Origin of the sequence: Rhodococcus sp. IEGM 1351, assembly GCF_030056875.1 — a bacterium.
Lineage (GTDB): Bacteria > Actinomycetota > Actinomycetes > Mycobacteriales > Mycobacteriaceae > Rhodococcus_F > Rhodococcus_F opacus.
In genome coordinates this window covers 57,672-115,342 of sequence record NZ_JASHKU010000015.1, presented here as the reverse complement: position 1 = coordinate 115,342, position 57,671 = coordinate 57,672, and the positions used below count along the sequence as shown (strand labels likewise).

Annotated in this window: 44 protein-coding genes and 8 pseudogenes (1 of these 52 only partly in view); 20 read left to right on the top strand and 32 right to left on the bottom strand. The window is 64.7% G+C overall.

Annotated features, from left to right (window positions below; genetic code table 11):
* The first annotated feature begins 216 nt into the window (after positions 1-216).
* From QM806_RS25210 to QM806_RS25195, 4 genes are all read left to right on the top strand, one after another.
* The gene (locus tag QM806_RS25210) at positions 217-555 is read left to right on the top strand and encodes a hypothetical protein (RefSeq protein ID WP_005572294.1); all 339 of its coding nucleotides are present in this window, start codon (positions 217-219) and stop codon (positions 553-555) included.
* A 64-nt stretch (positions 556-619) separates the two neighbouring features.
* The gene (locus QM806_RS25205) at positions 620-2,113 is read left to right on the top strand and encodes a wax ester/triacylglycerol synthase family O-acyltransferase (RefSeq protein WP_283293177.1); all 1,494 of its coding nucleotides are present in this window, start codon (positions 620-622) and stop codon (positions 2,111-2,113) included.
* A gap of 472 nt (positions 2,114-2,585) precedes the next feature.
* Positions 2,586-2,948, top strand: a complete 363-nt coding sequence (locus tag QM806_RS25200; protein ID WP_005261941.1) for a cupin domain-containing protein — start codon at positions 2,586-2,588, stop codon at positions 2,946-2,948.
* Positions 2,949-3,810: 862 nt separating this feature from the next.
* A complete protein-coding gene (locus QM806_RS25195; protein ID WP_005575322.1) occupies positions 3,811-4,254 on the top strand; it encodes a DoxX family protein in 444 nt (147 codons plus the stop codon).
* A 53-nt stretch (positions 4,255-4,307) separates the two neighbouring features.
* Here QM806_RS25195 and QM806_RS25190 read toward each other — a convergent pair whose 3' ends face one another.
* Both QM806_RS25190 and QM806_RS25185 read right to left on the bottom strand, forming a co-directional pair.
* A complete protein-coding gene (locus QM806_RS25190) occupies positions 4,308-5,600 on the bottom strand; it encodes a wax ester/triacylglycerol synthase domain-containing protein (RefSeq protein WP_283293176.1) in 1,293 nt (430 codons plus the stop codon).
* A gap of 117 nt (positions 5,601-5,717) precedes the next feature.
* The gene (locus QM806_RS25185) at positions 5,718-7,364 is read right to left on the bottom strand and encodes an alpha/beta fold hydrolase (RefSeq protein WP_005575324.1); all 1,647 of its coding nucleotides are present in this window, start codon (positions 7,362-7,364) and stop codon (positions 5,718-5,720) included.
* Between the two features lie 221 nt (positions 7,365-7,585).
* Here QM806_RS25185 and QM806_RS25180 point away from each other — a divergent pair, with 221 nt between their 5' ends.
* Positions 7,586-7,945 (top strand): thioesterase family protein, encoded by a 360-nt coding sequence (locus QM806_RS25180; protein ID WP_005575325.1) that lies wholly within the window; start codon positions 7,586-7,588, stop codon positions 7,943-7,945.
* A gap of 144 nt (positions 7,946-8,089) precedes the next feature.
* Here the strand turns inward: QM806_RS25180 and QM806_RS25175 are convergent, their stop codons facing one another.
* Complete coding sequence (locus tag QM806_RS25175; RefSeq protein WP_164709533.1) at positions 8,090-8,248, bottom strand: hypothetical protein; 159 nt, start codon at positions 8,246-8,248, stop codon at positions 8,090-8,092.
* A 504-nt stretch (positions 8,249-8,752) separates the two neighbouring features.
* On the opposite strand from QM806_RS25175, the gene QM806_RS25170 reads away from it, so the two are divergent.
* Complete coding sequence (locus tag QM806_RS25170; RefSeq protein ID WP_005575329.1) at positions 8,753-10,096, top strand: NAD-dependent succinate-semialdehyde dehydrogenase; 1,344 nt, start codon at positions 8,753-8,755, stop codon at positions 10,094-10,096.
* Positions 10,097-10,219: 123 nt separating this feature from the next.
* Here QM806_RS25170 and QM806_RS25165 read toward each other — a convergent pair whose 3' ends face one another.
* Together QM806_RS25165 and QM806_RS41765 are read right to left on the bottom strand one after the other, a co-directional pair.
* On the bottom strand, positions 10,220-10,423 hold the full coding sequence (locus QM806_RS25165; RefSeq protein WP_005242781.1) for a cold-shock protein: 204 nt from the start codon (positions 10,421-10,423) through the stop codon (positions 10,220-10,222).
* A gap of 532 nt (positions 10,424-10,955) precedes the next feature.
* Positions 10,956-11,243 (bottom strand): annotated as a pseudogene (locus QM806_RS41765) (class I SAM-dependent methyltransferase); the annotation flags it as partial.
* 460 nt (positions 11,244-11,703) lie between these two features.
* Here QM806_RS41765 and QM806_RS25155 point away from each other — a divergent pair.
* Positions 11,704-12,064: pseudogene (locus tag QM806_RS25155) on the top strand (aldo/keto reductase); the annotation flags it as partial.
* A 162-nt stretch (positions 12,065-12,226) separates the two neighbouring features.
* Here QM806_RS25155 and QM806_RS25150 read toward each other — a convergent pair.
* Together QM806_RS25150 and QM806_RS25145 are read right to left on the bottom strand one after the other, a co-directional pair.
* A pseudogene (locus QM806_RS25150) lies at positions 12,227-12,992 on the bottom strand (LLM class flavin-dependent oxidoreductase); the annotation flags it as partial.
* Between the two features lie 29 nt (positions 12,993-13,021).
* A pseudogene (locus tag QM806_RS25145) lies at positions 13,022-13,357 on the bottom strand (pyridoxal-phosphate dependent enzyme); the annotation flags it as partial.
* Between the two features lie 232 nt (positions 13,358-13,589).
* Between QM806_RS25145 and QM806_RS25140 the strand changes: the two are divergent.
* Together QM806_RS25140 and QM806_RS25130 are read left to right on the top strand one after the other, a co-directional pair.
* A complete protein-coding gene (locus QM806_RS25140; protein WP_005575341.1) occupies positions 13,590-13,850 on the top strand; it encodes a WhiB family transcriptional regulator in 261 nt (86 codons plus the stop codon).
* Positions 13,851-14,164: 314 nt separating this feature from the next.
* Positions 14,165-14,713: pseudogene (locus tag QM806_RS25130) on the top strand (amidohydrolase family protein); the annotation flags it as partial.
* A gap of 175 nt (positions 14,714-14,888) precedes the next feature.
* Here QM806_RS25130 and QM806_RS25125 read toward each other — a convergent pair.
* Positions 14,889-15,557 (bottom strand): zf-HC2 domain-containing protein, encoded by a 669-nt coding sequence (locus tag QM806_RS25125; RefSeq protein WP_005575345.1) that lies wholly within the window; start codon positions 15,555-15,557, stop codon positions 14,889-14,891.
* The gene (locus QM806_RS25120; RefSeq protein WP_169695577.1) at positions 15,544-16,101 is read right to left on the bottom strand and encodes a sigma-70 family RNA polymerase sigma factor; all 558 of its coding nucleotides are present in this window, start codon (positions 16,099-16,101) and stop codon (positions 15,544-15,546) included. The genes QM806_RS25125 and QM806_RS25120 overlap by 14 nt, the downstream gene beginning before the upstream one ends.
* 209 nt (positions 16,102-16,310) lie before the next feature.
* Between QM806_RS25120 and QM806_RS25115 the strand changes: the two genes are divergently transcribed.
* The 3 genes from QM806_RS25115 to QM806_RS25105 are packed head-to-tail and all read left to right on the top strand — an operon-like array spanning position 16,311 to position 18,487.
* The gene (locus QM806_RS25115; RefSeq protein WP_120661054.1) at positions 16,311-16,769 is read left to right on the top strand and encodes a COG4315 family predicted lipoprotein; all 459 of its coding nucleotides are present in this window, start codon (positions 16,311-16,313) and stop codon (positions 16,767-16,769) included.
* Positions 16,762-17,868: a catalase family peroxidase gene (locus QM806_RS25110; RefSeq protein ID WP_005568829.1), complete on the top strand. Its 1,107-nt coding sequence runs from the start codon at positions 16,762-16,764 to the stop codon at positions 17,866-17,868. The genes QM806_RS25115 and QM806_RS25110 overlap by 8 nt, the downstream gene beginning before the upstream one ends.
* Positions 17,858-18,487 (top strand): cytochrome b, encoded by a 630-nt coding sequence (locus QM806_RS25105; protein WP_120661053.1) that lies wholly within the window; start codon positions 17,858-17,860, stop codon positions 18,485-18,487. The genes QM806_RS25110 and QM806_RS25105 overlap by 11 nt, the downstream gene beginning before the upstream one ends.
* Before the next feature lie 269 nt (positions 18,488-18,756).
* Here the strand turns inward: QM806_RS25105 and QM806_RS25100 are convergent, their stop codons facing one another.
* On the bottom strand, positions 18,757-19,641 hold the full coding sequence (locus tag QM806_RS25100) for a class I SAM-dependent methyltransferase (protein WP_054246522.1): 885 nt from the start codon (positions 19,639-19,641) through the stop codon (positions 18,757-18,759).
* Positions 19,642-19,986: 345 nt separating this feature from the next.
* On the opposite strand from QM806_RS25100, the gene QM806_RS25095 reads away from it, so the two are divergent.
* A complete protein-coding gene (locus QM806_RS25095; RefSeq protein WP_164709532.1) occupies positions 19,987-20,136 on the top strand; it encodes a hypothetical protein in 150 nt (49 codons plus the stop codon).
* A gap of 991 nt (positions 20,137-21,127) precedes the next feature.
* Here the strand turns inward: QM806_RS25095 and QM806_RS25085 are convergent.
* Positions 21,128-21,786 (bottom strand): annotated as a pseudogene (locus QM806_RS25085) (ScbR family autoregulator-binding transcription factor).
* A 225-nt stretch (positions 21,787-22,011) separates the two neighbouring features.
* A complete protein-coding gene (locus QM806_RS25080; RefSeq protein WP_246859945.1) occupies positions 22,012-22,299 on the bottom strand; it encodes a hypothetical protein in 288 nt (95 codons plus the stop codon).
* 844 nt (positions 22,300-23,143) lie between these two features.
* On the opposite strand from QM806_RS25080, the gene QM806_RS25075 reads away from it, so the two are divergent.
* Positions 23,144-23,323 carry a hypothetical protein gene (locus QM806_RS25075; protein WP_155756154.1) on the top strand — a complete coding sequence of 60 codons (180 nt, stop codon included), beginning with the start codon at positions 23,144-23,146 and terminating at the stop codon, positions 23,321-23,323.
* Positions 23,324-23,627: 304 nt separating this feature from the next.
* Here the strand turns inward: QM806_RS25075 and QM806_RS25070 are convergent.
* Together QM806_RS25070 and QM806_RS25065 are read right to left on the bottom strand one after the other, a co-directional pair.
* Positions 23,628-24,073: pseudogene (locus QM806_RS25070) on the bottom strand (DUF6325 family protein).
* 474 nt (positions 24,074-24,547) lie between these two features.
* On the bottom strand, positions 24,548-26,905 hold the full coding sequence (locus tag QM806_RS25065; RefSeq protein WP_054246519.1) for an arylsulfatase: 2,358 nt from the start codon (positions 26,903-26,905) through the stop codon (positions 24,548-24,550).
* 210 nt (positions 26,906-27,115) lie between these two features.
* Here QM806_RS25065 and QM806_RS25060 point away from each other — a divergent pair, with 210 nt between their 5' ends.
* Positions 27,116-27,247: a hypothetical protein gene (locus QM806_RS25060; protein ID WP_257237487.1), complete on the top strand. Its 132-nt coding sequence runs from the start codon at positions 27,116-27,118 to the stop codon at positions 27,245-27,247.
* Positions 27,248-27,388: 141 nt separating this feature from the next.
* Here QM806_RS25060 and QM806_RS25055 read toward each other — a convergent pair whose 3' ends face one another.
* The 5 genes from QM806_RS25055 to QM806_RS25035 all read right to left on the bottom strand — a co-directional run bounded on the left by QM806_RS25055 (position 27,389) and on the right by QM806_RS25035 (position 32,890).
* A complete protein-coding gene (locus tag QM806_RS25055) occupies positions 27,389-27,772 on the bottom strand; it encodes a hypothetical protein (protein WP_005568818.1) in 384 nt (127 codons plus the stop codon).
* 324 nt (positions 27,773-28,096) lie between these two features.
* A complete protein-coding gene (locus tag QM806_RS25050) occupies positions 28,097-28,282 on the bottom strand; it encodes a hypothetical protein (protein ID WP_005568817.1) in 186 nt (61 codons plus the stop codon).
* Between the two features lie 39 nt (positions 28,283-28,321).
* Positions 28,322-29,716, bottom strand: a complete 1,395-nt coding sequence (locus QM806_RS25045) for a wax ester/triacylglycerol synthase domain-containing protein (protein ID WP_005568816.1) — start codon at positions 29,714-29,716, stop codon at positions 28,322-28,324.
* A 139-nt stretch (positions 29,717-29,855) separates the two neighbouring features.
* On the bottom strand, positions 29,856-30,956 hold the full coding sequence (locus QM806_RS25040; protein ID WP_043790750.1) for a patatin-like phospholipase family protein: 1,101 nt from the start codon (positions 30,954-30,956) through the stop codon (positions 29,856-29,858).
* A gap of 95 nt (positions 30,957-31,051) precedes the next feature.
* Positions 31,052-32,890: an AMP-dependent synthetase/ligase gene (locus QM806_RS25035; protein ID WP_120661052.1), complete on the bottom strand. Its 1,839-nt coding sequence runs from the start codon at positions 32,888-32,890 to the stop codon at positions 31,052-31,054.
* Between the two features lie 308 nt (positions 32,891-33,198).
* Between QM806_RS25035 and QM806_RS25030 the strand changes: the two are divergent.
* Positions 33,199-34,051 (top strand): annotated as a pseudogene (locus QM806_RS25030) (ATP-dependent DNA ligase).
* 533 nt (positions 34,052-34,584) lie between these two features.
* Entirely contained in the window at positions 34,585-35,415 is an 831-nt protein-coding gene (locus QM806_RS25025; protein ID WP_310794472.1) for an RES family NAD+ phosphorylase, read from the top strand.
* Positions 35,416-35,460: 45 nt separating this feature from the next.
* Here QM806_RS25025 and QM806_RS25020 read toward each other — a convergent pair whose 3' ends face one another.
* The 3 genes from QM806_RS25020 to QM806_RS25010 form a co-directional block, all read right to left on the bottom strand.
* Positions 35,461-35,874 (bottom strand): helix-turn-helix domain-containing protein, encoded by a 414-nt coding sequence (locus tag QM806_RS25020; protein WP_005568811.1) that lies wholly within the window; start codon positions 35,872-35,874, stop codon positions 35,461-35,463.
* A gap of 106 nt (positions 35,875-35,980) precedes the next feature.
* Positions 35,981-36,616 carry an RES family NAD+ phosphorylase gene (locus tag QM806_RS25015; protein ID WP_043790747.1) on the bottom strand — a complete coding sequence of 212 codons (636 nt, stop codon included), beginning with the start codon at positions 36,614-36,616 and terminating at the stop codon, positions 35,981-35,983.
* 9 nt (positions 36,617-36,625) lie between these two features.
* On the bottom strand, positions 36,626-37,225 hold the full coding sequence (locus tag QM806_RS25010; protein ID WP_005568807.1) for a MerR family transcriptional regulator: 600 nt from the start codon (positions 37,223-37,225) through the stop codon (positions 36,626-36,628).
* Between the two features lie 975 nt (positions 37,226-38,200).
* Here QM806_RS25010 and istA point away from each other — a divergent pair.
* Both istA and istB read left to right on the top strand, forming a co-directional pair.
* A complete protein-coding gene (gene istA / locus QM806_RS25005) occupies positions 38,201-39,739 on the top strand; it encodes an IS21 family transposase (protein ID WP_242322937.1) in 1,539 nt (512 codons plus the stop codon).
* Positions 39,740-39,793: 54 nt separating this feature from the next.
* Positions 39,794-40,558 (top strand): IS21-like element helper ATPase IstB, encoded by a 765-nt coding sequence (istB, locus tag QM806_RS25000; RefSeq protein WP_120661047.1) that lies wholly within the window; start codon positions 39,794-39,796, stop codon positions 40,556-40,558.
* A gap of 314 nt (positions 40,559-40,872) precedes the next feature.
* On the opposite strand, the gene QM806_RS24995 is transcribed toward istB, so the two are convergent.
* From QM806_RS24995 to QM806_RS24965, 7 genes are all read right to left on the bottom strand, one after another.
* Positions 40,873-42,180, bottom strand: coding sequence for an ArgE/DapE family deacylase (locus tag QM806_RS24995; protein ID WP_120661046.1), 1,308 nt, complete (start codon positions 42,178-42,180; stop codon positions 40,873-40,875).
* A gap of 125 nt (positions 42,181-42,305) precedes the next feature.
* On the bottom strand, positions 42,306-43,958 hold the full coding sequence (locus QM806_RS24990; protein ID WP_120661045.1) for an AMP-binding protein: 1,653 nt from the start codon (positions 43,956-43,958) through the stop codon (positions 42,306-42,308).
* Positions 43,959-44,272: 314 nt separating this feature from the next.
* Entirely contained in the window at positions 44,273-45,829 is a 1,557-nt protein-coding gene (gcvPB, locus tag QM806_RS24985; RefSeq protein ID WP_120661044.1) for an aminomethyl-transferring glycine dehydrogenase subunit GcvPB, read from the bottom strand.
* A complete protein-coding gene (gene gcvPA, locus QM806_RS24980; protein ID WP_120661043.1) occupies positions 45,819-47,228 on the bottom strand; it encodes an aminomethyl-transferring glycine dehydrogenase subunit GcvPA in 1,410 nt (469 codons plus the stop codon). The genes gcvPB and gcvPA overlap by 11 nt, the downstream gene beginning before the upstream one ends.
* Before the next feature lie 36 nt (positions 47,229-47,264).
* Positions 47,265-48,419 carry an ATP-NAD kinase family protein gene (locus QM806_RS24975; protein ID WP_120661042.1) on the bottom strand — a complete coding sequence of 385 codons (1,155 nt, stop codon included), beginning with the start codon at positions 48,417-48,419 and terminating at the stop codon, positions 47,265-47,267.
* 115 nt (positions 48,420-48,534) lie between these two features.
* A complete protein-coding gene (locus tag QM806_RS24970; RefSeq protein ID WP_120661041.1) occupies positions 48,535-49,341 on the bottom strand; it encodes an SDR family NAD(P)-dependent oxidoreductase in 807 nt (268 codons plus the stop codon).
* Between the two features lie 707 nt (positions 49,342-50,048).
* Positions 50,049-51,488, bottom strand: a complete 1,440-nt coding sequence (locus QM806_RS24965) for an APC family permease (protein WP_283293175.1) — start codon at positions 51,486-51,488, stop codon at positions 50,049-50,051.
* A 544-nt stretch (positions 51,489-52,032) separates the two neighbouring features.
* On the opposite strand from QM806_RS24965, the gene QM806_RS24960 reads away from it, so the two are divergent.
* A complete protein-coding gene (locus QM806_RS24960) occupies positions 52,033-52,965 on the top strand; it encodes a LysR family transcriptional regulator (RefSeq protein WP_120661039.1) in 933 nt (310 codons plus the stop codon).
* An 875-nt stretch (positions 52,966-53,840) separates the two neighbouring features.
* Here the strand turns inward: QM806_RS24960 and QM806_RS24955 are convergent.
* The 3 genes from QM806_RS24955 to QM806_RS24945 form a co-directional block, all read right to left on the bottom strand.
* Positions 53,841-54,356, bottom strand: a complete 516-nt coding sequence (locus tag QM806_RS24955; protein WP_120661037.1) for a hypothetical protein — start codon at positions 54,354-54,356, stop codon at positions 53,841-53,843.
* A 163-nt stretch (positions 54,357-54,519) separates the two neighbouring features.
* Complete coding sequence (gene eat, locus QM806_RS24950) at positions 54,520-56,007, bottom strand: ethanolamine permease (protein WP_065491444.1); 1,488 nt, start codon at positions 56,005-56,007, stop codon at positions 54,520-54,522.
* Between the two features lie 2 nt (positions 56,008-56,009).
* A protein-coding gene (locus QM806_RS24945; protein ID WP_120661036.1) for a primary-amine oxidase crosses the window boundary here: on the bottom strand, positions 56,010-57,671 show its 3' portion. 276 nt of this gene lie beyond the right edge of the window; the window shows 1,662 of its 1,938 coding nt (coding positions 277-1,938); the start codon falls outside the window, past its right edge; its stop codon occupies positions 56,010-56,012.

Genomic DNA, 57,671 nt, shown 5'->3' with positions numbered 1-57,671 from the left:
CCGTCGACGGCCCACAGGCTGCACGGGTCGCTGGCCGGCTAGGTTGCGGCGCAGCTCGGCCCCCAGCTTGCTGGGCACCGTTCTGCCCTGCGGCTGACAGGACGTTACGCCGCCGATTGAACAGGACCTCGCGAGTCGGAACCCGAGAGTTGCAGGAAACGCCGATACGTATGCTACGACCATTCGCCGCCCGTAGTTTTCTGTCCCGATCGAGACTTGGCGTTCTGCGGCAACCGAATCTGGCGTCCTGATGGCACCCACTGGATTTCGTGGCATTCGAAGGGTGCGATCGACGGCCACGGCACCTTCCGAACCCACGTTGCGCTTCACCGACCGGCCTTCGGCGAGAAGGCGCGCCTGCCGTCCCCGCCGACGATCTTCAACGCCCCGACCGGCGGATATCCGCACGAACCCTCGCTGCTGCCCGCGTGCGGCCGTTCCGGCGGCCGCAAATCGAAACTCGGTGTGCGCCAATTCGAAGTGGTTCGATCGACGCTCATTGAGGATTCGGTGAACGAATTGTTTGGGACACCACGGGGACGCGTCGCGGGGTAGCGTTGTGGTGACGCCTTGTGGGCTCGCCCAGCAAGTTGGCTCACCCAATCCAGGTAAAAACCTTATGCACCAGCTCAGTTCACTCGATGCGCAGTTCCTCGACGCCGAGACATCCACCACCTCCACCCATGTCGGGGTACTGAGTGTCCTCGGCCCCACGGCGCCAGGTGGCGGGCTCACGGTGCAGGACCTCCGGACGCTCGCAGAGGGTCGATTACACCTGGTGGGGCCACTGCGGTGGCGGCTACAGGAGGTACCCCTCGGGCTCGACCGGCCCTACTGGGTGGACTCAGAGTTCCTCGACCTCGGCTATCACATCCGGGAGGTCGCTCTGACCGGTCCCGGCACCGACGAACAGCTCGCCGAGCAGATTTCCGTTCTCTCGGCACGTCCACTGAACCGCAACCGGCCTCTGTGGGAGTGCTATCTGGTGAACGGGCTCACCGGTGGCCGGCAGGCGATCTACACCAAGGTGCACCCCGCGGTGATCGACGGTCTGACCGCGGCGCAGGCCCTCGCCGTGCTGATGGACACCACCCCGCGACCCCGCACGGTGCCGCACCGGCTCAGCGACGAGCAGTACCAGGCGGCCGGCGCCCTGGGGATGCTCGGCAACAGCGCCTGGCATCTCGCACTGTTGCCCGCACGGCTGATGTGGTCCTCGCTCCGGCTGGCACCGCACCTGCCCGAGCTCGCCCGCACCCTCACCGTCCCCGGCGCGGACCTGCTGGGCACACTCGCCCGCCGGCTGACCCCGCGCGCCTGGCGGTGGTCGGCTGACGAGCCGACGGCCGAGGCATTGACACCGCCCGGCACCCCATTCACCGGCCCCGCCACCGCGCACCGACGCTTCGCGTTCACCTCGTTGCCGCTCGGCGAGGTCGAGGCGGTCAGGACCGCGATGGGGTTCACCGTCGACGACGTGGTGACGGCGCTGTGCACCACCGTGCTGCGTCGCTGGCTCATCGACCACGATGCCCTGCCCGACACGGCCATGGCCGCCGCCATGCCGATCGCGGGGCGCACCGACGCACAGTTCGCGGCCGCCGGCCATCGGCTCTCCCTCCTGCCCATCGCCCTTCCGATCAACGAATCCGACCCGGCTCGCCGGCTGCAAAAGGTGCACACCTCGCTCACGGCGGCACCCCAACGTTTCCGCGCCGCACCCGCCACGCTCGTCCGCGACTTCGGCGCCGCGCTGCCGCGGGCGCTGCGCGGTCTGCTCTCGCGCACACCGCTGCGGACGCTGACCATGCCCACGCCACCGGTCAACCTGATCATCTCCCACGCCGCCGGCCCTGCTCGGCCGCTGTATGCCGCAGGCATCGAAGTAACCGGGAACTTTCCCGTCTCCGCCGTCAGCGACGTCGCAGGCGGCATCACCATCGCCGCCATGTCCTACGGCCGGCACCTCGACATCGGCATCATCGCCTGCCGAAACCTCGTCCCCGATGTGTGGGACGTGACCGAGCAGCTACACCAGGCCCTCTCCGAATTGACCGCGTGTACCCGCAACGTCCGATACCTGCGCCCCCGCCGGCCCCCGGAGTCGAGGTAACCGCTCTCGACATCGGCACCACCATTTACCGACCCGAATCCGTAGACAGTCACGGCTCTATCCGGACGTCTATCCGGACGCGATATTGCGTGGAGGCAGTCCTGTGGGGCGGATCCGGCCATCGCCGCGAGGACATGGAACTGAGCGATCGACTCGCTGTATAGGAATCCCCGCAGACCCCGAAAGTCCTCATCGTGCGGGAAGAAGGCGTCGTCGATGGTCATTCCGCCGCGAGGATCGGCCTGCATCTCGGCCATCCATCTCGACTGAGGATCTGTCGGCCTCAGTGCGGAGTTGTTCGCCAGAGCGCCGCTGTCCCCACCTACGGGCCGCCGCTCGATATTGCGGCAAACCAGGGTGCCAGCCCAGAATCGAAGAGCCAGGAATTCGCTTCAGCCCGCGGTTCCCTATTTGCCGGTCGAAGGTCCGTCGCATCTGTGGGTGCCGCCACAACGACGTGGGAGGACAACCGATGTCCGGTCTCATCCGCAAGAGTCTCGATTCACCCGAGGAAACCCGCCCCTTCGAGGACGACATGGGCAAGCTCGAGCTCGTCAATGTCACTTCCGGCGCGGTGGGGAGGGCGACCTTCCAGCCCGGCTGGCAGTGGTCCAAGCACGTCAAACCGATCGCCAAGACAGACAGCTGCCAAGCGGCTCACATGGGTTACGTCATCTCGGGTCGTATGAAGATCGTCATGGACGACGGGGAGGACATGGAGTTCGGCCCCGGTGATCTCATGATCTGCCCGCCCGGACACGACGCCTGGATTCTCGGCGACGAGCCCTGCGTGGTCATCGACTGGACCGGCGTCGCCGACTACGCCAAGCGGTAGACCCTCCGCTGCCGCAACCTGCATACCGCGAACCTGCGCCGGAGACCCCGCCGCGACGAATGACAACGCAGAAGTAGACCCGTCAATCAGCTCTGCTCCGGCTTCTGTGTCCCGGCGAAGTCGTACGCGGCGAGCGGCCCGAGCAGGCGCATCTCGATCCGGCCGTCCCAGTCCCGGGCGAATTCACCCACGGTCTGCTCGAGTTCGTCCTGCCGGTCAGGACCGCGACTTGCACGGCCCCCCTCGTGCGTGGGTTCACGCACATCGAGAGTGTGAGCGAGCTCGTGGGGACTTCGACCACCATCCGGGTGTCCTCGTCTCACTTGGCGGCGATCGCGTTTCTCACGAGTTCCCCGAGCGCTATGCGAGCGTCGCGGTCGGCATCCTCCGCTTGTCGCGGATCTCGTCGCGCAGTCTCGCCGCCTGCTCGTTCGCAGATCGCCTTCTCGACGTAGCGGCCCCTGACGACGTACCGGGCCTTGGCCCCCCAGTCGTTTCAACGCGGCGGCGAATTCGTCCGCGGGCGCCGACAGTAACTCGTCCTTCGCCGAGTCCGCGTCGCTGACCACCGCCTGCGCCGCGAGGTACTCGACACAGGTGGCTGACCGGCGCAATGAATCGGTATCGCGCAATGGCATTGACCTCGCCCACCGCACTCGTTCGCCGCGGGCCCGAACTCTCAGGCCGCTACGTCACCGGCGTTTACCGACTCGAGGTCGTGCCCGATGCAAATCTGATTCCCCTTTCGCTCACGACCTCCCCGCGGTGAGTTTTCCCGTCGCCTCTGGTCTGTACTGGTGTGAGTAGACACGAAGCGTGCAGACGCGGTGTGCAGCTTCATGAACAACAAGGAGAAAGTCTCATGACATCGACACCACCCTCCACGGGAACCTCCAACGCGGCACCGGCGCCGACAGGCGAAACCACGAAGAAGGCCAGAGTTGCCGGACTTGTCGTCAGCGCCCTCGTGGTGTTGTTTCTCCTGTTCGACTCGCTCATCCACATCGCGAACACCCAAATGGTGCGCGAGGCGATGGCCGAGCTGGGCTTTGCCGAGAACCTCAACCGTGTCATCGGGGTCGTTCTGCTGGTGTGCCTGATTCTGTACCTCGTGCCCGCCACGTCCATCCTGGGCGCGGTGCTGCTGACCGGATACCTCGGTGGAGCGGTCGCGACCAACATGCTCACCGAGCAGCCCATCATCAGCACCACCCTGTTCCCGATCTATGTCGGCATCTTCGTGTGGGGCGGTTTGTTCCTGCGTGACGCGCGGGTTCGATCGATCGTGCCTGTCCGACGCGCCTGAACCACCCACCCCCGCCCGGCATCGAATGCCATGGACACCGAGCGGGATCGACGTCATGTGATCGCGGCGTCACGCAACTCGGCGTATGAATCTTCCATCGCCACCGCCAGCCGGGCAACGTCGGGCAGCGCCTCGGGGTCTGTGCAGAGCCCGATACCGATGATCCCGGCGCAGGAGATCGCCGAGATCCGCAGCGCGTGGTGAGCGGCGGGCTCGGCGGAGGAGAACAGCCGCTCGACCCGGCGTCCGGAAACGCTGACCGGCGCGGGCGGGCCGGGAACGTTAGAGATCGAAAGGCTGAACTCGCGCGCGCTGCCGGCGAGTCGCTTTGCGGCTTCCTCGACGCGCTTCACGCGTCCGAGTGCGTGGAAGAGATCGAACAGCTCTTCGGCGTCGTCGAGGCGCTTGCGCTTGCTGGTCTCGGCGTTGATCCGGTCGAGTCGGGTCAACGGATCCGCCTCGGCGAGCGGCAGATCGACGTTCAGGAAGGAATCACGGTTTCCGAGTTCACCCGCTCCCTCATCCCGGTGGTGCAGGCTGACCGGAACTTGAGCACGAAGCCGCGGCAGGGCCGTCGCTCCGGCGCTGAGCCAGCTGCGCAGGCCGCCGGCGACGATCGCGAGGAGTACGTCGTTGACGGTTGCGCGGGTGGGGCGTGAGGCGCCGATTGCCTTCAGCTCCGGGAGCGGGGCGACGGTGAAGGCGAGCTCGCGGGCGGCACTGATCGGGCGGTCGAAGGGCGAGTGCGACCCGCGATGGCCGAGCTCACGACGCACAGCCGCGGGCATCCGCAGCACCTCGTCGACCCGCGAACGCTGCGACGAAGCGGCGCGAAGGCCCGGTCGCGGTTCTCGCGGGGGCGGTTCGAGGTGCTGATCCCAGAGCACGTCGTCCAGGAAGCGAACCGCGCTGATCCCGTCGGCCATCGCGTGATGGATCCGGACCGCGATCGCTTCGCGCCCGTCGCCGAGTGGCCCGATCAGATCGAACGTCCACAGGGGACGCTCGTGGTCGAGGTGCTCGGACATCAGCTTGCTGACGGCCCGCCACAGATCGTCGCGCGAGGCACACCCGGGCTCTTCCCGGCGCCGGACGTGGTCACTGATCTCGAACGCGGTCGCGTCGACCCAGCGCGGCTCCGGCCCCGACGTGTCGATCCGTTGCGTCGCTCGCGGCTGGCTCGAAAGCCGCTCCGACACCGCAGTTCGCAGAGCCTCGACGTCGAGCGGGGAGGTGGCCGGCTCGATAACGACCAGCTTGAGCGTGTGGCCGGTTATCACCGCTGATTCGAGCCCCACGATATGTGCGTCGTCGGCGGACAGCCGATCGGGATCCTCGCGGCTCACCTCGGCAAGTCTATTCGGGTCTGCACCTTTTCGAACCAGGAACGCCCGTCTCGCAACTCAGCACGACTCAGGGTGCTGCTTGCCTATATCTCTTCGTCCGCGGCCCGTCCCCGGACTTCACAGCGGTGCGGTGATCGGCGCCTCAGGGGCGTGCGTGACGGTGGTGCGCCCGGTCTCGAGGTACTCGGTGAGGGCCTGGTCGACGACGGCGTTGCCACCCTGGATCCCCGCACCGTGATCTCCTCCCTCGACGGTGACGAGGTGCGCCGCCATGTCGTGGGCGAGCTGAACTCCGCCCTGATAAGGGGTCTGCGGGTCGCGCATTCCCTGCAGGACGAGCGGGGCCGTCGCCAGTCCCCGATTGCTCAACGTCGGCAGCGCGGCAACGGGCGGCGCACCGGCACATTCGGGCCCGGCGCTGTAGCTGTACCCGATGAGGTCGAAGAGATCTCCGGTGACGAAGGTGGAGAAGAGCCAACCCGGAATGCGGTCCGGCCGAGCGGCGACATTGTTCTCGTTGCACAGGACCAGTGACTGCATCACCTGGGCCTGGGCGATCCGCTCGTACTCTTGCTCCGTCAGGTCGTCCATCGCGGTGCCGTCGGGAATCGCGTCTCGCCCGTCCCGGATCACCCGGGCCATGAGCGGCCAGCTGTTGCGGGCGGGAAGCACCTGCCGCGTCATCACGTAGATGCTGGACGACATCTGGGTGTGCGACGGGTCGGCGAGGCGACGGACGAAGGCCTCGAACTGAACGCGTGCCGGTCCGGTGAGATCGACCCCACCGCGGTAGGCATCGGCAACGGCTTCCAGGCCCGGCGGTACGTCACCGATCTGGGCGGGCGGCGGCGCGAGCGTCGGGTTACCGCCGGCTTCCTCGACGATCCGGTCCGACCACCGCTGATACACCTTCAATGGCGTGTCACCGAGCCCATACGTGTCGTCGTGGGCGGCGATCCAGTCCATGAGGTCGTAGAAGCGATCCTTGTAGCCGTCGTTCTGCTGCCACAACACGTCGTTCCACAGCCACTTCTGGTCCACCGCGGAATCGAGGACCATGCGACCAGTGTGCTGAGGGAATAGCGTCGCGTAGGTGGATCCGAGGATCGTGCCGTACGAGAGGCCGTAGATGTCGATCACGTCCTCGCCGAGTGCGAGCCTGACCTGCTCCCAGTCCTTCGCGGTGTACTCGGTCGTCAGGTGCGCCGTGGTGCCCGGCGCAGCGGACTCGCATGCCGTACGCGTCGCGGCACCGCCGAAGCCGAGGCTCATCGCCATCGTTTGTTCAGGGGCCAGCACGCACTCGACGGCGCCTGCGTACGGAAGCCCGCGCGGTTGGACACCGATCACGTCCCACTGTGCGCGGACCGCATCGGGCAGGATCTCGACGAACATGCTGTTCGAGCCGATCGCGTCTCCGCCGGGCCCGCCGGGATTGGTGAACAGCACGCCGCGGCGCGAGCCGGGATCCTCGGCGCGGTGTCGGGTGACGAGAACGTCGATCGTGCCGGCGGCGGGGTCCGCGTAGTTGCGGGGAACAGTGACCGACGCGCACTGATCGGACGCCGGATCCAGCTCGTATTCGGCCGGGCAGGGCCCCCAGCGAAGATCGGCACCCGGTGCCGGCTGCGCGGCGGCGGGCGGTACCGTCCCCAGGGCGACCGTGGCGGTGAGGCCGACGACGAGGGCGACACATCGAGTGCGCCATGAGGACCTCGCGCCCGCGCGCCGCCTCGAGTCCAAGTGCCCATCGATCCCCGGCATACGTCGCGATCCCCCTCGTAAGTCCCGTGTCGTGACGATAGTGGCGGCGCACGCTATCGCTCAGCAGCCAGTGTCTCAGACGCACCATCGCGACGATCGGCAACCCGGAATCGCAAGATGTCGGCACGAAATGTCCGGGTGCACACGCCTTTGCGGCGCAACGTCATCGTGCAGCAACGCGCATCACTCCCGCCAAGCCGCGCCCGGCGTACGGTATTGGCGTGCGCTACGAGGTAGTCGAGTCCGATACCGCGACCGCGTTGGGCAGCGGTGACGTTCCCGTGCTCGCGACCCCACGGCTGATTGCCTGGATGGAGGCGGCCACCGTCGCCTGCGCTGCATCGTTCATCGGTGCGGGTCAGACGACCGTCGGGACCGCTGTCCGAATCGAGCACCGCGGCCCGACACCGGTCGGTGCCAGCATCGAGATCGCCGTCGAGCCACCAGCCGCCGCAGTCGGCCACCGTCTCACCTTCACCGTGCGGGCGACCGACAGCTCGGGGAAGGTTGTCGCGTCGGGCGAGATCGACCGGGCGATCGTCGACCGGGACCGGTTCCTCGAGGCGGCGTCATGGGCCTGAACACTGATCGCCAGTCACGACCAGCCCGATCCCCTAGCCCTGGTGGCGGGCACCGTTGCGTTCCTGCCACCACTACGGCGCATCGACGAAGTCGTTACCCCACTCGACCGGAGCGGTCACAGCCTTCGCGGCCGAGCACGCCGTTCACTCGTCGCTGAAGAGTGAACGATGGATCTCGGCGGATGTTTGCGTGGGTGAATCGTCGGTGCGCGGCGCGTCGGTGACGGGCTCCTGGGTCCTGTGGGTCAGTGTTCGCTGCGCAGAGAAGAGCGGGAGTTCGGTTTTGTCATGATCGATGGTCATTCTGTTCCTTGATTCAGGTGTATGTGGGCGCGGCCGGTTGGGGTGATGGCGACCGGGTAGATCATTGTCGATATGTGGCGAGGTCCGCATGATGTCGTAGGCGGCTCTTTCGGCTCGCCATCAGGCGTGGTGTCAGCATCGAATCCGAGACGGCGCGCCCGCCCCGGGAGATGGTCGCGCGGTGCGGATCTGCGCGGCGCCTCGGCGTGCCTGTAGCCATTGGCATCCATGGACGCTCCTTGCATCGGCCGCGAACCGGCCGGCATTCTTTCGAATCGGGATGGCCTGAGCCGACTCGCTCGACGCGGCAACCATTCCGGTGTACCAAGCCTATACCCCGATACCATCCGACCGCTGAACAGTGAACGATCTCACTGCGCGGCAGACGCGAACAAGCGACCTGTGCTGAGGCGGCGCCACCCCCCACCTCGCGACTCGAGGTCCACCCCCGGGCACCCATCGCAAGCGATACTGGAATGCCCGACCCTTCGAGGAGACGTGAACATGAGCCTGTACGCAGTTGTGGACCCCGCCACCGGAAAAACGGTGCGCGAATATCCGACCGCGACCGACGAGCAGATGCAGGCGGCGTTGTCCGCGGCGGAGAAGGCGCACCGTGAGTGGTCGCGCGGCTCGACGGTGGTTGAGCGCGCCGGACTGCTCAGCAAGGTCGCCGAGTTACACACCGAACGCCGCGACGAGCTGGCCAAGATCATCCAGCGGGAGATGGGCAAGCCGCTGGACCAGTCGTTGGGGGAAGTCGACTTCAGCGCCGCGATCTACCAGTACTACGCCGACAACGCCGAGAAGTTCCTGGCCGACGAGCCGATCGACCTGGTCGAGGGTGCGGGTACCGCGTTGATTCGCCGCAACTCGATCGGTGTGCTGATCGGTATCATGCCGTGGAACTACCCCTACTACCAGGTCGCCCGGTTCGCGGGTCCGAATCTGGCACTGGGCAACACTATCGTGCTCAAACACGCACCGCAGTGTCCGGAATCGGCGGCGGCACTTCACCAGATCTTCACCGACGCCGGATATCCGGAGGGCGCCTACGTCAACGTCTACGCCACCAACGAGCAGATCGCCGACGCGATCGCCGACCCGCGGGTCCAGGGCGTGTCATTGACCGGGTCCGAGCGTGCGGGCGCAGCGGTCGCCGAGATCGCCGGCCGCAACCTCAAGAAGGTGGTACTGGAACTCGGCGGTTCCGATCCGTTCATCGTGCTCAGTTCCGATGACCTCGACGCCACCGTAAAAGCGGCAGTAGAAGGTCGTTTCGAGAACACCGGGCAGGCGTGCAACGCCGCGAAGCGATTCATCATCGCCGAGGACCTCTACGACGACTTCGTCGGCAGATTCACCGCGGAGGTGCTCGCCACCGCAGACGAACTCGCGCCGCTGTCGTCGGTCGCCGCCGCCGACCGACTGTCCGAGCAGGTGCAGCAGGCGATCGCCGAGGGCGCCACGCTGGTGTCGGAGGGCGAACGGAAGGGCGCCTTCTTCCCACCGGCCGTGCTGACGAATGTGTCACGGGATTCACGCACCTACCGGGAGGAACTGTTCGGGCCGGTAGCGACTGTCTACAAGGTGCGTTCCGAGGACGAGGCCGTCGAGCTGGCGAACGACACCCCGTTCGGTCTCGGCTCGTATGTCTTCACCACCGACCCTGATCAGGCCTACCGCGTCGCCGACTCACTGGAGGCCGGCATGGTGTTCGTCAATGCCGTTGGCGCCGAGGGAGTTGAGCTGCCGTTCGGCGGCGTGAAGCGCTCCGGTTTCGGTCGTGAACTCGGCAAATACGGAATCGACGAATTCGTGAACAAGAAACTCATCCGCGTCAGCTGAACCATCGACTCCGGAATTCAGCGCCCTCGGCGTGCAGTTCGATATCGGGGCCTTGACCGGATGCCCATCCGGCGACAGAAGCGGGGACCGCATCCATCGGATGCGGTCCCCACGTAGCACTGGTCAGACAGAGCGCACGTTCGTGGCCTGCGGGCCCTTCTGCCCCTGGCCGACCTCGAACTCCACGCGCTGGTTCTCATCGAGCGACTTGAAACCGCTGCCCGAGATTTCCGAGTAATGCACGAAAACGTCCGGAGTTCCGTCGTCGGGTGCGATGAAACCGAAGCCCTTCTCACCGTTGAACCACTTCACAATGCCCTGTGCCATGCCGATACTCCCTCGATCTCGATCCGGACCCTCACATCGAGGTTCCGATCTCGATGACTTGATCCTGCCATCTCGATGTCGACACGAAGACCGCGCACCGGATTTGCATGCATCGGCGATGACTTTGTGGTGGCGTACCGATGGCGCCGTTGTCCCGTCAGCTCAAACTTTTGCGTCCCACGAGATGGAAGACGCGGCTGAGTTGGCGGTAGGGGTCTCGTCGGCTGGCCTCGAGTTCGACTGCTGCCGCCGCCTCCACCTGCTGTGAATCGCTCGGGTCCAACCCCGCTCCACTGAAATCGAGCCAGTCGACGAACATCCACACCCCGTACCATCGCACTGGCTCCACGCCGCGGCTCTGCACGACTTCGCTGAGTTCCTCCACCGTATGGGCACGAGTCGGCACTCCCAGCACCCCGATCTCGCCCCTCGCGTCAAACGATGCCAGAGCGTCGTCCCACCGTTGTTCCAAGGCCGGTCGCACTGCCATCGCATTGGCGTTGCCCGTCATGATCGAGACGACGCCACCCGCGGCAGCGCACCTGCACAGCTGGTCGACCAACGGCTCCGGATGCTCCAGGTACCCGAGCACGCCATGACACAACACGGCGGCAAAGCGTTGACCATTCACCGCCTCATCGGCGTTCTCGCCGTCGGCCTCCACGAGCGTCACCCGTCGCTGGACCTCTCCAGGCAGCCGCTGGAGCCGCTGTCGAGCCTTGTCCAGCATCGCCGACGACGGGTCGAGCAACGTCACGTCGTAACCGGCTTGGGCCAGCGGGAACGATTGATGGCCCGCGCCTCCGCCGACATCGAGCACAGGGGCTGGAGGGGCCGGCAAATGCTCCAGCAGCTGCTGGTGCAGCACATAGGTTCGCACGCGCCCCTTCACCGAGGCATACGCCTCGTCGGCAAACTGGTCGGCCAAACCGGCCCAGGTGTCATCGTCGCCCACCACCCCAAGATAGTGCCGCGAAGTCCTCGACGATCGGCAGGACGTCAGCGGGGAGTCTTTCCAGAGAATCTGCACGATCCGAACGATTCCCTTTCCGTCTCCGTTCGGTGACAGTGTTCACATCGATCCGACCACGCGTGTCGCCGCGCCGTCGCCCCGGTACCGAGCCGACACCGAAACATCCGTCGGTCACCGACTTACTCATTCGAGTCCGTCACCGATGCACAAAACGCAGTGAGCGGCGGGCTTCTTACAACTCGGTGGACCGTGGCGATTCCCCGGTCGGACAGCCTGGCCAGATACACCACCGACCCCCGCAACAACCGGGCTGATCGTGTATTCACCCCTGGCGCAGGGTCTGCTGACGGACAAGTACCTGGAGTCGATTCCCGAGCGCGCACGAGCACAGCACAGCACGTTCCTGACGGCTGATGTGATCGACGAAACGTACCCGGCAGCGCACCGCCGAGCTCAACAAGATTGCCGAGGCCCGTGGCCAGTCACTTGCACAGCTCGCGTTGCAGTGGGTACTGCGGCGGCAGGAGGTCACCTCGGCGCTGATCGGAGCCAGTTCGACCGAGCAGCTCGACCACGATATCGCGGCCCTGAACTTCCCGCCGCTCACCGACGAAGAACTCGCCCTCATCGAGGAACACGGCGTGCACGGAACCGGACTCAGGCTCTGACCGACGTGAAGATTCCGGTGTGCTTCGTCCGCCGGGGATTAGTTGTGTGACAGAGCCACCAGCCGATGACAACCAGTCACCCGCTCGCGCCGACAGCGCGGGCGGGTGACTGTCACCGTTTGCGCAAACCTGTTGCGGGAAGCGCAAGTAGCGCTCCCCGGCTCATTCGCGCAGTAACGGCAGCAGCTGGTTGCCCTGACGCTCGATCTCCGGCACATACGGGGTGTCGGAGAGCACGAAGTGGGTGATGCCGAGGTCCTGGTACTTGCAGCGACTTCGCGACGTCCTCCGGGGAGCCGACGAGCCAGGTGGTGCCCGCGCCGCCGCCACCGACCTTCCCGGGTGCGGTGTACAGGTTGTCGTCGAGCACGTCGCCGCGGGTCGCCAGGTCGAGGAGTCGCTGCTGTCCCACGGCGGTCTGGCGATGCGGATTCTGTGGAGGCGCACCCTGATTCTTCGCCATCTCCGCTACCTTCGCCTCTGCCTCGGCCCAGGCCTGCTCGGTCGTGTCCCGGACGAAGGTGGTGATCCGCAGGCCGAACTCGAGCGGCGCATGCGCTCGGCCGAGTTCCTCGCTCAATGACCGCAACCGTTCGATCCGCTCCTGCACCCCCGCGAGCGGCTCACCCCAGAAGAGCTGAACGTCGGCCTCGGTCGCCGCAACACGCTCGGCGGCCTCGGACGCTCCACCGAAATAGAGTTTCGGGTGGGTCCGATCTCCCCGTGGTGAGATCCGGGGCAGCACTGTGGAATCGGTGACCTGGAAGTGCTCACCCCGGTAGGTGACGTTCTCCTCCGTCCACAGCTTGCGGACGAGCTGGAGGAACTCCTTGGTGCGGGCGTAACGGTGGGCCTGGTCGCTCTCGTGTTCGCCGTAAGCTCCGAGGTTGCCTTTCCCGGACACGATGTTGATCCGGACCCGGCCTCCGCCGTCGCTACTCTCGACCATCTGACCGGCGTCGTTTTGTCGGGTACCACGACTACGGAACGGTATCCCCGAGCGGCGGCGACCAACGTCAACCCGACTCCGGTGTTGCCCGATGTGCCTTCCACGACGGTGCCTCCGGGCAGGAGCTCCCCGGATTCCTCGGCCGCGTGGATCATGGCCAGGGCGGCGCGATCCTTCACACTTCCGCCGGGGTTGAGGAACTCGAGCTTGGCATACACCGTCGCGGAGATACTTCCGGTTACCCGGTTCAACCGGACGAGGGGTGTGTTGCCGATGGCGTCGGCGATCGAGTCGTAGACTCCGAGGCTCGCAGCGTCGACTGTGGGGGGATCGAAGATGGTCATGCGTCTGCCTTTCGAGGCCGCCCGGGTGTCACCCGGTCAGCATCACAAGAGCAGTCGTCGAACAACAGGATTCGCGTCACGCCGATCAGATCTTCAGTGGCTCACCACGAACGGCGCAGCGCGTTCACCCCGAAATCCTGGAGATCCGAATTGTTCTCGTGTGTTGCCGAATGCGCTGTAATTCGGGGCGACCGAGAGCGAAGCGGGTAGTCGAAAGATGTCGACACCGGTTATGACACTGCATCCTCACGACACCGAGTTGTGGCAGTGGCGATTGGCTGCGCGTTGCCATGAAGCGGACGCGGAGATCTTCTTCCCGGCGGACGCCGAACGAAGAAACGCCCGCTCCGAGCGCGAAGATCTCGCCAAGGAGTTCTGCCGCGGCTGCCCGGAGATCGAGGAATGCCTCGAGTATGCCCTCAACACCGGCCAACAGCACGGCGTCTGGGGTGCGACGACACCGGGCGAACGGCTCGCACGACTGGGCCGGTGAGCGAACGCCCGCGCCGGGCATTCTCACGCGAGCGGCTCGGCTCGACCGTCCTGCCGGATCCGTCAGCCGGGTTATATTCGCGGCGAGTAGATTTCGTGGTCCTGATCGGGTAGCCAGGTGCGTTCGAATCTCGCAGTCGTAGGAGAGGCCGCGGTTGCCCGCGTGCTACGCGGGGCGCCTCAGGTCGTCTCGGTCTCGGCGGCCAGGGGTCGGAGAGCTTCAACCCGGGTACCCACGACGTGTCGGCGGGCCAGTCCTTCTGCTCCGTCGGCGTCGCGAGCTCGGAGCGCCTGGTACAGCTGCTCGTGCTCGACATGGCCGCCGACGGCGGCTTGGTCGACGTGATCGGAGGGATCGACCCGGCCGGATTCGACCACACCCCCGGTGGAACAGGAGGAGGCCCCGCCGACTCGACACGGTCTTCGGGATCGCCGAAAGACACGGATTGCCGATCGACATCCACGACACCGGCGAGACGGGTACCGCGACTCTCACCGACATCGCCGAGCGAACCAGAGCCGCCTGGCTTACACGGCCGGGTCACGGCCAGCCACGCCTTCGCCGTAGCTGAGTTGTCCTGCCAAGCCGTGGATTCGGCAGCGGACCTGCTGGCGGAGGCGGACATCGCACTGACGACGGCCGCGCTGTCGGCAACAACGGTCTTGCCCTTCCGGCGCCTGGCGCAGCGAGGTGTCCGGGTCGGGCTCGGGTCGGATGGCGTTCGCAACAACTGGAGCCCATTCGGTAACGCGGACATGCTCCACCGCGCATGGCTGCTCGGCTGGGCACTCGACGCAAGCCTCGACGAGGATCTCGAGCCGTGTTTCGAGCTCGCCGCCGACGGCGGTGCTGCCGTCATGGGGCTACCGCGAGTCGACCTGCAACCGGGTTCACCCGCCGACTTCATGTTGCGGGACGGAGAATGCGTGCCGGCAGATCGTCGTCGACATCCCCCGTCGGGACACGGTGGTGCGGGCCGGACGGGTCGTCGCCCGCGACGGCCGGCTCCTCTGAGTCGTCCACGAGGATTGGTGTCGGTCAGGACCGCAGGGGCGCTTGCAGCAGGGTCCGGTCGTCGCCCGGGGCGCTCACCCCGAGCATCGTCGCATCCGACATCGGCAGCCCCACGGCCAACTGCATCGACATCGTCTTGTCGCCACCGGCGATGAAACTGCCGGCATTCATGCGACTTCCGTCGGAGCGTTGGAGCCAGACGTTGTAGGTGCGGCCCTGCGGGAGTCCGGCGACGTCCAGGCTGATTCCGGTTCCCCACGCCCGGTTCTCCACCCGCGCGGAGGCGTCCACACCTGCGGCGAGCACCGTGAACGCCACCGGCTGCCCGGGCGGGGCAGTCGAGGTGCCCCCGCGCAGGAAGAACCCGCCGGTCACCAGGCCGACGGCGATCACGACGGCCGCGGCGGCGACTACGATCCGGTGGTACCGCTTCCGTCCGCGTTCGCGGTCTACGGCCCCGAAGATCGCGTCGGGCAGCGTCGACGACGGCCGGGGCGCAGGTTCGGTGAGCCGGTCCGGGTCCGCCGCAGACAGGGCGGCCGCGACCGGCGTCAGCAGACGCAACTCGGTGCGGCAGTCCGGGCAGCCGTCGAGGTGGGCGCGAAGGGTGATCGTCTCGCGGTCGTCGAGGCGACCGAGCGCGTACATCCCCAACATGGTGCGCATCTGCTGGCAGCGGTCAGTGGTCACCATGCCACCCCATTTCTTCGAGTACGAGCCGGAGAGCTTTCAGCGCGTAGTACACACGACTGCGGACGGTGCCCACGGGAATGCCGAGCTGTGCGGCCACCTCGGCGGCGGGCCGGTCACGCAGGTGAATCTCGACCAGGACGCAGCGGTGCTGATCGGACAGCCGCCGCAGCGCCTCCTCCATCTCGAGCCCCACCAGCAGTTGTTCGAGGGGACGCTCGGGTGCGGGCAGCTCGGGTGGTGCAGCGTCGGCCAGCTCGGGTCGGGCGGCACGAGCCCGGATCGCGTCGATCACCACGTTGCGGCAGATCGCATACAGCCAGGTCCGGAGCGTAGCGCGTCGCGGGTCGAACCGGTCCGCGCGCCGCCACGCCCGAAGAAACGTCTCCTGTACCGCCTCCTCCGCGCGACCCCGGTCTCCGAGGGAGCGGTAGGCGAGGGCGAACAGTTCCCTCCCGTGTTCGTCGTAGGCGGCCCGCAACACCGTTTCGTCATCCAAACCACCCTCGGACTGGTCCCCGCGTGTGCGCACGATACGAAGCCGCACCACTCACCTCCCGAAACACCGGATACGGCGTCGGCTCACCCGACACCCACCGAGGAGTACGGGCGCGGGCGGCGCGGCGTTCATCTCGAATCCTGCCACTCCGGTGCGCGGAGGCGGCTCCGGCAGGTGAACGCGGATCGCCGACCATCCGTACTCCCCAGCGCCGAACGATCCAGCACACGGGAACGAACGAATGGAGACCTCCGAAGATGCTGAAGAAATCGATCCTTGCGGCGGCCGGCGCCGGCACCGCGATCGCGCTGATGTCGGCGTGCGGCACCGCCACTGACGACGCCCAGACTCAGCCGTCGGCGACCCCGGCTGCCGCCGGGCAGGTGGAGCTCGGCACCCGGGAGACCGCCGTCGGCACGGTGCTCACCGACGGAGACGGTTTGGCGCTCTACCGATTCGATGAGGACACCCCCGGCTCCATCCGGTGCACCGGCCCCTGCGCCGAGATCTGGCCGCCCTCGCTCGGAGCACCCCGGCCCGACGCCACCCTCGCCGCCCGCACGGGTGCCACGACGCGGCCAGACGGAACCGTCCAAAACACCTACGACAGCCACCCGCTCTACCGGTTCGCGAAAGACACCGCCCCCGGGCAGACGCGCGGCGACGGCATCAAGGGAACCTGGCACGTGGTGACGGTCGACTCCGCCCATGGATGACGCCACCGCACCCCCAGTTGGGGCGCCACGCCCGGCGGTCAGTCGGCGCAGTGCGCTGCTCGGTCTGGCCGCGGTCGGCGCGATCGCGGCAGTGGACGTCGGCGGGTTCGTCTGTGCGGCGGGGACTCTGGACACCGACGCTTTGACCCCGGCACGGCTGACCGACCGGTTCGAGGAGGTCGCCGGGCACCACGACGGGTTCCGGCGCAATCACGCCAAAGGAGTCGGCGCGACTGGATATTTCACCGCCACCGGCGCCGGGTCCGCGGTCTCCACGGCCAGCGTTTTCCGGGTCGGCCGGATCCCGGTGACCGGCCGGTTCTCACTCTCGGGCGGGAATCCGTCCACTCCGGACGCCGACGCCACGGTCCGCGGGCTGGGGTTGGCGTTCGACCTCCCCGATGGCGAGCAGTGGCGCACCGCGATGGTCAACACCCCCGTGTTCCCCGACCGGACACCAGACGGCTTCTACGAGCGGTTGCTCGCATCGAAAACGGACCCGGCCACCGGCAAGCCCGATCCGGATCGCATGGCGGCGTTTCTCTCCCGCCATCCCGAGACCGCGGCGGCGATGAACCTCATCCGACAGCATCCACCGACCTCCGGGTTCGACGACAGCACCTTCTATGGTCTCAACGCCTTCCATTGCACCAACGACACCGGGGTCACGGTTCCGGTGCGATGGACACTGGTCCCTGAGCAACCGGCCCGCTCCCCCGGCCTGCCGCCGCTGCCGGGGCGCGATTACCTCTTCGACACACTCACCGCGGCAGTCTCGCGTGGGCCGTTGCGGTGGCGGATGTTGCTCACGATCGGTCAACCCGGCGATCGGACCGACGACGCCACCCGGCCGTGGCCGCCGACCCGGCAGGTCCTCGACGTCGGCACCGTGACCATCGACGCGGTCCAGACAGAAGCGCCGCACACCGCGCGGGACCTCAACTTCGACCCGCTCATCCTCCCAACGGGCATTGCGCCCTCGGACGATCTCCTGCTCAGCGCCCGGTCCGCGGTCTACACCGAATCGTTCACCCGCCGGTCCGGGGAGCCCACAACACCGGCCCTCGTCGATGTGGATGGGGTGCGCGATGACCGCTGACCCGACCGACCGCCCGCTCCGGTTCGCGCCGACCGTCCGGTTGCTGCATTGGGCGATGGCGGTCATGGTGATCGCACAACTGCTCGTCGGCGCCGTCATGGTGACGACCCTCGACCACTACCATCTGCTGCGCTCGGTGCACGTCCCGTTGGGCGCCGCGATCCTCGCCCTGGTGATCGTCCGAATCGGCAATCGGCTGGTGTGCCGCACGCCCGCACCACCCGCCACCATGAGACCGGTCGAGCGTCGGGTCGCAACCGCGTCGGAGTACGTGCTCTATGCGCTGCTTGTGATCCAGCCACTCACCGGGTGGGCCATGCTCTCGGCGGGCGGCTACCCGATCATCCTCTACCAGCATCTGCACTTGCCCCCGCTGCTTGCACCCGATCCCAGCGTCTACGCGTTGTTGAGACAAGCTCACACCGCATTCGCCTACCTGCTGTTCTTCACCTTCACCGCACACATGTCCGCCGTCCTCTTTCATGTGCTGGTCCTGAACGACAGGCTCCTCGACCGGATGGCACCGTGGCGCACTCGCCGAAATTCCTCGCCTACCGCGTCCCGACCGGCACCTGCGAGGATCGTCGATGATATTGCAGCAGAGCAGGATCCAGAATAGCAATGCCCGCAGCATCGAGGCCGAGACCGGCGTGCGACTCGTGCCGGCAGAGCAATGAAGCACCAGTTTGGCAAGTCGATGAGCGGGGAACATGCCCCAGACAGGGGTTCGGCCGGGAATGCTCTCACATTCTCGGCCGGATCTCTGCTTCTCGAGTGTTTCACCGTTGCCGATTACTCTCTCGATCCGCAACTACCAATGTACGCGCGGATGGCGGTCCACCGCAATGCCTCGCCTCTGCGGTTCATCGCTGCGAGCTGGGCAGTGGGCTACTTGACCGCCGTCAGGTACGTCGATCGCTTCGAGAGATCGACAAGTTCTTCGGGGAGGTCCCGAACCGGCCGCCCGTAGGCAGCCGCGAGCTCGAGCGAATTGGACCGCCGCACCGACCAGCCGTGCCCGGTCAACCACTGCACCGGATCGGCCCGCTCGTCACCGTAGAACAGCTCGGAGATGTCGATGTCGCCGAACGGATTATTGGCGAAATACTTCGCTCTGATGGCATCGAAGCGTTGCAGGTCGGTTCCCGCCGCGAAGTTGTCCACGGCAAGGTGGCTGCCGGGGCTGGACAGTTGGTCGATCCGCTCGAACAGCGCGTCGTGCGCCGCCCCCGGGAGGTACGCCAGCAGTCCCTCCACCGACCAGGCGGTCGGCTTACCAGGGTCGAAGCCTGCAGCGTGGAGCGCGGCAGGCCAGTCGTCTCGCAGATCGACGGCCACCGGGCGACGATCTGCCTTCGCTCTGGCCCCGTGGTCGGCGAGGACCTCCTCCTTGAATTCCAGCACCTGCGTTTGGTCGACCTCGAAGACCGTCGTGCCGGTCGGCCAGTCCAAGCGATACGCCCGTGCGTCCAACCCGGCCGCGAGGATCACCGCCTGCGACACGCCCGCGCTCGTAGCGGTCGAGAAGAACTCGTCGAAGAATTTGGTCCGACTACCCATGAAACCCGAGACCGGCATGTCCCCGAGTGACGACGGGTCGGCCAACAGCCCGGTGAAATGCGGTTCACCCGCCGCTTCGACGAACCACCGCGCGAAGTCGTCCTGGATCAACGCGTCGGGGCGAACTGTCTCCAACGCCCGGAAGGTCGCCACTCCCAACGCGGTCAGGCCCACGCTACTGACGATGTCCCAACTGTCTCCATCCGTTCGCATCGCTGAAGCACCCTCCCGAACTCGTCGCAGAACCGGAGCCGACGATCGAGCAGGGCAGAGCGGAGCGGCGACGAGGCCAGAGAAGTTCGGCGAGGCCTCACCGAAATCCGGGCCCAGCGTGATCGACCGAACCCGCGCAATTCTACGCTCGGGGCCATCGCAATCAGCCGGCGCCGATTCGCCGACCAGCACCCGCTTTGTCCCATCCTCGGACAAGACCGACGCGACCAGGCCGAGTGGCACAGGACCGAACATGTGGTGTACAACATAGTCGGCCACGATGTGAACCAGATCACAACCGTGACCGTGAGGCACACATATCGGTAACCGACGAAAGCAGGACACATGGCGACAACCTCGATTGCCCCGACGACTCCCACCGGACGGCAGACGCCCCGGCACAGCGGCACGATGAGCACCGCGGAGATCAAGTCGAGGATCGAGGCCATGTTCGCCGACGACCGCAGGCCCACCCGCCCCGCGGTCACGAACTGACGAAATCGCCCCGACGAGGGAATCGGATGGAACACCGCGTGACGTGTCCGTCCGCTCCCCCGCCGCGCGTCGCACTCGAAACCGTTGCAGCACAAGCAGAGACGCCCCGCATCTCGGGATGACAACCGGCAGGTTACGGATAAACGATGTCCAACAGTGCGCCGACAGTCTCGCGGATCAATTGAACCGCTCGATCGAAATCGACGACTGTGGTCTCGAGCCGCTCACGTTGACCGAGCAGCATGGTGATCTCGACGAGCTGCGACGATCCGGAATGCAATCCGGCTGCTGCAGAGGTCCGGACCCGGCGCCTTATGAAGCCCAGTCCGCAGGACAGGGGAAGAAACGAGAGTTTTCGAGCACTTCGGCATCGATCTCATCGAATCCATCAGGTAAGTTCACACGCCCGAGGCGCATCGCCAGGACCTGGACGAGACTCTGTCCCCCGGCCAGGACCTTGCCGTCGCCGCCCGCGGACTCCAGAGTCTTGACGGCCTCGGCGATGCTGGAGGGACGGCTGTAGGAATGGTGCAGCCTTCATGGGTGCATCCTCACTTTCCCACGAATTTCGGCACACGGTTCTCGGCTCGGGCGAGCTGCCTCTCAGCGAAGTCCGGCCTGGTCCAGCACTGATCGAACTCGGCATCGAGCCGGTCGTCCCAGCTGTCGGGTTCGGTCAGCGCCTGCACCGCACGCTTGGAATACATCAGCGAGTGCGGTGCAAAGGAGGCGATCTCCGCCCCATCACCGCGGCACAGAACGCCCCCTGGCGGGCCCGATTCCGGTGCCCGGCCGGCTGCCCGGCACCGGCATCCCGACCCGACCCGACGAGACCGCGGCTCACACACCCGCACCGGTGTGCTCTGGAGCAGTCCGGTCACCGGCCGGACTCACCCCGCTGCTGCGCCGATCGCGGTCGCCGGAGGCGTGCGGATGGCGCACTTATCGGTCTGCGGCGACCATGTGCAGTCGTTTCGGCGCGCTGAGCGGACTAACCCGGATGGACTGACGATCCGGTGACGGGAACGTCGGTGCGGGCAGCCCGGATCCGCATCATGGCGGAGTGCCGGGTGGTCGGGATGAACCCCGGCAGCAGGAACCCCCACATCTCGTCGACCCGCTGCTCGAGATCCACGCGATGAGTCAGGACCTGGGACACGGTCTGGACTCCGGTGAACGCGCCGATGACGAACCGCGCGAACGTCGGTGGGTCGATGGTGTCGACAAGGTCGCCCTCGTCGACCGCACGGGCCGCCAACGCTTGACAGGCGGCGATCCAATCCAAGTAGGGGCCCGCGGGGCCACGGTCGTCGGCGCTGAGCTCGAGGGTGATGCGGATCCCGGCCCGCACGATCGGGTCCTGCACGATCTGCCGGGCCATCTCGTGGCAGAGCATCACGATCTGCTCGATCGCCGACGCCTCCTGCGCGGCGATGGCGTGCACCGCGGCGATGGAGATCTGGTGTTGCTCGGCGATGATGTGCCGGGCCAAGTCCTCCTTGGACCGCAGGTGAAAGTACAACGCCCCCTTCGTCATGCCCGCCGCCTCCAGGATCTCGGCGAGACTGGCGCCCTCGAACCCGGACTCATTTCCGCTGCCCCGCGGACGATCTGCGCCCGGGTCACCGCCGCCCGTTGCTGTTGCACCATGTACCGCACCTTCCGTGCCCTTCGCGGCTGCAGGCCGGTGACTTTCGATCGCACCGGCGCAGCCTGCGCGAAGCTACCACCGGGCACCGGTGCGCCTCACCGGGAAAGCCCGCGTCCACCTGCACAGCCGCCGATACCCGCTCACACGAAAAACAGACCACCGTGCCGCTTCTTCGGTGGGCTCCCCCCGGTCAGCTCCAGCGCCGTGGCGGCTCGGGTGTGTCGCTATCGGCGGTCACGGTACTGCTCGGCGATCTCGTCGGCGTCCCGTGCCAGCCAGGTCAGCTCCCCCACCGATCCATCCCCGAGCAAGAGCAGATCCGCCCATCGGCACTGCGGCCCGCGGACGCACACCGACGCCAACCCGGAATCCGACAACGTCTGCCACAGCTGCTCACCCACCAGCGACCCCATGCCCCCCAATTCGACCGCAACACATCGCACTGACCCGAGGAACAGACCGGCCAGTCCGACCTCGAACACCCGCACCCACCACCGGGCGCTGTGCACCACACGCCGCCGATCTCTCTGCGCCCGGGCGGGTGGAGTTCGGGAGGATCGGTACCAGGCGAGTCGATCGGTCCGCCGCCGAATCGGCTCTGCCAGAACCAACGCCCGCACTCGAATGCGCGATATTTAGCGCCCCTGGAACGGGAATGCCACCGGGGGCTACCGGGTTCGTTCTGGTCAGGGTGCCCCGGTCGAGGGGACGCTATCGAGACGCGCCTTCGATGCTCGTCCGGCGGTGAACTCCCTCGCTAAGAGAGAAGGACAACTTCGGCCTGATCCTCTGATCCCCAACGCCCACAGCCGATCGTGTCTCGTCCTCGTGACGCACCGTGGTCCGGGTATCTCCGCGTCGGCGCTAGGCTGTCCGAGGGCTCTCATCGTCGGGCCTGCCCGGGATCAGGACTGTGAATGGGCAGGGACGGAAACGGGATGCCGCTAGCGTTGTTTCGCACCCACTGGCGCTGTTGATGACCTTCTGCTCTACAACAGTCGCTCCTGCACATGAGACGCTCGAAGCTACCGGGACCGGCGTCGCGCTCGCTCCACGACCCGATGTCATCCCATTTCGGTCGAAAGTTGACGCATACAAGAGACGTCAGATCATCTCCACGGCGGACCGACTTCCTCGGTACCCATCCGGGAATCGTTCAGCACGTCCGAAAAACAAGAGCCGTATCGAGGCGATGTTCGCCGATCGGGAGGAGCCGGAGAACCAGCAGGACCGATCACGTTGATCGGGCGCGGTGCGGGTACCCGCACAGGACCGGTGAACACCTGTTCTCGATGGGTGCCGATCTGACCGGTGCGCACTGTGTTTCATTCATCAACCACACCAAGGACCCTGAAAATGTCTACTCGAATTGCCGCCGCGCTCTCCGCGGTTGCCATCACCCTGTCCCTCGGCGCCCTCACCGCGCCCACAGCTTCGGCCGCACCGGCAGTACCCGCCGCGACTCCCGCCGCCGGGTCGGTGACGATCTGCTTCGGTGTACCGCTGGGATCGGCCAGCCTCAATTGGTGCTTCTGACAAAGCCATACTGCGTGTGACCGATGTTGCACGCCGCGGCTGCGATGCCGGGATCCTGACCTTCTCGGACGCCGGGATCCTGACCTTCTCGGAGTTGAACTCATTCGCTGTGAGCACATCCGGTGCCCTGAGTTTTCAGCGCCGCCGGTCGCTGCGGTCGTCCCGCCGATCGTCTCGCCGATCGGTGCGGCGTCGGACTCCATGTGCCACCACCGCCGCCGTGGCGACCGTGGTGGCGGTACGCGCGACCGGGGCGGGTCCGATCACCGCTGCTCGGCGCAAACGTCTGGCTGCTAAAGGCATGTCAGGCACCAACTTCCTCGTCTGTTTCGATTGCGGCCAGCAGGGCCTGCACCGGGATGCGCCCACTTGCCACGAGTTGTCCACCGGCGCGGCGTGTGCCGACGCGAACGGTGCGGCCCACGTGTTCTCCCATACCAGCACGGCCGCTGTACTTCCGGGGTCGATCGCCGCAGCGACCGCGTCGACGTCGTCCTCGCTGAGGAGCATCGCCAACTCGGTCTCGTAGGACCGCAACTCGCCGATCTCACTGTCGTCGAGGTCGGAGAGCTCATACGCTTCGAGTGACCCGTCCATGTCCTTCCTCAGAAGTAGAAGATCCAGGACACGGACTATTCCGCGTTCGACGAGGTCACCGAGTGCGGGTGCGATTTCCCCGTTGAACTTGCCGCCGGGGAACTCCACCACGATCCAGTCGACTGGACCGAGCTCGTCAATTTCTTCGGTCATGTTCGCCACATCCTCCTCATGTTGTCGATTCTTGTGGGGTGCCATGTGTGAGCAGGGCAGGCCGGGCCACCAGTTCCACCAGGAACAGCGCCACCACGGTGACCATCACGACCAGGCCTGACGGGTACCTCCAGAACACGAGAGTCATCGTGGCGATGGCTTCACGCGCGTGTGCGGCACGACCGCGAGCGGGTGCTTGGCCACACCCGACCCCTCGGACGTGTGTGGTGCCTGCTCTTTACTTCAGCAGGATCACCTCGGTGACCGATAGGGCTGAATGACCCCTTGACGTCGGGCATCGTGCATGGCGGGGCGCACGACACACTGTGGGAGACGGATTCGGTCGATTGGTGACTCCGCCAGTGGCGAACCTCGTCGACGATGCCGTGGCCGGACACGATGGGCCGTCGACCGGGGCAGTTGACTGTTTCTCTCCGGCTCGCCGCGAAACCCCATCGCGTCGGTTCGCCGCAGTTACTCGCGGGAAAGCATGGCGGCTGCTTCGCGCTCGAGGTCGACGAACGGCTCACCGCTGACGTCGACGGCGACCCTGTTCAAGGTGCCGCCGGTGAACGCCCACGGGGCGGTACCCGGATAGTCGTCGGTGACGGGTTCGCCGGCGTCGTGTCCGGCGTTGAGTCCCTCGCCGCCGATCCCGAATTTTCCTGCCTGGGTGTGGATCCGGCCCTCGGCCACCTTGCGGTCACCGTAGTAGAGACTCAGGACCCCGTGAGCGTGGCCTGGTGGGTCCTCACCGTCCTTGTCGAAGGACGCCGCCAGGATCAGGTTCTCACCGGTCGGCAACTCCTCGTCCGCTCGGATCAGCTGCTGTTCGCTGCCGAGGAAGTTGTACACGTAGTGCAGCCGGTTGTCTTTGACATACAGAGCGTGCCCACCGAAACGTCCGCCGTGCGAGAACAACACTCCGGCCGCCCCCGGGCCGGGGATGTCGACGAGCGCTCCGATCGAGTACGAGCGGTTGCGGACGCTGACCGCCACGGATTCGGGCACCTCTGCCCCGCCCGGCCGGTAGACGTAGCGGTTGCGTGGCGGCGTCAGCTGCGGTCGAGGGGTCAGCAGGATTTCGATGGGCAAGCGGTCATCGAGCGGCAACGCCTGGTTCGCGCCGGCCTCGTGGAACCACAGTCCGACCAGTTCGGCGAGTCTGCCGGGTTCCTCGGCGGCGCGGTCGTGGAGTTCGGATCGGTCGGTCTCGGTGTGGTAGAGCTCCCAGGCGTCTTCCGGGAAGTGGCTCCACCCACTGATCGCCGGGTGTGTGGTGACCGCTTTCCAGCCGTCGTGCCAGATCCCGCGGGTGCCGAGCATCGAATAGAACTGGGTGTGCTTCGCGGTCGGAATGGCGGCGGCGTCGAAGCTGTAGCGCATGCTGACACCCTGGATCGGGTGCTGCGTATATCCCTTGACTGTGTCGGGGAGTTCGATCCCGAGGCAGTCGAGCAGCGTCGGCACCACATCGGTGGCGTGGTGGTACTGATCGCGGATTTCGCCGCGCGCGGTGATGCCGGCCGGCCAGGAGATGATGCACGGGTCGCAGGTGCCTCCGTTGAACGAGTAACGTTTCCACATCTTGAACGGGGCGTTGAACGCCATCGCCCACCCGTTCGGGTAATGGTTGTAGGTTCGGGTGGTGCCCAAATCGTCGAGCAGGGACAGGTTTTCGGCGAGATCGTCCGGGACACCGTTGAACAGCTTGTTCTCATTCACCGAACCGTTGGGTCCGCCCTCGCCACTGGCCCCGTTGTCGGAAACCAGCACGATGATGGTGTTGTCGAGTTGCTCGATCTCCTCGAGGTACGCGAGCAATCGGCCGATCTGATCGTCGCAGTGCGAGACGAACCCCGCGTACACCTCCGCCATCCGGGCGAACAACCGCTTCTCATCGCCGGACAGGCTCTCCCACGGGCGGGTGTAGTCCATCAGAGGGAACGGCTTTCCTTCAGGGCCGCTGCGTGTTTCTGGGCCGCCGATCGGATTGAGCGCGGGCAATTCGGTGCCGGGCGGTATCAGACCCATCTCCTTCTGGCGGGCCAGGATCTCCGCGCGCATCGCCTCGTACCCAGCGTCGAACCTGCCCCGATACCGGTCGGTCCACTCCTTCGGCGCCTGGTGCGGAGCGTGCGCACATCCGGGGGCGTAGTAGAGGAACACCGGCCGGTCCGGGGCGATTGCCTTGACATCGCCGAAGTACTCGAGCGCCCGGTCAGTGATGTCGACACCGAAGTGGTAACCCTCCTCCGGGGTGGCCGGTTGCTCGACCGGGTGATTGTCGTGCACCAGGTCCGGATACCACTGGCTGGTCTCGGCCCCGAGGAATCCGTAGAAGCGCTCGAAACCCCGGCCGATAGGCCAGTTCCGCTTCGTGGAGGCCAGGTTCATCTCGTCCTCGGCGCACAGATGCCACTTGCCGACCATCGCGGTGGAAAATCCCTGCTCGACCAGGATCTCGGCGAGCGTCGCGCATTCCGGGGGAATGTGCCCGTTCGCGCCCGGGAACCCGACCGCCGCCTCACTGATGCACGCCATCCCGTTGGTGGTGTGGTTACGTCCCGTCAGCAGGCAGGATCGCGTCGGGGAGCACAGGGCGGTGGTGTGCCACTGCCCGTACCGCAGCCCGTTCGCGGCGATCCGGTCGATGTTCGGGGTCTCGATCGGCCCGCCATAACACCCCAGCGCACCGAAACCCACGTCGTCGAGCACGATGTACAGCACGTTCGGCGAACCCGGAGCAGCTTTCGGCTGCTCGTACGGACCCCAATCCGGAACCGAATCCCGAATGTCGACGTTGACGATTCCGCGGAACGGTACAGCCATGATTTGGCTCCTTGATCGGGTTGGCCCTCCTTCTCACCACAGCACTCCAGCCCCGACGATGGCTAGGGCCGAACGGCAGTGCAGCTTCATCCCGGAACGGGCGACCTGAGAGGACCATTGCAGCCAGCTATCCGACGACGCCCATGACTTGGGCGTCGTCTTATCGTTGGTCGCCTGCCAGCCGGGGCAGGGTCAGCGTCGTCCGGTGACGTGCTCGATGTCGAGGACGAGGTAACCATCGGAGGGCTGGATCGTCCACGGGGAGGAGCCTTGCTCGCCATCGTGTTGACCGGCCTCGCCCTGCGCATCCTGTCCCTGCCCGACGAGTCCTGGGCGCGCTGACAACCGCTGCCGGATGCACCGCGGCGTCGGCGGACTGCTTCCCCGACGGACGCGGCGCCGGAGTGGCCCCCCAGACATCGGCGAACCGGCCGGAGTGGCGGAGTTACGCATCCTCGCGGCCCGGACGCCTCGCGGACGTGCCTATCCGAGGCGATCCGTCCAGCCGGGACGCCACAACGCCACGACGATGAGGGCGACGTCAATCGCAACGCCCCACAGGAGCTGACGATCCCAGAAGAGCACCAGGGCGATGAGTGACGCGACGGCGGACCCGATCGCCAGCCCTGGCCAGATCGATGCCAAACCCGGTACTCCCCATACGGCGAGGGCGAGCAGCGCGAACCCCGCGACGGTTAGCGAGACGAGGGCAATCGCGACCGGTTTCCGGGTCGTTTCCGAGATCAGCCATGACCGGTCGAGTCGGAACGGCCACGCCGGATCGTCGTTGGGTGCGAACCACATCAGGTGGACCAGGCCGTGCGCAACGAGGAGCACGCCGAGGAAGAGTCGTACAAGAAGCTCCACCGGTCGCCTCCTCTCGCGCTCCCAGCCTCGACGCCATAGCAATCGCCCTTGCGCTTCACGTGCGAACGCCCAAAGCAAGACGACCGATAGAGAGCGGGCGACGTCTTGCGGCACACCCAGAGTGTCTCGACAACCTACTGTTTGACAAGACGTGGGCGCTTGCAGATATCGATCGACTCGGCTGAGTCGCGGTCTGCCGGGTGCGCGAGGGACGGACCAGGGGTGTCGTCCAAGACCTGCCCGCCGCAACCGAACTCGACCTGGGCTGAACCCGGCCGGACCGGGATTCGCCCGCGCCTGGGCAGTCGTTGCCACTGCGGGCGGTTACCAGAGGGTGAGGGGCAGGCCGGCTGCTTCGGCACACCGGATCAGCTCCTCGATGTTGTCGGGATCGTCGCCGCGGGCGAGACCGGTCCGGATCGCGGCGGCGATGGCTCGGGTACGCCCGGCCGGGCCCCGAACGTCGGCGACTGGGCTGGCGAGGTTACATCGCCGCAGGTCGTACTCCACCCTTCTCCACCGATGCTCTGACGGCCCGAGATAACAATCTCAGACACTGACCCACGACGGCGTGAGGACCGTCGCGGCGGGCGGTTGCGCTGCGCCCACGCCGAGAACCGCATGGAAACCGTCCACGATGCAGTCGGTCATGACCTTGAGGTCCGGGACCGATGCCGTGTCGGCGTTGATTCCCACGCAACAGGTGTTGGTGTGGGACATGAGGGTGACGTTGAGGGCGGTGCCGAGCGTGGGTCCGAAGGCGTAGTACCGCTCGATCTCGGCGCCGGCGACATACATCGGGATCGGGGAACCCGGCACGTCGGATGCGAGGAAGTCGACGTGCTTGAAGACCGAGGCCAGATAACTGGACGGAAGCAGGTTGAGTGCGCCGGCGATGGCGCCCGACAGCGGGACCGCGGGGTCGTGGCGCGATGCGCCGACGATCTCGTGGATCCGATGCATCAGTTCGGCTGGGTCGGCCACGTTCGCGGGCAGCGCGAGCCGGACCAGCGTGATGCGATTGCCGCCCAACGGGTCGGCTTCGGTGCGCAGGCTGACCGGCACGGTCGCCCTCAAGTATTCGACGTCAGCACCGTGCAGGGTGTGATATTTCCGCAGCCCGAGCAGGATCGAAGCGATGAACGCGTCATTGAGTGAACCGTCGGCGCGCTTCGACGCCTGATGCAACGGTTCGACCGGAACGTCGATCACCGCGAACCTCCGCCTGAGGCTGCGTTCGGTCATGACGGGGGAAAGGGTGTCCGGGATGGGACGCGCGAAGCGAACGACCGCGGCGGCCGTCGTGGCGGCGGATTGCACCGCGCGGATGGGATTGACGAGCGCGCGGCGCACCGATGGCAAGGCGGCACCGACGGCCTTCCGCGCCAGCTCGAAACCCGTCGCCACCTCCCATTCCACCGTGTCCGCGAGAGCGCTTGTCTCCGTCGGCACGGGAGCATCCGGCAGCGGGCCTCGATCCGTCCCCCCGCGGGCGAAATCAACTATCTGGTCTGCGATCTGGATACCGCCGAGGCCGTCGGTCAACGAATGATGAACCTTCAGAACCAGCGCGGCCCGGCCGTCGTCGAGGCCGCTCAGCAGCGTGAACTGCCACAACGGACGGTCGCGGTCGAACGACTCCATTCCCGATCGCCGCGCGACATCGAGGACCGTCCTGATGTCGGCGGGGTCGGGAAGCACCAAGCGGCGCAGATGCCACGACAAATCGAAGTCCGGATCCACCACCCAGTGCGGTGGTGCCAACCCCAACCAAGCCGGAACGAGCTTGTGCCGGAAATTCGGGACCACCCGGGTGGCTCGGTCGATCATGTCGACGAAACGGTCCCAGTCCGGTGTGGTGTCGAAGACGACGACGGCCACTATCGTGGACCGCAGGATCGGGTCCCGTTCCATGTTCCAGGAAAAGAAATCCGGCTGGGTCATATGCGATTCGCGATTGCCCGCCATGAAGATCCGCCCTTGCGCCTGTGCGTGATAGTGCTTCAACCCCGACGCTAGTGATTCACGACTGGACTCCACTAGAGTCGTTCGTCCGCTCATTGCCGGCGAAGATCCCCTGTGTTTACGTCTCCGCGCCGACAGTGTTCCGGGGCGTTGCCAGTGCCTGCCGGCCATCACGGTAGCCCGCCAGCATGAACTGGGCCCAGTTCCGGGTGCTCAGAAACTGTCGGTAGAAGCCGACGCCACGCACGGTCTCGTAGGGAACGGGCTCGATCATCGTCACCGTAGAGGCCGACCGAAGCCGGGACAGGTTTTCCCGTGCCAGCTCGATCTGCTGGCATGTGCGCACCTGGCTCGCGACGTACAGGATGCTCGCCCGCCGATCCTCCCACCCGGTGGCGTCTTCGCCCTCGAACCCGGGCGGGTAGAAGCCGTTGACTGCCAGGGTGAGGTCGCAGGGTTCCTCGATGTCGAGAACGGGATGGACCGGGAAGATATCGACGATCCCACCGTCGCACCAGTGGAAGCCCCCGAACTCGACCGGCTGAATGAACAGTGGCAACGCGACGGCCATGCGCACGGCGCGCGCCACCGGTAGATCGGGATAGGTACCAGACCCGAGATACACGAGACGATTCTGCTCGACGTTCCAGATCGGCGCATACGCCGGAATGGGCATCTCGCCGAGCGTCATGTCACCGAGGAGACTCCGATAGACGTTCTCGATCGCCTCACCCCGCAGGATGCCGGCGAATCCCCTGCCGGCTGTCGGTGCCACGCTGAGCAGCTCGCGCCAGCCGACATCGAGATAGTCGTCGGGCCGCAGTCCGAGGACGAACGCGGCGACTTCCTCGGCGGAGAATCCGGCGGCGACCGGGAAACCGAACATCGCCGACCCAGAGCACAGCGAGATGACGGCGGGACGGACGCCGCCCTCCTCGAAGGCCCGCGCCACCCCCACCACGGACGCGAGCGCACCACTTCCTCCTGTCGCGACCAGCGCCACCCGTTGACCCTTCGCCACCGTGGTGGGGTACGGCGAGAACGGCGGAAAGGGCCGGAAGTGCTGTCCGCGTGTCGCGTCGGGCAGTGGGAGCACCGCCCGACCGGCATCGGCGAGGAACCCGGCATCTTCGCGTACCCCCTCCAGCAACTCGCGCGTGCGGGTGATGACATTGAAGTACTGCCGGAGCCGGAAGACATCGAGCACAGCGCTGAGCATGTACTCACTGTGTGCGTTCACGGCTGTTCCAGGCCAGAGTCGTCGGTCCCTAGAATCACGCTATCGTCGCGAAACGCGCGGCACGACGGGATCGGTCAGACGTAGAGCGTGTCGATGCTGTCGGCGAAGCTGTCGACGACAATCGTGCGGCGCAGCTTCATGCTCGGTGTCAAGTCGCCGGCGTCGATGGACAGCTCTCGGTCGATGACGCCGAATCTCTTGATCTGCTCCCAGCGGTTCAGTCGCCGGTTGAGTTCGTCGATGTAGCCGCCGATCAGTTCGTGCGTTTTGTCGTGCCGTGCGATCTCGGTGAACGACTTGCCGCCCAGCCCGTTCTTGCCTGCCCATTCGGTGACGGCCTCGGCATCGAGGCTGATCAGCGCGACGCAGTAGGGCCGGCTCTCGCCGTGCACGATGATCTCCCCGACGTACGGGCAGATGCCCTTGAACGTCGCCGCGATCGCGGACGGCGCGACGTACTTGCCCTGCGACGTCTTGAACATGTCCTTCTTGCGGTCGGTGATGCGCAGATAGCCGTCGGCGTCGATCTCGCCGATGTCGCCGGTGTGGAACCAGCCGTCCGGCTCGAGCGCCTCCGCGGTGGCGTCGGGGCGGTCGTGGTAGCCGGTCATCACGCCGGGGCCTTTCAGCAGGATCTCGCCGTCGTCCGCGATCTTGACCTCGGTGCCGGGGAAAGGCCAGCCGACGGTTCCGAATCGATAGGCCTCCGGACGGTTGATACTGGACGCTGCCGCGGTTTCGGTGAGACCGTAACCCTCGAGCACGATGATGCCGACGGCATCGAACCACTGCGCGACCTCCCGATCCAGCGCTGCCGCCGCCGAGACGAAGAAGCGCAGCCGACCGCCGAACCGCTCCCGGATGGTGGAGAACACCAGCCGGTCGGCGACCTTGTAGCGCAGCGAATCCAGCCGCGACGGTTCCTCGCCTGCTTGTTTCGCCTTCGATACCCTCAGCCCGACATCCATCGCCCAGTCGAAGACCCTCTTCTTCAGCCCGCCCTCCTCGGACACCATGCCCTCGATCCGCGCGCGGGCTTTCTCGAAGATGCGCGGAGCCGCACCCATGAAGGTGGGATGCACCACGGCGATGTTCTCGACGATCTTGTCGACCCTGCCGTCGATGGCGGTGGGGAAGCCGATCTGCAGCGGCAGTGCCAGCATCACCTTGCCGAAGGCGTGGGCCAGGGGCAGCCACAGATAATTCAGGTCGTCCGGACCGAGGATGTGAAGAGCATCGACGGCGGCCGCGGTATACGTCCATGCCGAATGGGGCAGGATCACACCTTTCGGCTTACCCGTGGTGCCGGACGTGTAGATGATGCTCGCCACGTGTTCGGGACGGATCGCATACGCGCGCTCGGTCACGACGTCGGGGGATTGTGCGACAAGCCGCCGGCCGCGCTCCTCGACGTCGGCAAGCGTCAGCACCCAGTCGCCGTCGCCCTCGCCGTCGATGATCACCACCGTGCGGACGCCGGGCAACTCGGCGCGATGCTGTCGGAGCTTGTCGACCTGGGTCTGGTCCTCGGCGAACACGACGCGGCTGCCCGAGTTCGACACGATGAAAGCGACGTCGGGGGCCTTCGTGGTGGGGTAGACCGTGGTCGTCGCAGCCCCGGCGCACATCACGGCGAAGTCGACGAGCACCCATTCGTATCGCGTCGACACCGCCACCGCGACCGGGTCTTCCGATTCGACACCAAGCGCGATCAACCCGGCGGCGAGTACACGGACCCGCTCACCCACCTGCCCCCAGGTGACACTCGTCCAGCCGCCACCGGACAGGAACCGGAAGGCCTCCGCCTGCGGGGTGGTGCCGACACGATCGAGGAAGAGGCGGGCAACCGACGGGGCTCGATGGTCGATCTTCGCTTGATCGACGACTTCGTCCGCGGGGCTCAGCGCAGCCATATACCCAGTCTAGGGGTCTCGTGCGGCTGCGTCGCCTTTCTACCAGGCCCCCAATCGAGCGTGGGACGATGGTGACGGTGATGTTCTCCGGCACCAGCGCGATGCTCTCGTCCGACCCGCTCGCAGCGCGTTCGCGCACGCGGACTACCTCCGTCACCTTCGCCGTCCTGCCCGCTGAGTTCGCTCCTCGCGGTCGCAGCGCGAGGACGCGGTCCTCGGTGAGTCCGCTGCCTTCGTTGATCTGGGCCCAGCATCGTCAGCCGCTCCGTTCCCGCCCACGGCCCGAGCATTTCGCGCACACTCGGTGGATGCCTTCCTCGTCGACGGTCCCGTCTCCGATGCTGGCCACACTCGGCCAACTTCCCGGCGGTGCGGGGTGGGCGTTCGAAATGAAGTGGGACGGTCAACGCGCCGTCACCACCGTCGACAACGGTGTAGCCCGGATGTTCAGCCGCAACGGAAATGACATCACTGCCACCTTTCCGTGCTGTCCCCCACCACACAGCTCCGCAACGAGGCGCCCGTCACGTACTACGTATTCGACGTCCTGGCCCTCGATGGCAAGTCCACGACCGGGCTGCCCTACCTGCGGCGACGGACCGAACTCGACGACCTCGCGCTGTCCGGGCCCCGCCTGCAGGTGCCGCCGTACTGGACCGACGTCGACGGCGAGCAGATGCTCGATCTCGCCCGTAGACATCACCTCGAGGGAGCAGTCGCACAACGCGTCCACTCGACGTATCAACCCGGTCGCCGCTCCCCCGCCTGGATCAAACAACCACTACGCGCCAACACCGAAGGGATCATCGTCGGCTGGGTCGATGGCACCGGAGCCGCCCGCGACGGCATCGGATCACTCCTCCTCGCCGCATACGACGACAACCACCGACTGGTCTACATCGGACATGTCGGCACCGGATTCACCACCGCGACACGGAAATCACTACGAGGGCAGCTCGCGGCGATAGAACGACCCACGACTCCCCTCGATTCACCGCCACCTGCGCGGGACACACGAAGGGTGCGCGCTGGGTCGAACCACGGTTGGTCGGCGATGTCGAGTACCGCGAACACACCAGCGGGGGGCTGCGTCACCCGAGCTGGAAAGGCCTCCGTGACGACAAGGCGGCCAGCGAAGTCGACTTGCCGGGGCGGCATTGAAGCGTGTGGCAATGGCCGTTCGGACATCCCTCTCGGGCTGCTTGTGGTCGAGGTACCTGCCGACGCTCTGTTTGCGGCGGCGTAGCGGCTTGCACGTGTTAGCGGGTGCGTGATCACCCTGCCGCTGGACGTGTTCGACGAATCGGTGCTCACCAGCGAATCGACGCACGTCCAAGTCGCGGCGGGCACGAGGTGCGCAGCGGGAGCGTGAACGCAGAATCCGCGTTCTATTTGTGCTGGCACTGCGGTCGGACGGGCTCGGTGACGTCGGAGGATACCCTTCGGGAGGCCCTGGGTGAGGCGCGTCGTGCCGACGTCGGCAACGGAGGTGTGTACTGTCAGCCCGGCACTGTGGATGATCTGCTCACCGTCCCAGCGCTTTCCCGTCATCGTCGCCGTGACGTTGATCCCGTCGTCGTTGATATTCAGTACGCCATACTGGCCGCCCCCGGGAAAGGGCCGTCTGGTCGACTCCCACCGCGACTACGCGAAGGCTCCGAGCAGCAGGGGCGAAAACAACCGGCGAAGCCGCCCTGATTGCGCGGCGCGCACCGCTTGGCCACCGCGCCCCACACGCCCTGAACCCGACCGCCCAACCCGACGAACTCGCCGGCGGCCGATTCGACTCCCTCGACGGCAGCCACGCCTACCTCTACCTCGCCGACAGCCCCGACGGTGCGATCGCCGAAACCATTTGCCGGGACCTGCCACTCGACCGTTCGATCGCCCGGATCGTGCCCGCCTCCACCGTGACCGGCCGCACCCTGACCGCCCTCACCGTCACCCGCACCCTCACCACGGCCGCACTCCACGGCCCGCACCTGGCCTCGGTCGGACAAGACCTCTGGCTCACCAAATGCGAAGCCCGGCACTACGTCACGACAAGGCGGTGGGCCCACACCATCCGCGCCGCCGACAACGACATCGACGGACTCGCCTACCGGCCCCGGCACAACGAAGACACCCTCGCCTGGATCCTCACCACCGACCCCGCGATCACACCCCACGTCGACCTGGCAATCGACCCCACCACCACGTCCCTGCCGCTCGACCACGGCCCCGGCCGCGACCTCGTCGCCCGCATCATTGCCGACCACAGCGCCCTCCTCTCCCCCACCCGACCTACGTCCGACGTGCCGCAACACCCGGCGGCACGCCTCCGGTGGCCAGGAGAATCCGGCACCGCCGGCATTCATCAACTCCCGCAGCTTCTCCAACATCCCCGCCCGGAGGTCCGGGCAATCCACCACGTTCTCAAACACCTCGCCCGCGGACGCGTTCCGTCCACCGGGGCATGCACAACGCGGTCTGAGATCCGAATAAGGAAATCTCGTAAAATTTTCGGGTACAACAAGTTCGCGTAGCAGAAGCTCGGTGAAGGTCACCTCAGTACAGCCCGAGGTCTTCCGTCAGGGCCGCCAGCTCCTCCGCGGCGTCACGCGAGGCCCCAGCTGCGTCCGCTGATAGGCGAGCAGAGAGGATCCGAGGATCCGGCGATGCCGGCCGACCATTCGGTACTCGATATGCCCCTCGTCGAGGAGCTTGATCACATGCGGGCGCGAGACATTGAGCATCTGCGCGGCCTGCTGGGTCGTCAGCTCCGCGTGCGCCGGGACGACGGTGACCCCCTGCCCCGCGGCCATATTCGCCAACACCTCGCGGATCAGATCGAGCACCGCCCGAGGAAGATGCACTGACTCCGCGGTACCTGCCACGGTCACATCGAGGGTGTCCCCCGCCGGCCCGACATCACGAAGCAACTGCAGAGCCTGCCGGGCCTGCTCCTGCTCGACCACGGTCGGCTGATCATGTGCTGCGGACATCGCGCACCTCCCAAACGAGATATACGCAACAAACGAAACAACCGCAACGGAGGCCTGGCGTCGTCAACGACGCCACCCACTTTCCAGGATCACCCCACGGCGCACCTCAGACGAGGGTGTAGCCGAGCGCCTCCGCGGCCGCGGCGAGACGGCGTTGCAGGCCGGGATGCGCGAGCGGGTTCGACGTCGCCGGCCGCACGGGGAAGGCGTCGGCGGCCGGGGGGAACAGCGCTGCGCACGGGCCCCCGGAAAATCGACCCCGGTACAGCAGTCCATCGAGCCCGGGGTGCGCGGCCGCAATGGTGCGGGCCCATCGCTGGGTGATGCCGTGCGCCGCGGAATCGAGGGCGAAGGTGCCACCGACCGGGGTCGGCCAGCGGCCGGCCCCGAACCCGCCGACGTCGAGGAGCCGCAGTTCCCGCGCCGGATGAAGCCCGGTCAGATACGGCGTCTCCTGCACCCGGTCGATCGTGCGGGTGGCCTGGAATGCTTCCGCGAGCGCACCGTGCACATCGGTGGCCCCGTACCAGACCCCGTGCCCCGGGTGGTCACCGCGCGGGAGTGGGTGCGGGTCGAAGCGCAGCACCGGGCCATACGTGCGGAGCTCGTTCCAGGCGAGCGCGTGGCTGCTGGTGGTGCGGTGCACCCGCCAGAGGATGTCGGTGGTGGGGACGATGGCGTATTCGTTGTCGCGGATGCCGTGGTGGGAAAGGCCGTCGACGGTCGGAGGGTGCGGGAGCATCCGCGCCACTTACGCTGCCTCCCATTTGATTTGGGTGATCACTTCTAGTGCGGTTTTGACGTCGCCGCCGCTGGTGAGCCAGTCGATGACCGACACCGGGCTTGCGTCCAGCATCAGATCGGCACGAGGGTCGGTCAGGGCTCGCTCGAGCGCAAGGGGATGCAACCCGTCCGGGAGCATCGTCAGGATGCGGTCGAGGTTCGGCACCATCTCCTCACCGTTGAACTGCACCGCGGGTAGCAGCAGTTTGTTGCCGACCTTGATCGACCACACACTGCCCGCCGCTGCGCGCTGGCGGATCCGGGAGGTCGACACCCCGAGCAGACCGGCCGCCTCCTCGACCGTCTTGGCGGTCGCGGTGAGCCCGCGCATGCGTTGTTCCCGCTCGGCGGCCGCAGCGGCCGGGGCGAGTGGGTCCTCGGTGAACCCGGCAGCGTCATACAAGGCGGCGTCGTGGTCGCTGAGCTGGGCGTTCGGGTGCGCCCCGCGGGCCAGCGCATGCAGCAGCGGCAGCATGGTTTCCCGCGAGACCGGGGTGCCGAGCGCCTCCCCCACCGCGGCCTCGAAGTCGACGTCACCGGCGAGGTAACGGTCATCGATCGTGCCCACCACCAACACCTCCTAACAGTAACTAACAGACTACCTTACTGTTAGCTGACTGACGAGGGTAACCGACCACTGCGTCGGCGCATCCGCGAGCGTGAGATCCCGAAGGTGAAGCGCCACTACCCGCCGCGGAGGCTTCGCAGCGGGAGGCTGCAGGCTCAGTGGCGGCGCCACCCCGCCCACCCAGAACACGGCCGGCCGGGAACGAGAGCATCCCCAAGCGACGCGGCCGAGGTCAGGTGAGTGCAGCGAATGGGCACACGACCGGCTTCCGAATCCCGCGATCACTCGGACTGCCACGGTGACGACGTCGCAGCCGCCCACGCCAGCCCGCGGCCCGTGGACACGGCACACGCCAACGTGCCCCGCCACTGCGCGGGTTCGGTAACCGGTGTATATGGCGGTGATTTCCGTCGTATTCCCGTGCGCAGCGCCAGAATAGGGGGTCACCGCGAATCCGTGCGGCTCGGTCGAGGTGGCCAACGTCATGGCGTTGAGGATTCCGTCGGAGATGCCGAGAGAAGGGCCACAGCCACGTCTGCGTGGACCCGGTTGGCGACCTTTCCGGATTCGGGGGACGCGGTCGATGATCCGGCCACCGGCGACGACCTCGTCGATACTGTGGGACGGCCGCATCGCCCGTCCCCTGAAGACCACCAACACTCTTGCGATCGGTCATGGTCCGTTTCCCATACTTTGTCATCAGCTCGAACAGGCGCGTGCTTGCTCAGTCAACGGACTGCAACTTTCCCGAAAAATAGAAGCCCGTCGATGTTGAAGGTGAATGCCTGTCAGCGGTCATGTAATTCCCCAGGTTGAGGGGTTTGTCCGTCACGTAATTCCCCACCCGGCCGTCACGTAATTCCCCACCCTGGGGCGTGTCGGCCGGGGTTCCGGCGCTGCTGCAGGTTCGCTCCTGACTGGGCCACCGACACGGGCCCGGGAAGGGGCCTGACGGTGGCAAGGAGAACGTGGACGATGACCGATCTGATGGAGTTGTTCCGGCACTGGCATGCCGGCCGGTCTCAGGTGCAGATCTCGATGGCCCTGGGGATCGACCGCAAGACGATCCGGAAATACCTGGCACCCGCGTTGGCGGCCGGGCTGACGCCCGGCGAGGGCGGGAAGTTCGACGAGGCGCTCTGGCGGGAACTGATCTCGGGATGGTTTCCGGAGGTCGGCGACCCGGCAGCGCGGGCGGTGACGTGGCCGGCGATCGCCGCGCACCACGACTGGATTGACGGGCAGTTGAAGGCGTCGGTGACGGTCGCGACGATTGCGCAACGCCTGCGTGACGACCACGGTGTCGCGGTGTCCGAGTCGACGGTACGTCGTTATGTGGCAGCGCAATTCGCCGATCAAATCGCGGAGACGAAGGTGACGGTGCCCCGGGGCCCGGTCCCGCCCGGCGACGAGGCCCAGGTCGACTACGGCAAGCTCGGGATGTGGCGGGATCCGGCCACCGACCGGCGGGTGGCGGTGTGGGCGTTCGCGATGATCCTGACCTGCTCGCGGATGCTGTTCGTGCAACCGGTGCTGCGGATGGATCAGTCCTCGTGGTGCGCCTCGCACGTCGCGGCGTTCGAGTTCTTCGGTGGTGTACCGGCCCGGATGGTGTGCGACAACCTCAAAACCGGGGTGGACCGGCCGGACCTGTACGACCCGAAGATCAACCGCGCCTACGCAGAGCTCGCCGCGTTCTACGGGATGCTGATCGACCCCGCCCGCGCTGGCAAACCCAAGGACAAACCCCGCATCGAGCGTCCGATGCCCTATATCCGCGACTCGTTCTTCAGGGGCCGGGAGTTCACCTCACTGGCGCAGATGCAGGACGCCGCCCTGGCCTGGTGCACCGACGTCTACGGCCGGCACCAGCACCGCGGTCTCGACGGAGCGCAACCGACAGCGGTGTTCGACGCCGTCGAAAAGCGCCGTCTCACAGAGCTTCCACCGCGACCATTCGAGCCGGTCCTCTATCAGGTCGGGAAGGTCGCCCCGGACTGTCATGTCAAGGCCGGCAAGGCCCTGTATTCGGTGCCCTGGCGGCTGATCGGCCAGCAGGTGCTGGTCCGCACCAGCGGGGACCTGGTGCAGATCTTCCACACCGAGCAGGTGGTCGCCACCCACGTGCTGCACCTGTCGGGACGGTCGACGAACCCCGAGCACTACCCGCCGCACAAGATCGCCTACACGCTGCAGACGGTGTCCTGGTGCCGGGCGCAGGCCGACCAGATCGGCCCGGCCGCGGTCGCCGTGGTTAGCGAGTTGTCCCAGGTCAACGCGCTGCACCGGCTGCGGGCGATCCAGGGCATCGTCCGGCTGCGGGATCGCTACGAGGATCGGCGGCTGAATGCGGCGTGCGCCCGTGCCCTCGAGGTCGGTGACCCCAGCTACCGCACCGTCAAGGGCATCCTCGCCGCAGGCACCGAACATGACGGACGGCCCGCCCCGGCCGCCGCGCCGGCGCCGGCGTTCCTGCGCGGACCCGACGCCTTCGACGCCGAACGCACCGCCTGACCGCGACTCCACCCGATTGTCCTGCAATCACGTTGAACCAGTGACGTTTCTGTGATGACCATTCATGATCCCAGCCTGTGTGCTGCGCTGAAGACGTTGAAGTTGACCGGGATGCTCGACACCCTCGATGCCCGGCTCGCTCAGACCCGGGACGGGCAGCTCGGGCACCTCGAGTTCCTGCAAGTGCTGTGTGAGGACGAGATCGCCCGCCGGGAAACGGCGGCGCTGGCCCGCCGGTTGCGGCGGGCGAGGTTCGAGCAACAGGCCACGTTCGAGGACTTCGATTTCACCGCGAATCCGAAACTCCCGGCGGCGATGCTGCGGGATTTGGCCGCCTTGCGCTGGCTCGATGCCGGCGAGTCGGTGATTCTCTACGGTCCGGTTGGAGTAGGCAAAACCCATGTGGCACAGGCACTTGGGCATCATGTTGCTCGCCGCGGTGGGGACGTGCGGTTCGTCAAGTGCTCCCGCATGCTCGCCGATCTCGCCGGGGGCCATGCCGACCGCACCATCGGTCAGCGGATGCGCGAATACACCCGGCCGCTGGTGTTGATCATCGATGACTTCGCGATGCGCGAGCACACCACCACCCAGTCCGATGACCTCTACGATCTGGTCTCGGACCGTGCGATCGCCGGCAAACCGCTGATTCTGACGAGCAACCGCGCCCCGAAGGACTGGTATCCGCTGTTCCCGAACCCGGTCGTCGCCGAGTCCCTCCTCGACCGGCTCATCAACACCAGCCACCAAACCCTGATGGACGGCCCGTCCTACCGGCCCCGCAAACGACCCGGACACCGCACCGCCGGCGCAACCTGACCCGCACCCCGCCCGCTCGGGTTACCCTCGACTCAGCACGCCCGAGCATGGGGAATTACGTGACGGACACCCCTGGGGAATTACGTGACGGTCGACAAATGCCACACGAGCCTTGACTGGGCTCTTCGGTTGTTGCTCAGGGGATTCCCAGCGCCACCACACCCGGCGACCCCGTCCGTCGGATCATTGACGACAGGAGCATGAATTAGATCAGGTGTGGCGACCGCAGCCCTCCTCGTCAAGAACCACTTGATGAAGTCCGTTGAACTTGGTCTCCCTGTTCTTGTTCAGCTCGACGAGGATGCCTGCAACGGTTACTTCACATCGCACCAATCGAGTGCAGTGAGCGCCAAACTCTTGGTTGCGGAGATGATTTCGTCTACGTCACAGTATTCGTTCGGCTTGTGAGCGTTTGCCAGATGGCCCGGCCCATAATTCACAACCGGGATGTCTGTTCGCGCAATCCATGTCGCATCGCACGCGGCGGGGAACGCTTCGACTATTGCTGTGCTGCCGGTCCCTTGTTCGTGAGCGTTACCGAGAGTGCGGACGATTTCGTGATCATCTCGGGTGTTGAAGCCCGGAAACTCGACCAGCCACTCGTAGGTGGGTGGGTGCTCCGCCAACCAAGGGTCCAAGGAGACCGACCGATTGACGAAACTCTCGATCTCGAGCTTCACTGCGTCGGAGTCGTCCTCCGGTGGGTACCACACGATGAAATCGATCTCACAGTACTCAGCAAAGACAAATGGAATGTCGATGTCTTTCCCGCGTCCGTGAATCGTTCCGGGCATGACGACGAAATGTCCCGACTTGAACAGTGGGCGTTGCTTGCTCAGCCCCCATTGCTCTTCGATCCCGTACAGCGCTTGCAGAACCAAATAGCCTTTATCAATCGCGTTCACGCCCGCCTGCGCACCGGCCCCGCCGGCCCGTACCAGCTCGCGGCGAAGCCCTGGATGCCCGGCGAGTCCCTCGACTCGAACTCGACCCCACAACAAGCTCGCAGCAGTTGGATTGATCGTCAGCGGGGAATCGAAACTAGCGGATGGCTCGACGACTATCGCCGCGTCCGCAATGTATCCATTCTGCAGCACGCAACCTGTCCCGACTTCATGCTCGCCCAATTCTTCACCTGCCACGGAATGAACGACCAGGTCGCCGGCAAGCTCGATACCTGACGTTCGGATCGCTTCGATCGCACTGAAGGCAGCGACCATCCCGCTCTTCATGTCGCTTGCCCCTCGGCCATGTATTCGGCCGGAGACTTCGCTCGCGACGAAGGGGTCACCTGTCCATGTATCGAGATTCCCCGCCGGTACGACGTCGATGTGGCCGTTGAGCAACAGCGACCGACCTGTGCCACCGCCCTTCACGACACCAGCGAGGTTCTCGCGCTTTTCTTGGCTCTTGACGAGTTGGGAGCTGTCGAAGAGATAGCCGAATCTGTCGCGGAGTAAGAGGTTCGCCTCGGATTCCTGACCGAGATAGTCTTCGGACCGGACGCCAGGATAGTTCGGATTCACGCTGGGCACCTCGACCAGACGTTTCACGTCGTCGATAATTCGTTGACGCGAGTCCTCGATCGCGGCGAGTACCCGCCGAACTGCATCTTCTGTCATGTCCGCGTCCTTTCGAGATTGATGTGATCATGAGAGCCATTGGCTGAGTGGAGCCTGACCCGGTTGGTCCACGGAACCATCGATCTGCAGTCGTCTGAGTGGACATGCCGATTGTCCAGAAGCGATCAGCCTCGGATCCGCTCGCGCTCTCCATGCCATTCGCGGTCGCGTAACTCGTTCTTGCGAATCTTTCCGGTCGAGGTCTTCGGTAGCCCGGGTAGGAACACGATTTCTCGTGGCGCCTTGAACGCCGCGATGTGGTCTCGTACGAACTGCGTCAGGTCGGAGTCGGAGACGGTGGAATCCGTCTTGAGAACCACGAACGCTTTGGGTCGTTCTCCCCATTTCGTGTCCGGAACGCCGATCACCGCAACGTCCAACACCGATGGGTGGGACATGAGAACTTGCTCGACCTCGATTGTCGAGATGTTCTCACCGCCGGATATGACGATGTCTTTGGCGCGGTCCATGAGCTGTACGTAGCCATCTGGGTGCATGACTCCCAGGTCGCCGGAATGGAACCAGCCGCCAGAGAAGGCCTCGGCGGTGGCCGAATCGTCGCCGAAGTACCCTTTCATGACTATATTTCCGCGCATGACGATCTCGCCCATCTCGGTACCGTTGCTGGCGACGTCGACGAGTTCGCCATGCGGACCGCGTTGAGTGCGGACTACCCGCACTGGGCCGGAGGCGAGCATTCCCACTCCCTGACGCGCCAGCAGCCTCGCCAGTCTGTCCTCATCGAGCGCGGCCCAGTCTGCCTGAGGTTCGCAGACTGCACACGGGCCGTACGTCTCGGTCAGGCCGTACACATGCACGATTTCGGCTCCGAGTGCTCTGACCGCCCGGATTGTGGTTGGGCTGGGTGGAGCTCCTGCTGTAGTGATGGTCATGCTCCGGTCGAGCCGATGCGCTGCATCGGCAGTGGCGAGCGTCGTGAGAACCGTCGGTGCACCACTCATGTGGTCGATCTTTTCGCTGTCGATGAGTGACCACATCGCGTCACCGCGAACCGCACGGATGCATACGTGAGTTCCGGATGCGGCAGTGACTGCCCAGGGGCCGCACCAGCCGTTGCAGTGGAACATCGGCAGTGTCCACAGGTACTTGGTGTCGATGTCGAAGTGCTGATGGTGAATCTGACTGAGAGAGTTGAGGTACGCGCCGCGATGGGTGTACATCACCCCCTTCGGGCGACCGGTGGTGCCCGACGTATAATTGATCGAGATGGTTCGGGTCTCGTCGTCGACCTCCCAGGGCAAAGGCTCTTCCGACCCGCGTGCCATGAGTGCGTCATAGGTGAGGTGTGACTGCCCGCTGTCCATGTAGCTACCGTCCTGCTGCGGTAGCTGTACCGTCTCCCGAACTGTCAGTAGCGACGCATCATGCAGCTGTTCGAGCAAGACGGGCTCGCCGAGCAGAAGGACAGCCTCAGAGTGGTTACATATGTATTCGATTTCCGGTGGCGACAATCGCGTGTTAATTGCGACCAGTGCCGCGCCGATAAGAGGGACTGCATAGTGGGCCGCCAATAGCTCAGCCGAGTTGGTTGCCAGATAGGCAACTCGGTCACCGGATCCGACTCCTGACTGGCGAAGACCGTGCGCAAGGCGTGTGACAATGGATGCGAGGTCGGAATACGATATGCGCCGCTCGCCGTCTACGACCGCGGTCTTGTTCGGATGTACCTGGGCCGAGCGCTCGAGGAATTTCAAAGGCGTTATCGGTGTGTCCAGTCCTGTCACGAAAGCTCCTTCTATTTGAAACGGTTTGGTCATTGTCGTTGCGACTTGGCGCGCTCAGTCGATCGCCGTTTGCTGGTCAACGCCCGTGTGCACGCTCCCAAGGCTTCTGAATGTCCATGCGTGGCGTCTCACACGTGCCCGACGCGTGGGGCTGTCCGCGCGTAACATTGAGCGACAAAGCGCACCGATTTCTTGAATCCACCTCGGGAAGGAAGATGTTGGACTTGCCCCAACTAATATGCTGACAACCTTGCGAGTGGCGGTACCTACGCAATCCATGATGTGTCATCCAGCGCTACTGCAGACTCGCTACTTTAGTATGTCCAACAGCCGCCGGCTGGGAGTGCTTACGAGCGGATCTGCGCGCGCGTTCGTTGGAAAGCGCGCCAGGTCATAGCGCGAGTACTGGGGTCATCGGTAAAACCGGGCTTCAATCGATGAATTGCCTGGTTGTGTGGGGCGGATTTCACAATATTGGGATTCGAATATGCCTCATCCGAAATCTGGGCGAGTACCGCGATCCATCGATCCAAGGACTCTTTGCCGTACATCTCGCCGGCCTCTGGTGTGAAGGGCTCAGGAATTAGCCACGGTTCATGGCTGGTCCACATCGCGTCGATCCCGAAGTCAGTCATACGGTTCTGCACATCGTGCACGTCGACGCCGGTGTCTTCCTTGAGGGTCTGCATGCTGTATCGCGTCATTTCGAGGCGGGGGCTCGTACTCTCGGGGTGAGACCGAGTGACGCCTCGGATTGCGAGTAGTCCTTTTTCCATGTAATTGTTTCCCAATACAGAAATGTCGGACGCCTGGGCGATACCCTCAGCGCCCATTGCTCGCACCCATGCGTACGCTTTGAGGATGACAGGCACGTTGCCCCAGAATTCGCGTATTTTTCCGACACTGTCGGGGCGGTCGTGATCGAGGTGGTAACGCTCACCGTCGAAGGTGACAAGCGGAGCGGGTAAGAACGGGGCGAGCTCAGCCGAACACCCGTAGGCGCCAGTAGCGGGTCCTCCGACGCCGCTCTTAGGTGCGCCGAAGGTTTTGTGAAGCATGAACATACATGCATCAAAGCCGATTTCACGGGGTCGTATCTTCGACATCGTGCCATTGAAGTTGGCGCTGTCGTAGAAACAGAGGCCACCCGCTTCGTGGACAATCTCCACCCACTCCTTCATCTCCGGGTTGTAGACACCCATGTCATCGGGATTACCGACCATCAAGGCCGCGGTCCGGTTCGACACAGCAGCCTTGAGCGCGTCGAGGGATGGGTAGCCGTTCTCGTCGAGCATCAACGTAATCACCTTGAACCCCGCGGCGGCGGCTGTCGCGGCGTTGCAGGGGTGAGTTTGAATAGTCGTGATGACTTCGTTTCGTTGTTCCAGCTCACCCCGGGAGGCATGGTAGGCGCGGGTCACCGAGGCGTTGACGAAAGCAGCTTCCGCCCCACCACCAGCTTGAAACACGAACTGGTCCATTCCGGAAAGCTCACGCAGAATGAGATCCATCGCGTGCACAATTTCCAGTGTTCCCTGCAGTGTGTCCTCGTGCTGCAGCGGATGTACTTCGGTGACTTCCGGCCGCCACGCAAGTGCTTCGTTGACCTGCGGATTGTATTTCATCGTGCAGGTTCCGAAAAGACTGACACCCATCATTCCCAGCGTTTGTTGTGACAATCGCAGGTAGTGGTACAGCACCTCGGGCTCGGACATCTCGGGCAACGCGGGACGGTCGCGTCGGCGCACGGCGGTGGGGATCAGGTCGACCGCTGCGCCAACCCGTGCTTCGATGTCGTCCTCGGCGTGAGAGAACACTGCACCTCGACGGCCCGGGTAGCCCATCTCCATGATGATCGGTTCGTTCCAAACCGGGGCCTGGATTTCGTTTAGCCTAGTGCTCATTTGCAGTCACCTCTCTGAGAGCGCCCACCAGGCGGTCAATATCAGCTTTTATATGAATCTCGGTGACACAATAGAGTGCACTGGCACCTAACTCAGGGAAATCCCTCGTCAGGTCTTTCCCGCCGAAGATCCCGATATTCAATAATGCATCGTTGATCTCTTCGACGGTCTTACCTGTGTTGTCGAAGTTGATGACGAACTCTTTGAAGAAACCCGATGGAAAGGAAACTCGGACACCCTCGATCTCCGACAACAACTGTGCCGCATAGTGCGCGCGCTGCAGGATCACCCCCCCGACGTCCTCGAACCCTTGAGGCCCCATCAACGCCATGTATGTGGTTGCAGCGATGGCCCACATGTACACCGAATGGCCGGTCCAGTCATTTCCCTTGTCTCGCAAACCATAAGACGATTGCTCGAAAAGACCGAGACCGAATCCGTATTCCCCAGGCTTGATCGTTTCGGCAATACTGATGAACAAGGTGGGATACTGATGAGCGTAGCGATCCTCGTCGCGTGAGGCTATGAAACCGCCGACTCCCCCGCCGGTGTGCATATGGATGCCAAGCGGCTGGATCGTTCCGACAACGATGTCCGCGCCGAAATCTACTGGCGATGAGAGAATTCCGAGCGAAATGGGATCGACACCGACGATGGTTTCCGCACCTACGGCACGCGCAATGGCCGCGATCTCGGCCCCTTGCTGCTCTATTACGCCAAGATACGATGGCGTTTCGAAGTACACCGCCGCTGTGTGCTCACCCACCTTTGCCCGAAGATCGTCCAGGTCGATCAGCCCGCTGGCAGGATCATAGTCGATCAGCCGGACTGCGATGTGGCTCTCCATCTCCGTTGGCTCACAATAGTTGCGGATCACGGACAACCGCTCGGGATCGATCGCGCGGACAACCGCGACCTCCGTGCGTTGTGTAATGCGGGCAGCCATTCGTAGGGCATGGCCCGCGGCGGAACCCCAACTTCGGACGGGTAGGCCCACCAGGTCGAGTTTCAGCAGCTCGCCCAGCTGGCTGCAGAACTCAAACCATGCCTGATTACGGCCGTGATCCGAGCTCGGCTCGCCAAAGACTGAGGTAAGCCATTCGTTTCGGCGAACCACCTCGTCGCACGCTGCGGGGACATGGTGTTGCCACAGGCCGGCTCCGAGGAAGTTCAAATTCTGCTCGCACGTGCGGTTCTTCGCGAGGGTGTTCACGAGATGCCGTCGGAGTTCGGCTTCACCGAGGGTCGGCGGCAAATCGAGTTTCCGAGTAGTGCGGTGGTCGGTAGGAATTTGCTGGAAGAGTTCGGCGATGGTGGGGACGCCTATTGCGTCGAGCATCTCCTGCTGAAGCGCGGGAACCGAATTTGCCATGTACGGATGCGCTGTGCTGTTACTCATTGATGCCTCCTTATGTCTTTTATGGTTGACGTTTTCTTATGAGGCGACTTTATGAATCACACTGTGATCATTGCCAGTTTGAACATGGATATAGCCGGTAAGCCTCTCGTCCAGTTCGAGATCGCCGGTATCGACACGGAGCGGCGCATTGCCGAGCGCAATCAGCTTCTCGATAGATGAGAAAACCATAATGTGATCGAGCCCAGCTTCGCGAATTACTCTTGGACTGATTTGCTGGTTTCCGCGCCCGAAGAGGCTGCCTTGGCCACCGAGAACGCCGACGACTATTCGAGTCTCTCGACCACTCATCAGTCGAAGTAGCGTGCTTTCATCGACGTCGGTTCCGACCATTTTGCCGTCGAGAACGGCATCGACGCCCAACAGGGTCGAGTGCAGATTCAAAGCACCGGCTATGCGTTGTGTAGTCGTTCCCGGGCCAAGGATATATAGGCAGTCGGGCCGCATCCCTCGCGCCAACTGGTGAGCGGCGGCCTCCAAATCTTGTTCACTCCCCGGCCGCGAGCCGGACTTTGCGTTCTGGACGAGATGACGCTCGAAAGGGCTGCGCGCGTAGCCGTAGAGGCGCGCGGACATCGTGTCGTTGCGGATCGCTGCCTCGTCAAGATCCATGATCTCTGCCTCGCGCAACCTGGCCACAGGATTTCGGGACAAGTACAGACCGGCTAGACGGCCAGCGTTCGCTGGGTTCGTGCCGAACAGTGCCGAGTGCATCTTCACACCGGCGGGCACTCCGACCATGGGGACACGATCCCCTGCTGACGAAAATATGTCTCGCGCAGTGCCATCGCCGCCGACGAACAGAATCAGGTCAACCGGTCGAGCGGCCATGATGGCTGCGGTCGCTCGAGTATCGACAGCGGTTGAGCAACCAGTACCCAATTCGTACACCACTTCCGGCGTCAGACCTGCTGCGCGCGCGCAACGTTCGCCCATCTCGGCAGGACCGGTTAGGAGTCGGAAAGAAGCTGTGGTAGCAGCGAGCTGTGTCAACGCGAGGCTGGCTCGAGCCTGCGAGGTGGGCCGGGCGCCACGCGATTGCGCTTCGCGGAGTATGTCCGCTCCGTCGGTGCCTTTAAGACCCACGGCGCCGCCCATCCCTGCCACGGGATTGACGATCAGTCCTAGCGTGGGCAGCGTCGCGTCGTCATCCTGTGTGGAGATCTCTTGCACGTCTATCTCCTATCCGGCGCGGGCAGGCCGCAATCGACTGATGCGGTGCGAATCGACGAGCGGTGGGAACGGCAGTTGCTCGATTGCATGGAGTGGGTTGGTGCCGGTCGGCCAATTAGAGAACCAGTTCACCCGGGCCCTTGTATTCCTGAATCATGTTTCCACCATCGATGGTGATGAGTTGACCCGTCACGTACGAAGACTCTTCCGATGCGAGAAAGCCAACGAGAGCACCAATTTCACGGGGTTCACCACTTCGCCTGAGTGGGGTGTTTTCGCCACCGATATGCATTCCGGGCGTCAACGCTGCGGTGTTGACGTATCCGGGCGCGATCGCGTTCGCTGTGATTCCGAACTGGCCGTTCTCCAGTGCGATGGACTTGGTGAGACCGACAACACCCGCTTTGGCTGCCGCGTAGGCGCCCAACCCAGCGATCGCGCCGACAGGACCGGTCACAGAGGAGAAGTTGACGATGCGGCCGTACCTCCTTTCAATCATGTGCGGTAAAACAGCCCGCACACAATTGAATTGAGTGGTGAGGTTAATGGCGAGAGTGCGCTCCCATGATTCGATCGAAGTCGTGGCAAGTATCGGTACCTCGAAATCGACATCGTCACCCTTCTTTGCCCGCGCTGCGATTCCTGCGAGATTCACCAGGCCGTCGATGACACCGGCGTCTTTCACTACCTGGTCGATCAGGTCGACGACATCCGAATGATTCGTCAGATCCACGGTGTGGGATCGGACGTCGAACCCCTCCCGCTCGAGATCATCTCGTCGCTCGAGGACCTGCTCGGAGATGTCCACCAGAGTCAGCAATGCACCTTTCTGCGCCAGCACCCGGGCGCTCCCGAAGCCGATGCCCTGAGGATCGGCGACCCCCGTGATGACGATACTTCTGTTCTCTAACTGGCCGGCCATGGTGTTTCTCTTTCTGTAGAACGGCGCCACTCACCAAGCGGCGAGCTGAAGACGGCATGCAAGCGCGAGTGTGCGAGGAGAGTCTCAGAGGTTGCTGTGTGGTTCCCCGGCCGCGAGACCCTTTGAGAGGTCCACATCACATCTGTTGTCGCCTCTGATTCTGCCGAAGTTTTACCGACGAGAGAAACAACGAGTCCATTCAGATTTACACACTTCTGTTGTGGATTGTTTGATCGGATGTCCGTGGGGCAGTTCTCGCACATTTCAACTGGACGTCCAGTGCGGGAGCTGTCGTGACCCCCGCTGAGTGAGAGTGGCCTCGGTCGCCAAGTCGATATCGAAGTAACGAGGCCGATTTTCCTACGGGTGCACAGCGCGTGGGAAATAGTCGTCTCCTAGCACCGCGAGTTGGGAAGGTAAGGAACGAGACGATCGATCTGTGTCTCATACGCACTTTGGCGCGTCGGTTGGCGTGGGAGTGAGACGCTGCGACCCGATTGCTTGCCGCAACATCGGCGGATCGTCGAGGTCTGGTGAGGTTGTGTGGTTTTGCGACAATCTTGTGGGCGGACGGCATCAGCCGTCTGCGACTCGGACACCAAGACTGTCTTATTAATTTGCGGAGCAAGGACGGGGGTGACGTCGACTGCCCGGATCTCTGCGCGCCGTTTGGGGCTCTAGCAAGTCGCGAATCCCAGGACAGGGCACTAAAGATTTCTCGCCGACGACCTGCCGACCAAGCTGCTTGCTGCTCCACCCGCCAATGCGATGGCCAGCACCGCGATCAGCGCCACTGCTACGCCGTAACCGCCGACCAGCAGCGGAAAATTTCTCACCACCAAGAATATTAGTGCCCCGAACGCCACCAGCGACGCCGTCGGCGCAATGAACGTCGTTAGCCGGGATCCTCGTTCGTGTCCACGGAAGAACACGATGACCGCCAACGAGGTCAAAGCCATCAACACGATGATTCCCAGAGTGGCTGCGCCGGAGAACCACGTGTACAGATCGAGCACTGGATCCAATCCCAGTATGACGGATACGGCGACGGCGAGGAGGCAGTACGCGGTGACTGCAAGCGATGCCCGCGACGGTGCGTGATGACGGGGATGGGCCCAGCCCAATGCCGAGGGAAGCAGACCCGCCGCGCCGAAGTTGAAGGTGAACCGGGCGAGCACGTTGTGGAAGGTCAGAAAGCAACCGAAGAGACTTACCAGAACAAGTATCTGAACCGCATCCTGTCCGAAGACGCCTAGGAACGTCCATGCCAGTTCTGTGACCAGGGTCTGAGGGTTTTCGGTTGCTTTCGCGACGAGGCTGTTGGGGCCGGTACCTACTGCGACGGCAAAGAGACTGAATGCATAGAACACTCCGATGGCGATGATGGACACGTATGTCGCTCGGGGGATTGTTCGATGTGGATTACGCGCCTCTCTCCGGAAAATAACGGTGGCCTCGAAGCCCACGAACCCGAAGAAGGCGAACATCAGGCCGAGCGATGGCGTGCCTTCGGTGAAGTGTAGTGGGTTCAGGGCCGATGCGGTGGTTCCCTCGGGCCCACCACGAAACACCACGACGAAATCGAGCACCAGCATGATCGCAACTTCGATCACCAACGAAACGCCGAGAACCTTGGTGCTTAATGCGATGTCGCGGTAAGCCAACATGCCGGTGATGAATAGCGACACCGTGCTCCACGTCCACCACGGAGTCACGGCACCGGTGAAGTACTCAATGGCACTTGCAGTGGACGCGCCCAAATACCCGACGAGCGCGACGAACAGCAGCGCATACGACACCAGCGCCAGTGTGGCTGCCCCACGTCCGCAGACGTGGCCCAGGCCGGCACGAATGAAGTCGTAGAATGCGCCGGCGTCTGTGACTTCATGGGCCATTCGAGTGAAGCCGACGGCGAATACAGCCAAAGCCAGCGCTGCGACAACGAAGAACAGGGGTGACACGGGACTTTCGCTGGCACTGACGACAACTGGAAACACCGCTACTGCTGCCGCCAGCGGGGCAGCACCGGCAGCTACCAAAAATACGACGCCTCGGACGCCGATGCCTTTATCCATAGGGACTTTGGCGGTGCCGGTCTCAGTACTGACGACTGAACCAGAGGATGTCGAGGACGATTCTTGAGACATGCCTGCCTACCTGACGTGGGTGGTCGATCTCGCCGCTCGATCTACTGCGAGATGATAAAATTGGATCTGCTTGCTAGGTTTTGCATCGCCGTGAGCGGTCTTGCTGCGTTGATTCTGCCGAGCGTCCTGTCGGATGGACAACGCTTGATAGCGGGTAGCGGACCAGCAGATCGGCCGCCGTGTCAGCCTGGAAATGCGGCCGATCAGTGTATCGATTGCCTCGGTTGTCGACGCACCGCTCGTTTGCAGACTGCTGGTGATTGTGACCTCACGGCTTTGGACTTATGGCCGTCGACGTGATCGCCCCGCAGCGGAGTTCACCAAGGAGCGTCCCAGCGTCAGAAGCGTTCGCTGCATACTCGCTCCTTTCGGTCGAATCGGCGGTCCTCAGAGACGCGCATCACATCCAACTGCGAGTGTGCCGCACGAGACTGAGGTGAGGGAAACAATATTTTTGACTCTATTTACGCTGATCCGTTGTGAATCGGAGCCCCGGGGGCCATGATGGTTGGCGTTGCAGTTTTAGATACCGAGAGCGAGTTCGATGGACGTTCATACGCGTCGTCTACGGCATTTCGTGGTAGTTGCAGAGACCCTTCACTTCACCCGTGCAGCAGAGAGTCTGTACGTTTCGCAGCAGGGTTTGAGTCGCAGCATCACTGAACTCGAACACGATGTAGGCGTACCGCTGCTTAAAAGGACAACGAGAGCAGTCGAACTGACCGACGCTGGCAAGGCCTTTCTCCGTTCAGCGCGTGAGGCGTTGGCAGTTCTGGACGCGGGCGTGGCAGACGCGCACCGAGCGCATTCCAGAATGTCCGGTGTTCTGCGCATCGGGTTCTTTGCCGCGTCAGCACTGGAGCTGACACCGTTGATTATTTCGGAGTTCAGAACTCGTCACCCGTCCGTCAGCCCTCGGATCGAAAGCTACGACCTCACAGATCCCTCCTGTGGTCTGCGGTCCGGAGAGACGGATGTGGCGTTCTTGCGGTTACCGATCGATCTGGCCGACCTGAACTCTGAAGTTTTGTTCACTGAACCGCTTGCAATTGGGATGACGAACTCGCACCCTCTTGCAGCGCAGAAGGTGGTGCTGTTGTCTGATTTGCAGGATCAGGTAATTTCAGCACCGCGTACCGACGACGCACGTTGGCGCGCGTTTTGGACACTGCGTGATCTCGGGGTCGACGATGCCAATCTGCCCCGCATCAGCAGGGAAACCGCAACGATGGATGAAGAGCTGGACAACGTAGCGGCGGGTCTCACTTTGTCGGTGTCTGTGCCCAGCATGGACCGATTCGCGCATCGGGCGTCGCTGGTGTACCGAACGCTGGGTCAAGTGCCGGGTTCGACGCTATGCGTCGGATGGCGCGGACAACCAACTCCACTGGTCCAAGCATTCATAGCCGTCTCGCGAAAAGTCCGCGACGAGCACCGCGACCTCGTGGCCCGAATTGAAAGCGGTAACGCCGACTGATGGGTACTTCTTACTTGCAGTGAACCCGATCAGTAGCAACCACTCGAGCCGCAGTTCACGCCGGAAAACTCACCGGCACAGCTGTTCCCGAACTGCTGAATACGCGTGATCACGGCTGGACTAACCACACGAGACGCACTCGTCCGCCGCGGCGCACCGACCCGCCGTCATCGACCTGCACAGCCCGTGAACCACCTCATGCGCAGTAGGCGGACCTCGAAGCTCATCTAGAGGACGGGATCACCGATTCGCCGGAACCGGTGAGCAAGAATTTTTCGTACAGCGATGCCGAAAGGCCTCGACCATCTACTGGCCGAGTCGTTGATCCCCCCAGGTGGCGTCTCAGGTCGCGTCCGCTGCCGACCGATAATTCGGTGCGATGCAGCTGGATCGTCAAGACATCTTGACAAATAGCTCGCCGCTCCCCTTCGATGCACCTCAGACACGGCTCTCGGCGTCGAGTAGGTCGAGGGTGCGTTGCGGGAGCTGCTCGATCCGGTCCTCGACGTTGTTCGAACAGGCCGGGGACGTCGGTCAAGGCGGCGTGGGCGCGGCGACGCGCCTCGACCCCGGTGCGGTAGTACTCGGAGCCGAGGTCAATCGCCGGCGTCTCCTGTGCAGCGATGGTCGTGCTGTAATCCGCGGCGTCGTCGTCGCGCAGTCGCCTGATTCGGCGGCGCGGGGGGTGCTGCGGCGCAATGCCGGTCGGCCCTACATCGATTAGCGCCGCACACGCGCCACTCGAGAATTCCACCGCAACGACGCCGACAACGCACGGCTGCTGCCCGAGGGCGAATTAAGGTTGCGCCGCATCCCTACCTCCGAAAAGCGCGGAACACTCTCCGACATCACGAGCCATCAAGCATCACGAGTCATCAGACGGCGGTGCGCTGGCTTCGGCTCCGAAGCATGGTGGGCAGGACTATCACGACCGCCAGAAAAACCTGGATCAGTGCGAGTGCGCTCGCACCATAGAACAGCAACTCGAGCGTACCGCTCGGCGTAGGGGCGGCGTCCATGGTGTGGGGGGCCGAGCGGTGACGGTGTCCGGGGGTCGCGGTGTTCGCCGCGCCGGTGAGGGTGTTCGTCATCGAGACCATCATCATCGCGTGTAAGACGAGCATCCCGGCGGCCAATGCCCCCGTGGTGGACCAGTCGCGGATGGTCGGCTTGGTCCACAGATGCCCGACGCAGAACAGGCAGGCGCAGGAGAGGGCGAGCATCAGCAGGCTGGTGCCGGGAAAGTGGGGCAGGTGGGTGAGCAGCACCGGAATGTGTGCTGCGACGCAGGCCAGAACCAAGAGGGCAGCGACCTTCCCGGCGGCGGTCGCCCGCACGGGATTGACCGGCAGGGTGGGCCGCCAGACGGTGGCGGCGGCGGAGGTGGCCATGAGTTCTCTCCTTGGGTTCACTCGTGGTTCCCGGCAAGGATGCGCCCTGAGCTGGGTACGGAAAGGGGGCGCACAGGTTTTCGGCGCTGGTGCAGTGCGGCGGATTTGCCAGAAGTGTGTGGCCGGCCCGCACCCTGATGGGCGCGGACCGAACCGGTCACGGTCATCTGTTGTCGAGTTCGGATTCGGCCTCCTCGAGGGCGGCGAATTCTTCTTCGGGTGCCTTCGCGACGAGGTGGTGTCGGCTGTAGAAGGCGAAGTACGCGATCATCACCGCGTACGCGGCGGCCGCGTACAACACCACCGAGGGGTCGACCATGAACCCGGCTGCCAGGGCGGCGACGGCCAGGACCAGGGCGATTCCGGAGGTGAGCATCCCACCGGGGGTGCGGTAGGGGCGGTGCAGGTGCGGTTCCCGGATCCGCAGGACGATGTGCGAGATCATCATCAGGATGTAGGAGACGGTGGCCCCGAACACCGAGATCAGGATGAGCAGGTCTCCGGAACTGGTGAGGGACAGAATGAATCCGATCACCCCGGGCACGATCAGCGCCAGGAACGGGGTCTTGCGCCCGTTGGTCAGCGACAGCACCTTGGGCAGGTAGCCGGCCCGCGAGAGCGCGAACGTCTGCCGCGAGTAGGCGTAGGTGATGGTGAAGAAGCTCGACACCAGACCCACCAGGCCGATGACGTTGACGAACTGGCTCAGCCAGGTGGTGCCGCCGTTGGCGGCCTCCATAGCGTCGATCAACGGGTTGTCGGAGTCCTGCAGGGTCGATGCGCCCGATCCGCCGGGTCCGAGGGTCAGCAGCAGCGCGGCGAGGGTGAGCAGCACCAGCACACCACCGATCAGTCCCTTGGGGATGTCGCGCACCGGGTTGCGGGCTTCCTCGGAGGCGAGGGGGACACCTTCGACCGCGAGGAAGAACCACATCGCGTAGGGCAGGGCGGCCCAGACTCCGACGATGCCGAATGGAAGGAAGCTGCTGGCGCCGACAGCATTGGTGGGGGCGATGTCGATGAGGTTGCTGACATCGAAATGCGGGATCATTCCGATCGAGAAGGCCAGCAACCCGATCACGGCAACGATGGCGATGCCGAACATCAGCTTGAGCACCTGCGAGACGCCGTACAGGTGCAGACCGATGAAGGCGATGTAGAACACCGCATACACCAAGGGTCCGCTGATCCCGAAGAGGCTGTCGACATAGGCGCTGATGAACGTGACCACGGCGGCCGGGGCGAGGACGAATTCGAGGAGCACGGCGGTGCCGGTCAGGAAGCCGCCCCACGGTCCCATCGCGCGGCGGGCGAAGCCGTAGCCGCCGCCGGCGGTGGGGATGATCGAGGCCATCTCGGCCAGGGCCAGGCACATCGCGGTGTACATCAGGCCCATGAGTCCGACCGCGATGAGCATGCCGCCCCAGCCGGCGTGGCCGATTCCGAAGTTCCAGCCGGCGTAGTCACCGGCGACGACGTAGCCGACGCCGAGTCCAATCAGCAGGACTGGTCCTGCGGTGCCGCGGCGCAGCTGACGGCGGAGCATGTAGTCGTCGGCGACGTTGTCGTAGTCGACTCCGCCCGCGGCGTGGGCACCGGTGGTGCCCGCGTAGGTGTGGCGTGTGGGGGGCGCCACCGGATCGGTGCTCATGGCTAGTCCTCGCATCCGCAGTGCGACCCCTCGGCCTGCCGCTCGGGGCGGGGCAGGTTCAGGGTGGGGTTCTGGTCGAAGAATCCGTGGGGTTGGAGGATGAAGCCGACGTGCTGGCGGGGCATGACCGGCCAGTCTTCGAGGCGCACCACGTGGTGCATGCCGAAGGTGTACCAGACCACGATGTCCTCGTCGACGATGTTGCGGTTGCCCGCGATGTAGGCGGGAAGGCCGTCGCCGCCGCGGGACTGGTTCGGGTACTCCCCTGCCGGGAAGCGCTCGGTCTGGTCGTAGGCGGTGACCCAGAAGTTGTTGGTGGCGAACCCGGCTCGCTTGGCTACCCAGGAGTCGGGGGTGGCGGACAGGGTGATCGCGTCGGTGGGCTGGAGCCGGTAGGCGACCGGTTCGTCGACGATGTTGCGGCGGTCGTGGTTGACGATCTTCCAGAATCGGTGTTTGCCGGCGTCGGCGAGGCGGGCGGCGTCCTGTTCTCGTTCGAGGAGGCGGTCGACGGTGTAGAAGCAGCTCTGTGTCGGGTTGGTGCCGGGCACCTCGGTGTCGACCTCGTAGACCGCGTTCTTGGTGCCGTCGAGCTCGAAGTCCATACGCACGTTGAAGATGTGCTGGTGGATGGGGGCGTAGAGGCCGTCGTTGTTGAGGGTCTGCCCGTACAGCGACTTGGTTCCCGGCTGCTGACCGGCGGTGGAGAGGATGCCGGTGGCCTTGACCAGGAACTCGATGGTGCCGTCGAGGTAGAGGTGCCAGTAGAAGCCGTACTCGTAGTTGGCGACGGTGGCGATGAAGGAGATGATCAGCTTCCGTGAGCGCCGGACCTCGGCGGTGTCCTGCCGGTAGTCGTAGTGCTTCCACATGATCGAGTCGTCTTCCTCGTGCATGCAGACCGCGTTCTTGATCGTCATCGGGTTGCCGTGGCTGTCGCTGACGATGCCGTCGAAGTACTGGATCTCACCGAGGCAGTCGCAGCCGAGTGCCAGGGAGTTCGCCAGGGCACCGATGTTGTATTCGCCGGCGTCGAAGGCATTCTTCTTGTGCTGCACCGGGGACGGGTCACCGTAGGGCACCACCATTTCCACCAGCGAGGCGCGGTTGATCACCGATCGATCGGTGCCGCCGTCCCGGAACTTCAGCTGATGCAGCACCAGACCCTCACGAGGGGTGAAGCCGACCCGGAAGCTCCAGTCACCCCAGGTCACGTGCTGGCCGTCGACCTGGAAGGAGCGGCCCTGGGGTGAGGTGATCTCGAGGGGCTTGATGTCGGTGCGGGCCGGGCCGACGTGCTGGGGCAGGTAGTTGCCGGTTTGCTGAGGGACGGGGATGAGGCCGTTGTCCTCGATCTCGACGACCTCACCGTTGTTGAGGTCATAGATGATGATCAGGCCCTCGGCCGGGTGCGCGTAGGGGCTGTCGTCCGGGTCGAGTCGGGTAAAGACGAGGGCGCGCATCAGGCGGCGACCCTGGTCGTCCTTGCCGAAATAGCCGGCCGACCACGGCTCGATACACACCAGGTCCAGGTTGGTCAGCCCGCGGCTGGCCAGGGCTTCGACGACGCGGGGATCGCGTTTGCAGTTGACCTCACATTCCTCGAACTCGTCGAGCATGATCGGCGGCTGCGCGCCGGACGGCAGCTCCACCCACCGCTCGAG

What these genes read in the sequence shown, in the direction of transcription:
- QM806_RS24990 (WP_120661045.1), bottom strand. Translation starts at nt 43,958, where the DNA reads ATGACCAAACCGTTTCAAATAGAAGGAGCTTTCGTGACAGGACTGGAC.
- QM806_RS24960 (WP_120661039.1), top strand. Translation starts at nt 52,033, where the DNA reads ATGGACGTTCATACGCGTCGTCTACGGCATTTCGTGGTAGTTGCAGAG.
- QM806_RS25065 (WP_054246519.1), bottom strand. Translation starts at nt 26,905, where the DNA reads ATGGCTGTACCGTTCCGCGGAATCGTCAACGTCGACATTCGGGATTCG.
- gcvPA (WP_120661043.1), bottom strand. Translation starts at nt 47,228, where the DNA reads ATGAGTAACAGCACAGCGCATCCGTACATGGCAAATTCGGTTCCCGCG.
- QM806_RS25205 (WP_283293177.1), top strand. Translation starts at nt 620, where the DNA reads ATGCACCAGCTCAGTTCACTCGATGCGCAGTTCCTCGACGCCGAGACA.
- QM806_RS25075 (WP_155756154.1), top strand. Translation starts at nt 23,144, where the DNA reads ATGTCTACTCGAATTGCCGCCGCGCTCTCCGCGGTTGCCATCACCCTG.
- QM806_RS25125 (WP_005575345.1), bottom strand. Translation starts at nt 15,557, where the DNA reads ATGGTGACCACTGACCGCTGCCAGCAGATGCGCACCATGTTGGGGATG.
- QM806_RS25165 (WP_005242781.1), bottom strand. Translation starts at nt 10,423, where the DNA reads ATGGCACAGGGCATTGTGAAGTGGTTCAACGGTGAGAAGGGCTTCGGT.
- QM806_RS24970 (WP_120661041.1), bottom strand. Translation starts at nt 49,341, where the DNA reads ATGGCCGGCCAGTTAGAGAACAGAAGTATCGTCATCACGGGGGTCGCC.
- QM806_RS25015 (WP_043790747.1), bottom strand. Translation starts at nt 36,616, where the DNA reads ATGCTCCCGCACCCTCCGACCGTCGACGGCCTTTCCCACCACGGCATC.
- QM806_RS25100 (WP_054246522.1), bottom strand. Translation starts at nt 19,641, where the DNA reads ATGCGAACGGATGGAGACAGTTGGGACATCGTCAGTAGCGTGGGCCTG.
- istA (WP_242322937.1), top strand. Translation starts at nt 38,201, where the DNA reads ATGACCGATCTGATGGAGTTGTTCCGGCACTGGCATGCCGGCCGGTCT.
- QM806_RS25170 (WP_005575329.1), top strand. Translation starts at nt 8,753, where the DNA reads ATGAGCCTGTACGCAGTTGTGGACCCCGCCACCGGAAAAACGGTGCGC.
- gcvPB (WP_120661044.1), bottom strand. Translation starts at nt 45,829, where the DNA reads ATGAGCACTAGGCTAAACGAAATCCAGGCCCCGGTTTGGAACGAACCG.
- QM806_RS25040 (WP_043790750.1), bottom strand. Translation starts at nt 30,956, where the DNA reads ATGCTCAGCGCTGTGCTCGATGTCTTCCGGCTCCGGCAGTACTTCAAT.
- QM806_RS25105 (WP_120661053.1), top strand. Translation starts at nt 17,858, where the DNA reads ATGACCGCTGACCCGACCGACCGCCCGCTCCGGTTCGCGCCGACCGTC.
- QM806_RS25045 (WP_005568816.1), bottom strand. Translation starts at nt 29,716, where the DNA reads ATGACCCAGCCGGATTTCTTTTCCTGGAACATGGAACGGGACCCGATC.
- QM806_RS24955 (WP_120661037.1), bottom strand. Translation starts at nt 54,356, where the DNA reads ATGGCCACCTCCGCCGCCGCCACCGTCTGGCGGCCCACCCTGCCGGTC.
- QM806_RS25200 (WP_005261941.1), top strand. Translation starts at nt 2,586, where the DNA reads ATGTCCGGTCTCATCCGCAAGAGTCTCGATTCACCCGAGGAAACCCGC.
- QM806_RS25095 (WP_164709532.1), top strand. Translation starts at nt 19,987, where the DNA reads ATGGCGACAACCTCGATTGCCCCGACGACTCCCACCGGACGGCAGACG.
- QM806_RS25195 (WP_005575322.1), top strand. Translation starts at nt 3,811, where the DNA reads ATGACATCGACACCACCCTCCACGGGAACCTCCAACGCGGCACCGGCG.
- QM806_RS25140 (WP_005575341.1), top strand. Translation starts at nt 13,590, where the DNA reads ATGACACTGCATCCTCACGACACCGAGTTGTGGCAGTGGCGATTGGCT.
- QM806_RS25185 (WP_005575324.1), bottom strand. Translation starts at nt 7,364, where the DNA reads ATGCCGGGGATCGATGGGCACTTGGACTCGAGGCGGCGCGCGGGCGCG.
- eat (WP_065491444.1), bottom strand. Translation starts at nt 56,007, where the DNA reads ATGAGCACCGATCCGGTGGCGCCCCCCACACGCCACACCTACGCGGGC.
- QM806_RS24995 (WP_120661046.1), bottom strand. Translation starts at nt 42,180, where the DNA reads ATGACAGAAGATGCAGTTCGGCGGGTACTCGCCGCGATCGAGGACTCG.
- QM806_RS25035 (WP_120661052.1), bottom strand. Translation starts at nt 32,890, where the DNA reads ATGGCTGCGCTGAGCCCCGCGGACGAAGTCGTCGATCAAGCGAAGATC.
- QM806_RS25110 (WP_005568829.1), top strand. Translation starts at nt 16,762, where the DNA reads ATGGATGACGCCACCGCACCCCCAGTTGGGGCGCCACGCCCGGCGGTC.
- QM806_RS25175 (WP_164709533.1), bottom strand. Translation starts at nt 8,248, where the DNA reads ATGACCATCGATCATGACAAAACCGAACTCCCGCTCTTCTCTGCGCAG.
- istB (WP_120661047.1), top strand. Translation starts at nt 39,794, where the DNA reads ATGACCATTCATGATCCCAGCCTGTGTGCTGCGCTGAAGACGTTGAAG.
- QM806_RS24965 (WP_283293175.1), bottom strand. Translation starts at nt 51,488, where the DNA reads ATGTCTCAAGAATCGTCCTCGACATCCTCTGGTTCAGTCGTCAGTACT.
- QM806_RS25020 (WP_005568811.1), bottom strand. Translation starts at nt 35,874, where the DNA reads ATGTCCGCAGCACATGATCAGCCGACCGTGGTCGAGCAGGAGCAGGCC.
- QM806_RS25115 (WP_120661054.1), top strand. Translation starts at nt 16,311, where the DNA reads ATGCTGAAGAAATCGATCCTTGCGGCGGCCGGCGCCGGCACCGCGATC.